At 63.4% G+C, this 56,538-nt stretch carries 47 protein-coding genes, 1 pseudogene and 1 riboswitch; of the genes and pseudogenes, 24 read left to right on the forward strand and 24 right to left on the reverse strand.

All coding sequences use genetic code 11. The annotated features are described in order from the left end of the window. Window positions 1–352, reverse strand: a pseudogene (locus AC07XM_RS22020) (energy transducer TonB); the annotation flags it as partial. A 91-nt stretch (window positions 353–443) separates the two neighbouring features. Continuing rightward, a complete protein-coding gene (gene gshB, locus AC07XM_RS22025) occupies window positions 444–1,397 on the reverse strand; it encodes a glutathione synthase (protein ID WP_060516883.1) in 954 nt (317 codons plus the stop codon). 152 nt (window positions 1,398–1,549) lie between these two features. Between gshB and AC07XM_RS22030 the strand changes: the two genes are divergently transcribed. The 7 genes from AC07XM_RS22030 (at window position 1,550) to trhA (ending at window position 11,193) form a co-directional block, all read left to right on the forward strand. Then, the gene (locus AC07XM_RS22030; RefSeq protein WP_016501972.1) at window positions 1,550–1,951 is read left to right on the forward strand and encodes a response regulator; all 402 of its coding nucleotides are present in this window, start codon (window positions 1,550–1,552) and stop codon (window positions 1,949–1,951) included. A gap of 47 nt (window positions 1,952–1,998) precedes the next feature. Continuing rightward, window positions 1,999–2,364 carry a twitching motility response regulator PilH gene (gene pilH, locus AC07XM_RS22035; RefSeq protein WP_016489541.1) on the forward strand — a complete coding sequence of 122 codons (366 nt, stop codon included), beginning with the start codon at window positions 1,999–2,001 and terminating at the stop codon, window positions 2,362–2,364. Then, entirely contained in the window at window positions 2,361–2,915 is a 555-nt protein-coding gene (locus tag AC07XM_RS22040; protein ID WP_016489540.1) for a chemotaxis protein CheW, read from the forward strand. The genes pilH and AC07XM_RS22040 overlap by 4 nt, the downstream gene beginning before the upstream one ends. Before the next feature lie 47 nt (window positions 2,916–2,962). After that, complete coding sequence (locus AC07XM_RS22045) at window positions 2,963–4,987, forward strand: methyl-accepting chemotaxis protein (protein ID WP_224372594.1); 2,025 nt, start codon at window positions 2,963–2,965, stop codon at window positions 4,985–4,987. Window positions 4,988–5,010: 23 nt separating this feature from the next. Then, on the forward strand, window positions 5,011–9,951 hold the full coding sequence (locus AC07XM_RS22050; RefSeq protein WP_070086475.1) for a hybrid sensor histidine kinase/response regulator: 4,941 nt from the start codon (window positions 5,011–5,013) through the stop codon (window positions 9,949–9,951). Continuing rightward, entirely contained in the window at window positions 9,944–10,417 is a 474-nt protein-coding gene (locus AC07XM_RS22055; protein WP_016489537.1) for a chemotaxis protein CheW, read from the forward strand. The genes AC07XM_RS22050 and AC07XM_RS22055 overlap by 8 nt, the downstream gene beginning before the upstream one ends. Before the next feature lie 158 nt (window positions 10,418–10,575). After that, complete coding sequence (gene trhA, locus AC07XM_RS22060; protein WP_070086476.1) at window positions 10,576–11,193, forward strand: PAQR family membrane homeostasis protein TrhA; 618 nt, start codon at window positions 10,576–10,578, stop codon at window positions 11,191–11,193. Here trhA and AC07XM_RS22065 read toward each other — a convergent pair whose 3' ends face one another. The 3 genes from AC07XM_RS22065 to AC07XM_RS22075 all read right to left on the reverse strand — a co-directional run bounded on the left by AC07XM_RS22065 (window position 11,194) and on the right by AC07XM_RS22075 (window position 14,038). Further along, window positions 11,194–11,913, reverse strand: coding sequence for a 16S rRNA (uracil(1498)-N(3))-methyltransferase (locus AC07XM_RS22065; RefSeq protein WP_023048334.1), 720 nt, complete (start codon window positions 11,911–11,913; stop codon window positions 11,194–11,196). Window positions 11,914–12,060: 147 nt separating this feature from the next. Next, on the reverse strand, window positions 12,061–13,467 hold the full coding sequence (locus AC07XM_RS22070) for an adenosylmethionine--8-amino-7-oxononanoate transaminase (protein WP_102689716.1): 1,407 nt from the start codon (window positions 13,465–13,467) through the stop codon (window positions 12,061–12,063). A gap of 79 nt (window positions 13,468–13,546) precedes the next feature. Then, window positions 13,547–14,038 carry a hypothetical protein gene (locus AC07XM_RS22075; protein WP_016489533.1) on the reverse strand — a complete coding sequence of 164 codons (492 nt, stop codon included), beginning with the start codon at window positions 14,036–14,038 and terminating at the stop codon, window positions 13,547–13,549. A gap of 211 nt (window positions 14,039–14,249) precedes the next feature. Here AC07XM_RS22075 and AC07XM_RS22080 point away from each other — a divergent pair, with 211 nt between their 5' ends. The 3 genes from AC07XM_RS22080 to AC07XM_RS22090 all read left to right on the forward strand — a co-directional run bounded on the left by AC07XM_RS22080 (window position 14,250) and on the right by AC07XM_RS22090 (window position 17,598). Beyond that, window positions 14,250–16,115, forward strand: coding sequence for a flavin monoamine oxidase family protein (locus tag AC07XM_RS22080; RefSeq protein WP_102689717.1), 1,866 nt, complete (start codon window positions 14,250–14,252; stop codon window positions 16,113–16,115). A 318-nt stretch (window positions 16,116–16,433) separates the two neighbouring features. Continuing rightward, entirely contained in the window at window positions 16,434–16,985 is a 552-nt protein-coding gene (locus tag AC07XM_RS22085) for a cytochrome b (protein WP_023046973.1), read from the forward strand. Window positions 16,986–17,019: 34 nt separating this feature from the next. Next, window positions 17,020–17,598, forward strand: coding sequence for a YceI family protein (locus AC07XM_RS22090; protein ID WP_016489530.1), 579 nt, complete (start codon window positions 17,020–17,022; stop codon window positions 17,596–17,598). 93 nt (window positions 17,599–17,691) lie between these two features. Here AC07XM_RS22090 and rhlE2 read toward each other — a convergent pair whose 3' ends face one another. From rhlE2 to ahcY, 5 genes are all read right to left on the reverse strand, one after another. Next, window positions 17,692–19,566, reverse strand: coding sequence for an RNA helicase RhlE2 (rhlE2, locus tag AC07XM_RS22095; protein ID WP_095116415.1), 1,875 nt, complete (start codon window positions 19,564–19,566; stop codon window positions 17,692–17,694). Window positions 19,567–19,783: 217 nt separating this feature from the next. Further along, window positions 19,784–20,572 carry a substrate-binding periplasmic protein gene (locus tag AC07XM_RS22100; RefSeq protein WP_016489528.1) on the reverse strand — a complete coding sequence of 263 codons (789 nt, stop codon included), beginning with the start codon at window positions 20,570–20,572 and terminating at the stop codon, window positions 19,784–19,786. Between the two features lie 47 nt (window positions 20,573–20,619). Next, entirely contained in the window at window positions 20,620–21,696 is a 1,077-nt protein-coding gene (locus AC07XM_RS22105; protein ID WP_023046974.1) for a hypothetical protein, read from the reverse strand. Between the two features lie 92 nt (window positions 21,697–21,788). Continuing rightward, window positions 21,789–22,634 carry a methylenetetrahydrofolate reductase [NAD(P)H] gene (gene metF / locus AC07XM_RS22110; protein WP_023046975.1) on the reverse strand — a complete coding sequence of 282 codons (846 nt, stop codon included), beginning with the start codon at window positions 22,632–22,634 and terminating at the stop codon, window positions 21,789–21,791. Window positions 22,635–22,742: 108 nt separating this feature from the next. After that, complete coding sequence (ahcY, locus tag AC07XM_RS22115) at window positions 22,743–24,152, reverse strand: adenosylhomocysteinase (protein ID WP_016489525.1); 1,410 nt, start codon at window positions 24,150–24,152, stop codon at window positions 22,743–22,745. A gap of 20 nt (window positions 24,153–24,172) precedes the next feature. Continuing rightward, a riboswitch (S-adenosyl-L-homocysteine riboswitch) is annotated at window positions 24,173–24,269 on the reverse strand. Window positions 24,270–24,447: 178 nt separating this feature from the next. On the opposite strand from ahcY, the gene AC07XM_RS22120 reads away from it, so the two are divergent. After that, complete coding sequence (locus AC07XM_RS22120) at window positions 24,448–24,849, forward strand: acyl-CoA thioesterase (RefSeq protein WP_016489524.1); 402 nt, start codon at window positions 24,448–24,450, stop codon at window positions 24,847–24,849. 116 nt (window positions 24,850–24,965) lie between these two features. Here AC07XM_RS22120 and AC07XM_RS22125 read toward each other — a convergent pair whose 3' ends face one another. After that, window positions 24,966–26,201 (reverse strand): cation:proton antiporter, encoded by a 1,236-nt coding sequence (locus AC07XM_RS22125; RefSeq protein WP_023046976.1) that lies wholly within the window; start codon window positions 26,199–26,201, stop codon window positions 24,966–24,968. A gap of 193 nt (window positions 26,202–26,394) precedes the next feature. On the opposite strand from AC07XM_RS22125, the gene AC07XM_RS22130 reads away from it, so the two are divergent. Together AC07XM_RS22130 and AC07XM_RS22135 are read left to right on the forward strand one after the other, a co-directional pair. Beyond that, on the forward strand, window positions 26,395–27,228 hold the full coding sequence (locus AC07XM_RS22130; RefSeq protein WP_016489522.1) for a DMT family transporter: 834 nt from the start codon (window positions 26,395–26,397) through the stop codon (window positions 27,226–27,228). 27 nt (window positions 27,229–27,255) lie between these two features. Next, complete coding sequence (locus tag AC07XM_RS22135; protein WP_016489521.1) at window positions 27,256–27,642, forward strand: MAPEG family protein; 387 nt, start codon at window positions 27,256–27,258, stop codon at window positions 27,640–27,642. Between the two features lie 49 nt (window positions 27,643–27,691). Here the strand turns inward: AC07XM_RS22135 and mltA are convergent, their stop codons facing one another. Next, window positions 27,692–28,843 (reverse strand): murein transglycosylase A, encoded by a 1,152-nt coding sequence (gene mltA / locus AC07XM_RS22140; protein WP_023046977.1) that lies wholly within the window; start codon window positions 28,841–28,843, stop codon window positions 27,692–27,694. 119 nt (window positions 28,844–28,962) lie between these two features. Here mltA and AC07XM_RS22145 point away from each other — a divergent pair, with 119 nt between their 5' ends. Further along, complete coding sequence (locus AC07XM_RS22145) at window positions 28,963–29,409, forward strand: c-type cytochrome (protein ID WP_016489519.1); 447 nt, start codon at window positions 28,963–28,965, stop codon at window positions 29,407–29,409. A gap of 128 nt (window positions 29,410–29,537) precedes the next feature. Here the strand turns inward: AC07XM_RS22145 and AC07XM_RS22150 are convergent, their stop codons facing one another. The 4 genes from AC07XM_RS22150 to AC07XM_RS22165 all read right to left on the reverse strand — a co-directional run bounded on the left by AC07XM_RS22150 (window position 29,538) and on the right by AC07XM_RS22165 (window position 34,109). Beyond that, window positions 29,538–29,930 carry a DUF1090 domain-containing protein gene (locus tag AC07XM_RS22150; RefSeq protein ID WP_023046978.1) on the reverse strand — a complete coding sequence of 131 codons (393 nt, stop codon included), beginning with the start codon at window positions 29,928–29,930 and terminating at the stop codon, window positions 29,538–29,540. A 132-nt stretch (window positions 29,931–30,062) separates the two neighbouring features. After that, window positions 30,063–31,763, reverse strand: coding sequence for an NAD-dependent DNA ligase LigB (gene ligB / locus AC07XM_RS22155; protein WP_096426997.1), 1,701 nt, complete (start codon window positions 31,761–31,763; stop codon window positions 30,063–30,065). A gap of 144 nt (window positions 31,764–31,907) precedes the next feature. Next, the gene (gene metK, locus AC07XM_RS22160; RefSeq protein WP_016489516.1) at window positions 31,908–33,098 is read right to left on the reverse strand and encodes a methionine adenosyltransferase; all 1,191 of its coding nucleotides are present in this window, start codon (window positions 33,096–33,098) and stop codon (window positions 31,908–31,910) included. 18 nt (window positions 33,099–33,116) lie between these two features. After that, the gene (locus AC07XM_RS22165; protein ID WP_016489515.1) at window positions 33,117–34,109 is read right to left on the reverse strand and encodes an ArsR/SmtB family transcription factor; all 993 of its coding nucleotides are present in this window, start codon (window positions 34,107–34,109) and stop codon (window positions 33,117–33,119) included. 227 nt (window positions 34,110–34,336) lie between these two features. On the opposite strand from AC07XM_RS22165, the gene tkt reads away from it, so the two are divergent. The 9 genes from tkt (at window position 34,337) to AC07XM_RS22210 (ending at window position 43,726) form a co-directional block, all read left to right on the forward strand. After that, a complete protein-coding gene (gene tkt, locus AC07XM_RS22170) occupies window positions 34,337–36,334 on the forward strand; it encodes a transketolase (RefSeq protein WP_023046980.1) in 1,998 nt (665 codons plus the stop codon). A 150-nt stretch (window positions 36,335–36,484) separates the two neighbouring features. Further along, window positions 36,485–37,546 (forward strand): erythrose-4-phosphate dehydrogenase, encoded by a 1,062-nt coding sequence (epd, locus tag AC07XM_RS22175; RefSeq protein ID WP_102689718.1) that lies wholly within the window; start codon window positions 36,485–36,487, stop codon window positions 37,544–37,546. 12 nt (window positions 37,547–37,558) lie between these two features. Next, window positions 37,559–38,722, forward strand: coding sequence for a phosphoglycerate kinase (locus AC07XM_RS22180; protein ID WP_016489512.1), 1,164 nt, complete (start codon window positions 37,559–37,561; stop codon window positions 38,720–38,722). Beyond that, a complete protein-coding gene (locus AC07XM_RS22185) occupies window positions 38,722–38,973 on the forward strand; it encodes a hypothetical protein (protein WP_016489511.1) in 252 nt (83 codons plus the stop codon). The genes AC07XM_RS22180 and AC07XM_RS22185 overlap by 1 nt, the downstream gene beginning before the upstream one ends. A 62-nt stretch (window positions 38,974–39,035) precedes the next feature. Next, window positions 39,036–39,365, forward strand: a complete 330-nt coding sequence (locus AC07XM_RS22190) for an MliC family protein (RefSeq protein WP_016489510.1) — start codon at window positions 39,036–39,038, stop codon at window positions 39,363–39,365. A 100-nt stretch (window positions 39,366–39,465) separates the two neighbouring features. After that, window positions 39,466–40,530 carry a class II fructose-bisphosphate aldolase gene (gene fba, locus AC07XM_RS22195; protein WP_016501943.1) on the forward strand — a complete coding sequence of 355 codons (1,065 nt, stop codon included), beginning with the start codon at window positions 39,466–39,468 and terminating at the stop codon, window positions 40,528–40,530. A gap of 214 nt (window positions 40,531–40,744) precedes the next feature. After that, on the forward strand, window positions 40,745–42,877 hold the full coding sequence (locus AC07XM_RS22200) for a putative bifunctional diguanylate cyclase/phosphodiesterase (protein WP_016489508.1): 2,133 nt from the start codon (window positions 40,745–40,747) through the stop codon (window positions 42,875–42,877). Between the two features lie 39 nt (window positions 42,878–42,916). Then, the gene (locus AC07XM_RS22205) at window positions 42,917–43,417 is read left to right on the forward strand and encodes a M48 metallopeptidase family protein (RefSeq protein WP_024717354.1); all 501 of its coding nucleotides are present in this window, start codon (window positions 42,917–42,919) and stop codon (window positions 43,415–43,417) included. Window positions 43,418–43,429: 12 nt separating this feature from the next. After that, a complete protein-coding gene (locus AC07XM_RS22210; RefSeq protein ID WP_016489506.1) occupies window positions 43,430–43,726 on the forward strand; it encodes a winged helix-turn-helix domain-containing protein in 297 nt (98 codons plus the stop codon). A gap of 132 nt (window positions 43,727–43,858) precedes the next feature. Here AC07XM_RS22210 and AC07XM_RS22215 read toward each other — a convergent pair whose 3' ends face one another. After that, window positions 43,859–44,311 carry a GNAT family N-acetyltransferase gene (locus AC07XM_RS22215; RefSeq protein WP_024717355.1) on the reverse strand — a complete coding sequence of 151 codons (453 nt, stop codon included), beginning with the start codon at window positions 44,309–44,311 and terminating at the stop codon, window positions 43,859–43,861. Between the two features lie 155 nt (window positions 44,312–44,466). Here AC07XM_RS22215 and AC07XM_RS22220 point away from each other — a divergent pair, with 155 nt between their 5' ends. After that, complete coding sequence (locus AC07XM_RS22220; RefSeq protein ID WP_016489504.1) at window positions 44,467–45,204, forward strand: substrate-binding periplasmic protein; 738 nt, start codon at window positions 44,467–44,469, stop codon at window positions 45,202–45,204. Between the two features lie 111 nt (window positions 45,205–45,315). Here the strand turns inward: AC07XM_RS22220 and yccS are convergent, their stop codons facing one another. The 7 genes from yccS to AC07XM_RS22255 all read right to left on the reverse strand — a co-directional run bounded on the left by yccS (window position 45,316) and on the right by AC07XM_RS22255 (window position 56,493). Continuing rightward, complete coding sequence (gene yccS, locus AC07XM_RS22225; RefSeq protein WP_102689719.1) at window positions 45,316–47,499, reverse strand: YccS family putative transporter; 2,184 nt, start codon at window positions 47,497–47,499, stop codon at window positions 45,316–45,318. A 128-nt stretch (window positions 47,500–47,627) separates the two neighbouring features. Next, a complete protein-coding gene (locus AC07XM_RS22230) occupies window positions 47,628–48,809 on the reverse strand; it encodes a BaiN/RdsA family NAD(P)/FAD-dependent oxidoreductase (protein WP_016489502.1) in 1,182 nt (393 codons plus the stop codon). 79 nt (window positions 48,810–48,888) lie between these two features. Further along, a complete protein-coding gene (gene dbpA, locus AC07XM_RS22235; protein WP_231995348.1) occupies window positions 48,889–50,226 on the reverse strand; it encodes an ATP-dependent RNA helicase DbpA in 1,338 nt (445 codons plus the stop codon). A 113-nt stretch (window positions 50,227–50,339) separates the two neighbouring features. Beyond that, complete coding sequence (mdtD, locus tag AC07XM_RS22240) at window positions 50,340–51,767, reverse strand: multidrug transporter subunit MdtD (RefSeq protein WP_016489500.1); 1,428 nt, start codon at window positions 51,765–51,767, stop codon at window positions 50,340–50,342. 129 nt (window positions 51,768–51,896) lie between these two features. Further along, window positions 51,897–53,216, reverse strand: coding sequence for a TldD/PmbA family protein (locus AC07XM_RS22245; protein ID WP_095116425.1), 1,320 nt, complete (start codon window positions 53,214–53,216; stop codon window positions 51,897–51,899). Further along, on the reverse strand, window positions 53,216–54,658 hold the full coding sequence (locus AC07XM_RS22250) for a TldD/PmbA family protein (protein WP_102689720.1): 1,443 nt from the start codon (window positions 54,656–54,658) through the stop codon (window positions 53,216–53,218). The genes AC07XM_RS22245 and AC07XM_RS22250 overlap by 1 nt, the downstream gene beginning before the upstream one ends. A 32-nt stretch (window positions 54,659–54,690) precedes the next feature. Then, on the reverse strand, window positions 54,691–56,493 hold the full coding sequence (locus AC07XM_RS22255; protein WP_102689721.1) for an acyl-CoA dehydrogenase: 1,803 nt from the start codon (window positions 56,491–56,493) through the stop codon (window positions 54,691–54,693). Window positions 56,494–56,538 lie beyond the last annotated feature (45 nt).

Here is a 56,538-nt window from a genome sequence, read left to right on the forward strand (position 1 = left end):
GTACCACCTCGGGCCTGGCGGCGGGTGGCGGGGTGATCTTGTTGATCTTGCTGTCCTGGAACGGCGCCAGTTCGGTGGTGGTGGGCACCGCTTTCTTGTCCAGCGTGCCGCTGCCCTGCTGGTTTTCCTGAGCCTGGAAATCGGCCTTCTCGGGCGCTTTCTCGCTCTTGAAGGTGGCCAGGGTGATGTCCATGGTGTGGCGGATTTCGGCAGGCTTGACCACGGTAAAGCCGACGCCAAGAATCAGCGCCAGGTGCACCAGGGCAGCCAGGAACAGGGTAAAGCCGAGCCGGTCCACCGGGCGAACACGGGGCGGCAGCAGGTCGGAGGGGATGTCAGCGGGCAGCGTCATCAGGTATCCAGCAACTGCAGGGCGGGGCAGCAGCTCAGTCGATTAGGACCGGCATCATACCCCACTCTGCGGTTTAGCTTCGCGTTGGCTGTCAGCGCGCCTTGAGCTTGCGATCAATGGCATCCATCAATTTGCCACCGATATCGGTGTTGTAGGCAGCATCGATCTCGCGGATGCAGGTGGGGCTGGTGACGTTGATTTCGGTGAGGTAGTCGCCGATCACGTCCAGGCCCACGAACAACAGGCCCTTCTCGCGCAGGGTCGGGCCGACCTGGGCGGCAATCCAGCGGTCGCGCTCGGTCAGCGGGCGCGCTTCGCCACGCCCGCCAGCGGCCAGGTTGCCACGGGTTTCGCCGCTGGCCGGAATACGCGCCAGGCAGTAGTCCACCGGCTCGCCATCAATCATCAGGATGCGTTTGTCGCCGTCCTTGATCGCCGGCAGGTAGGCCTGGGCCATGATCTGCTGGGTGCCCAGCGCGGTCAGGGTTTCCAGGATCACCGACAGGTTGGGGTCGCCAGCCCGGTGGCGGAAGATCGACGTGCCGCCCATGCCATCCAGTGGCTTGAGGATCACGTCAACATGCTTGGCCGCGAATTCGCGAATGATGTCCGGGCGGCGGCTGACCAAGGTTGGGGTGGTGCACTGCGGGAACAGCGTGGCGAACATTTTTTCGTTGCAGTCGCGCAGGCTCTGCGGGCGGTTGACCACCAGCACCCCTTCATTCTCGGCCTGCTCCAGCAGGTAGGTGCTGTAGACGAACTCCATGTCGAAGGGCGGGTCCTTGCGCATCAGGATCACGTCCAGCTCGGCCAGCGGGCTGTCCTGCTCCTCGCCCAGCTCGAACCAGTGCGCCGGGTCGGCAAACACCTTCAGCGGGCGCATGCGGGCGCGGGCCTTGCTTTCGCCCTGGTACAGGTCTTGCTGTTCCATGTAGAACAGGCTCCAGCCGCGTGCCTGGGCGGCCAGCAGCATGGCCAGCGAACTGTCCTTCTTGTAGGAGATGGACGCGATGGGGTCCATGACAATGCCGAGGCGAACGCTCATGGGGTGGTTCCTCTTGGCGGCAGGTGGCCGCGATGGCGAAAGAAAAGTGGCTCAGGGTGGCGCCGCGAACGCCGCCGGTCAAGGGGCGGCGCAGATGGAATGGCCACCCGGAGTATGCTAAAAGTGCAGCTAATTTCCATTGGTAGGCGTCTATGGAACAACCCCTGAAGGTGATGGTGATCGACGATTCGCGCACGATCCGCCGCACCGCCCAGATGTTGCTCGGTGAAGCGGGCTGCGAGGTGATCACCGCCAGCGATGGCTTCGATGCCCTGGCCAAGATCGTCGACCACCAGCCCAGCATCATCTTCGTTGATGTGCTGATGCCGCGCCTGGACGGCTACCAGACCTGCGCCGTGATCAAGCACAACAGTGCTTTCAAGGACACCCCGGTGATCCTGCTGTCGTCGCGCGATGGCCTGTTCGACAAGGCCCGCGGCCGGGTGGTCGGCTCTGATCAGTTCCTGACCAAACCGTTCAGCAAGGAAGAGCTGCTCGACGCGATCCGCGCCCACGTGCCCGGGTTTACCGCGCCTCCACAACACGCACCCTGACCGCGCCCCGCCATGGCACGGCCTTACTTTCCTGATGGGGAAACAGCATGGCCCGAGTTCTGATTGTCGACGACTCGCCGACAGAGATGTACAAATTGGCCGGATGGCTTGAAAAGCACGGTCATGAGGTGCTCAAAGCCAGCAACGGTGCCGATGGCGTGGCGCTGGCGCGTCAGGCAAAGCCCGATGCAGTGTTGATGGATATCGTCATGCCTGTTCTCAACGGCTTTCAGGCGACCCGGCAATTGAGCAAGGACCCCGAGACCAGCGCCATTCCAGTATTGGTCGTTACCACCAAAGACCAGGAAACCGATCGCATCTGGGCAAAACGCCAGGGTGCGAGGGGTTTCGTGACCAAGCCCGTGGAAGAAGACGACCTGATCGCCAAGCTCAAAGAAGTGCTGGGCGCTTGACCACCCGCCCGCAAGGCGCGTCGCTGACCGCCTTCGAGCTGTTGCTGGACATTGACCGGCGCTGCCGCCTGCTGGTTGCCGACCAACCGCCGCAAGACAACCGCCTGCAACAGTGGAGCGGTATCGGTTTTCGCATTGCCGGGCAGTGGTTTGTCGCGCCCATGGGCGAGGTGGCCGAGGTGCTGCGTGAACCGCGCAGCAGCCGCGTCCCCGGTGTGCAGCCCTGGGTGTGCGGGGTAGCCAACCTGCGCGGTCGGTTGTTGCCGGTGATGGACCTGAGCAGCTTCTTCGGCCTGGGCCACGCCGCCCCGGGCAAGCAACGGCGGGTACTGGTGCTGGACCACGAGGCCCTGTTCGTCGGCCTGCTGGTGGACGAGGTACTGGGCTTGCAGCACTTTGACCTGGACAGCCTGCAGCTGTCGCCGCCGCAGCCACTGCTGCGCGCCGCTGCACGTTTTGTGCAGGGGCATTTCCCGCGTGAACGCAATTGGGCGATCTTCAGCCCCTTCGCCCTGGCCCAGGCGCCGGGCTTTCTCGATGTGGCGTTATAGGACCTGCGAACGTGAACAAGCCTGCCACCTCCGTTACCGCGACCACCGTGAGCCCGCGTACCCGCAGCATCGCGCAGATCACTGTGCTGTTTTTGATCCTGATCCTGTCGATCATCCTGTTGTTCGCCAACTTCGCGTACCTGAACACCCAATCCAATTACGACAAGCAGTACATCGGCCATGCCGGGGAACTGCGGGTGCTGTCGCAACGCATCGCCAAGAACGCCACTGAAGCCGCCACCGGCAAGGCCCTTGCATTCAAGCTGCTGTCGGATGCGCGCAACGATTTTGAGCGGCGCTGGGGCTACCTGCGCCAGGGTGACAAGTCCACCGGGCTGCCGCCCGCGCCGCCCACGGTGCGTGACGAGATGGAATCGGTACGCCGCGACTGGGAAAACCTGCGCAAGAACACCGACACCATCCTGGCCAGCGAGCAGACCGTGCTGTCGCTGCACCAGGTGGCGGCGACGCTGGCCGAAACCGTGCCGCAGTTGCAGGTGGAATACGAGAAGGTGGTTGAGATCCTGCTGCAAAGTGGCGCCCCGGCCAACCAGGTGGCGGTGGCCCAGCGCCAGTTGTTGCTGGCCGAGCGCATCCTCGGTTCGGTCAACACTGTGCTGGCCGGTGACGATGCCGCAGCCCAGGCGGCCGACGCTTTTGGCCGTGATGCCGGCCGCTTTGGCCAGGTGCTGGAGGGCATGCTCAGCGGCAACGCGGCAATCCAGATAACCCGCGTCGAAGACGCCGACGCCCGCGCGCGGCTGGCGGAAATCGCCGAACTGTTCCAGTTCGTCGCCGGTTCTGTGGATGAAATCCTCGAAACCTCGCCCGAACTGTTCCGCGTGCGCGAAGCTGCCGGCAACATCTTCAGCCTGTCGCAAACCCTGCTCGACGAAGCGTCGCACCTGGCCAACGGTTTCGAGAACCTGGCCGGCGGGCGCACCCTCGATACTGTGGGCGGCTATGCCCTGGGCGTGCTGGCGCTGGCCTCGATCATTCTCATCGGCCTGGTCATGGTGCGCACCACCAACCGCCAGCTGCGTGAAACGGCGGAAAAGAACGAACGCAACCAGCAGGCGATCATGCGCCTGCTCGACGAAATCGAAGAGCTGGCCGATGGCGACCTGACCGTGACCGTATCGGTAACCGAAGACTTTACCGGCGCCATTGCCGACTCGATCAACTATTCCGTAGACCAGCTGCGCGACCTTGTGGCCACCATCAACCACAGCGCCGTGCAGGTGGCCGCAGCCGTGCAGGACACGCAAAACACCGCTCGCCAGCTGGCCAAGGCCTCCGAGCACCAGGCCGAGCAGATCAGCGAGGCCTCTGAAGCCGTCGGCGACATGGTCGAGTCGATCGACCGGGTATCCGCGCATGCCTACGAATCGGCCAAGGTGGCCGAACGCTCGGTGGCCATCGCCAACAAGGGTAACGAGGTGGTGCACAACACCATCAATGGCATGGACAACATTCGCGAGCAGATCCAGGACACCGCCAAGCGGATCAAGCGCCTGGGTGAGTCTTCTCAGGAAATCGGCGACATTGTCAGCCTGATCGACGACATTGCCGACCAGACCAACATCCTTGCCCTTAACGCGGCGATCCAGGCTTCGCTGGCCGGTGAGGCCGGCCGTGGGTTTGCCGTGGTCGCCGACGAAGTGCAGCGCCTGGCCGAACGCTCGTCATCGGCTACCCGCCAGATAGAGGCGCTGGTGCGCACCATCCAGGCCGACACCAACGAGGCCGTCATCTCCATGGAGCAGACCACCGCCGAAGTGGTGCGCGGCGCCCGCCTGGCCCAGGATGCCGGGGTGGCGCTGGCCGAAATCGAAGGCGTATCGCAGAACCTGGCCGACCTGATCCACAGCATCTCCGACGCTGCCCAGTTGCAGACCTCGTCGGCCGGGCAGATCTCACACACCATGGCGGTCATCCAGCAGATTACCGCGCAGACCTCCGCCGGCTCCGGGGCCACTGCCGACAGCATCCGCCACCTGGCCCGCATGGCCAGCGAGATGCGCCGTTCGGTGTCCGGCTTCACCCTGCCGCCACCTGCCGAGCCCAAGTGAAGCGCCGCGTTGAGGAAGTGACAATGGCATCTGTTGCTGTAAGCCCCGAGCGCCACGACACGGTGGCGCTGGCCTGGACCAAGGCAGCCATCCTCGACTGCCTGGGCCAGGCGCGTCAGGCGCTGGAGCGTTTCGCCGGCGAGCCAGGTGACCTGTCGATACTCGCCTTTGTGGTCGACAACCTGCACCAGGTGCATGGCTGCCTGCGCATGCTCGAGCTGCGAGGTGCGACGCGTCTGGCCGAAGAACTGGAGCTGTTCGCCAAGGCCATGGCCGACGGCCAGGTGAGCCCACGGGGTGATTGCCTGGGTGCGCTGTTCCGGGGCCTGGAGCAGTTGCCCTCATACCTTGAGCGCTTGCGCGGTGCCCGCCACGACCTGCCATTGGTGATGCTGCCGCTGCTCAACCAACTGCGCGCCTGCCGTGGCATCGAGCCGCTGGCCCAGGCCAGCCTGATCAGCGGTGCTGCGCAGCGCTTTGCCGGCTCTGACGACCTGGCCAACCTCGACCTCTCGCTGGGCAACTGGCGCGAACAGTTGCAGGCCGGGCCGGGCCGCGATGCCCTGCGCTCGGTGGTGACCGCACTGTGCGACGACCTTATGCGCATCAAGGAGCGCCTGGACCAGTTCGTGCGCAGCGACCGCCAGCACAGCGAGCAGCTTGATGCCCTGCTGGCGCCGCTGCGCCACGTGGCTGATACGCTGGCTGTACTGGGCTTCCAGCAACCACGGCGGGTGATCATCGACCAGGTGTTGGCGCTGCAGGCCCTGGCTCAGGGCGAACGAGCCGTGGACGACGCGGTGTTGATGGATGTAGCGGGCGCCTTGTTGTATGTGGAAGCCTCCCTGAATGGCATGGTCGGCCCACTGGAGGAAAACGGCCAGGCCGGCCTGCCAGGCTCGGACCTGGCCGAGATACGCCAGCTGGTGCTGAACGAATCGCTGAACGTGTTGCAGCAGGCCAAGGACCTGATCGGTGACTATGTGGAGTCCGACTGGCCCCGGCAGCGCCTGCAGCCCTTGCCAGGGCTGTTGCAGCAGGTTCGCGGGGCCTTGGCCATGTTGATGCTGCCCGCCGTGGCCGAGCTGCTTGCCGGCTGTGCAAGCTATGTGCAGCGTTGGTTGCAGCACCTGGAGGAGGAGCCGCCTGCCGACGAGCTGACCCACCTGGCCGAGGCCCTCAGCGCCGCTGAATGCTACCTGCAGTGGCGGGTGGCCGACCCGCTGGCGGATGGCCAGCCGTTCATCGACATGGCGTGTGCCAGCCTGGCGGCGTTGGGTGTGCACTGTGCGCAGGCGGATGCCCGAGCGGGCCTGGATGCCAATGGCGATGGCATCGATGACGAACTGCGCGAGGTGTTTCTCGAGGAAGCGGGCGAGTTGCTGCCGGAAATCGAGCGCCACTGGCTGCGCTGGCGTGCCGATAACCAGCAGCGCGGGGCGCTGGGGGAAGTGCGCCGTGCGCTGCATACCCTCAAAGGCAGTGGCCGCATGGTGCATGCCGAGGCGGTGGCCGAACTTGCCTGGGGCGCCGAGCACCTGCTGAACCGGGTGCTGGAGGGCCGCAGCGCGCTCAGCCCGGAAGGCGTGGTGGCCCTGCAACAGGTGTTCGTCCATTTGCCCGATCTGCTGGCGGACTTTGCCACCGGCCAGCTGCCGCAATTGACCGAAATCGAACAACTGGCCGGGCACCTGCATGCCCTGGCTGAAAACGATGCACCGGCGGCCAGTATCGATGGCCTTGAGCCGCAGTTGCTGGATATCTTCCGCAGTGAGGCGCAGGGCCACCTGGCCAGCCTTGATGATTTCCTGCAGGGCGCCGACGGCCACGACACGCCGGTCAGTGATGGCCTGCAACGTGCCCTGCACACGCTCAAGGGCAGTGCCGCCATGGCCGGGGTGATGCCGATCGCTGAGCTGGCCACCGCCTTCGACCGCCTGGCCCGTGAATACAAGGGCCATCAGTTGCCACTGCAAATGGCCGAGATCGAATGGCTGGAAGCCGCGCGCTCGCTGTTCCATCTGGGCCTGGCGCAACTCGACAGTACACCACTGGCCGCCATCCCTGGCGCCGCGGAGCTGATCGAAGCGGTTGGCCAGGCAGTCGATAGCCGCCTGGCCAGCGGGCATGACGACCCGCAGCATGCCCGGCGTAGCAAGCGCGACCCGCAGCTGGTTGCCAGTTTTCTGGCCCAGGCCATGGACATTCTGCTTGATGCCGAGTCGTTGTTGTCGCGCTGGCAGCAACAGCCCGGCCAGCGCGACGCGCTGGATACCCTGCTCGACCAGATGACCAGCCTGGGCCATGCCGCGCACCTGGCCGACTTGTGGCAGATGGATGACGTGTGCGAGGCCTTGCTCGATCTGTATGGCGCCGTGGAAGAGGGCAGCCTGCCAGCCGATGCACGCTTTTTCGCCCACACGCAGCGGGCCCATGAGGCACTGCTGGACATGCTCGACGAAGTAGCGGCGGGGCAGGACATCGTGTCACGCCCGGAACTGGTCGATGGCCTGCGCACGCTGCTGGACCAGGCATTGGCACCGGATGCCACCGGCCTGGTGGGCATCGACAAGGTGACACCGCTGCACCCGGACATGGACCTGAGCGGTACTTTGGGGCTGTCGCATGACCCTTCGCTGCCAGAGGTGGGTGAGCCACTGCCAGACGAGCCGGAAAGCCCAGGCGAAGAGTTGCTGGAAGTGTTCCTCGAAGAAAGCTCGGACATTGTCGAGAGCGCCGCTGCCGCCCTGGCGCGCTGGCAGGCCGACCCGCGTAGCAGCGTCGAGGTGGACAACCTGATGCGCGACCTGCACACCCTGAAGGGTGTGGCGCGCATGGTTGAAATTGCCCCCATCGGTGACCTGGCACACGAACTGGAATTTCTGTACGAGCTGCTGGCTGCCGGGCGTTTGCCGCCGAGCCCGCCACTGTTCGCGCTGTTGCAGAATTGCCATGATCGCCTGGCGCACATGCTGGATGCCGTACGCCTGGGGCAGCCGTTGCATGCGGCCACGGCACTGATCGACTATATCCGTAACTTCAGCAGCGCGGCCCTGACCGACAGTGCGGCCGGCCAAGGGCCTGTCGAGGCAGCCGCCAGCGAGTTGCCGGCGGCAGCGCCAGAGCGGGCCGCAGGCGACATGGTCAAGGTTGATGCCGAGTTGCTCGATGACCTGGGCAACCTGGCTGGCGAACACTCGATCATTCGTGGGCGCATCGAACAGCAGGTCAACGATGCGCAGTTCGCCCTCAACGAGATGGAAACCACCCTGGAGCGCATGCGCGACCAGTTGCTGCGCCTGGATAACGAGACCCAGGGGCGGATCTCCAGCCGGCAGCCGTTCGAAGGCGATGCCTACGACGACTTCGATCCCCTGGAAATGGACCGCCATTCGCAGTTGCAGCAATTGTCGCGGGCCTTGTTCGAGTCTGCCTCGGACTTGCTCGACCTGAAGGAAACCCTGGCCCAACGCGCCCAGGAGGCCTACAGCCTTCTGCAGCAGCAGGCCAGGGTGAACAGCCAGTTGCAGGAAGGCCTGACCGCCACGTTGATGGTGCCCTTCGAACGCCTGGTGCCACGCCTGCAGCGTGTGGTGCGGCAGGTGGCCAGCGAACTGGGCAAGCAGGTGGAACTGGTGGTCGGCAACGCCGAGGGCGAACTGGACCGCAGTGTGCTCGAGCGCATGGTCGCACCGCTGGAGCACATGCTGCGCAACGCTGTCGACCATGGCCTGGAAAGCCGCGAAGCACGGCTGGCCGCTGGCAAACCGGAGCAGGGCACCATCCACCTGAATTTGCTGCACGAAGGTGCCGATATCGTTATCGAAATGACTGACGACGGTGCCGGTGTGCCACTCGACGCGGTACGGCGCAAGGCCATCAAGCGCGGCCTGCTGGATCCGCACGCAGACTTGAGCGATCACGAGATCCTGCAGTTCATCCTGCGCCCGGGGTTTTCCACCGCCGAGAAGATCACCCAGATTTCCGGGCGCGGTCTGGGCATGGACGTGGTGCACGAGGAGGTCAAGCAGCTCGGTGGCTCGATGAGCATCGAGTCGGCCCAGGGCAAGGGTGCACGCTTCTTGATCCGGCTGCCGTTCACCGTATCGATCAACCGTGCGCTGATGGTGCACCTGGGCGAAGAGCAGTACGCCATCCCGCTCAATACCATCGAGGGCATTGTCCGCGTGCCGCCGGCAGAGCTCGCAGCGTGCTATCAGCTGGACACGCCGCGCTATGTCTACGGCGGCCACGAATACGAGCTGCGTTACCTGGGCGAGTTGCTGCAAGGTGTGCCCCGCCCCGCGCTGCTGGGGCAGAGCGTGCCGTTGCCAGTGCTGCTGGTGCATTCCAAGGAGCAGTCGTTCGCCATCCAGGCCGACAGCCTGTCGCCCAGCCGCGAGATCGTGGTGAAGAGCCTGGGGCCACAGTTTGCTGCGGTGGCCGGGTTATCGGGGGCGACATTGCTGGGTGACGGGCGGGTCGTGCTGATTCTCGACCTGCTCGGCCAGCTGCGCGGCCAGCAGCGGCGCCTGGCACGTTTGCCCGGTGGCGAAGCCCAGCGCCAACTGCTCGGCCCGGCGCCGCGGCGTGCGTTGCTGGTGATGGTGGTGGATGACTCGGTGACCGTGCGCAAAGTCACCAGCCGCCTGCTGGAACGCCACGGCATGAGCGTGCTGACGGCCAAGGACGGGGTTGATGCCATGGCCCTGCTGGAAGACCACCGCCCCGACGTGTTGCTGCTGGACATCGAAATGCCGCGCATGGACGGCTTCGAGGTGGCCACACGCATTCGCCGTGACGAGCGGCTGAAAGACCTGCCCATCATCATGATCACCTCGCGCACCGGGCAGAAGCACCGCGACCGTGCCATGGCCATCGGCGTCAACGAATACCTGGGCAAACCGTACCAGGAGTCGCTGCTGTTGCAGAGTATCGCCCATTGGAGCCAGCCCCATGCTTGAACTGATTTCCGGCCAGCGCAGCAGCCTGACCGGGCTGTTGCTGCCTTTGGGTGATCGCACCCTGGTGCTGCCCAACGTGGCGGTGGCTGAGTTGAGCGGGCAGCGCAACCTGGTGTGCCAGCCTGGCGACCCCGCCTGGCACCTGGGCTGGATCGACTGGCGGCAGCAGCGCCTGCCGCTGATCGGCTTCGAGGCGGCGTGTGGGGGTGAAACCCCGTGCGGTGAGCGGGCCCGGGTAGTCGTGCTCAACGCACTGGGTGATACCGGCCTGCGCTACCTGGCGCTGTTGCTGCAAGACATCCCGCGCTCGTGCAAGCTCGACAGCCAGCTGAACTACGTGGACGTGGCGCTGGGCAGGCTGGAGCTGGCGGCGGTGCAGGTGGGCGAGCAGGTGGCTCGGGTGCCGGACCTGGTTGCACTGGAAAGGCTGGTGCGTGACGCGGATCTGCAACCTGACCTTGGCTAGGATGATGCTTGTGCGGGCCTCTTCGCGGGCAAGCCCGCTCCCACAGGTACACCACTGACCTTGAGTCCTGTGCATTACCTGTGGGAGCGGGCATGCCCGCGAAGAGGCCATCAGCATCACATCAGGAACCCAGCCCACCTGAAGAGGTCTGTGTTTGCATGTATTACGGTGAACGCTTCAATGCCTGGACCCACCTGGTCGGTGCTGTCCTGGCCTGTATCGGTGCCATCTGGCTGATCGTGGTCGCGGGCCTGCAAGGGGACCCGTGGAAGATCGTCAGTTTCTCCATCTACGGCAGCACCCTGCTGTTGCTGTACAGCATTTCCACCCTGTACCACAGCACCCGCGGGCGGGCCAAGGTAATCATGCGCAAGCTCGATCACCTTTCTATCTACCTGCTGATCGCTGGCAGTTACACGCCATTCTGCCTGGTCAGCCTGCGCGGCCCCTGGGGCTGGAGCCTGTTCGGCGTGGTCTGGGGGCTGGCGGTGATCGGTATGCTGCAAGAGATCAAGCCGCGCTCCGAGGCGCGGATCCTGTCGATCATCATTTATGCCGTGATGGGCTGGATCGTGCTGGTGGCAGTGAAACCGTTGCTGCAATCGCTGGGCAGCGCCGGCTTTGCCTGGTTGGCCGCCGGCGGGGTGTTCTACACCGTGGGCATCATCTTCTTCGCGCTCGACAGCCGCTTGCGCCACGCTCACGGCATCTGGCACCTGTTCGTGATTACCGGCAGCCTGCTGCATTTCGTGGCGGTGTCGTTCTACGTGCTCTAGTCAAAAGTCGCCCCACAGTTGCTGTGCCACCGACAGCGCCACAACGGGCGCAGTTTCAGTGCGCAGCACGCGCGGGCCGAGGCGGGCGGCGTGGAAGCCGGACGCTTTGGCCTGCTCGACTTCGGCCTCGCTCAGGCCGCCTTCGGGGCCGATCAGAAACGCCAGGGTCGCAGGTTTTTCGTGGCTGGTAAGCGGCTCGGCCACCGGGTGCAGGACCAGTTTCAGGTCCGCCTTGGTGCTGCCCAGCCATTCGGCCAGGGTCACGGGTGGGTGGATGACCGGCAAGGTAGAACGACCGCATTGTTCACAGGCGCTGATTGCCACTTGCCGCCAATGGGCCAGGCGCTTGTCGGCGCGCTCGTCTTTCAGGCGCACTTCGCAGCGCTCGCTGACAATCGGGGTGATTGCATTGGCGCCCAGCTCGGTGGCCTTCTGGATCGCCCAATCCATACGCTCGCCGCGGGACAGGCCTTGGCCGAGGTGCACGTGCAGCGGTGAATCGGCCTGGCCGGCAATGGCCCGGTCAAGGTTGACGCGTACGGTTTTCTTGCCCACTTCAAGCAGCTGACCGAGGTATTCCTGGCCGCTGCCGTCGAATAGCTGCACGGCGTCGCCGGGGGCCATGCGCAGTACGCGGCCGATGTAGTGGGCCTGGGCTTCAGGCAGGTCGTGCTCGCCAAGGCTCAGGGGGGCGTCGATGAAGAAGCGGGACAGTCTCATGGGTTTGCTCGGTAAATAGAGAGACACAGATCCCCTGTGGGAGCGGGCGTGCCCGCGAATCAGGCGCTGCGGTGCCTGGCAAGGGCTTCGCCCTTGTTCGCGAGTACGCTCGCACCCACAGGAAAAGTGGTGTGGCGAATTGCCGGGCTAGCCCGGGTCGCGGAAATCGGGGTGGAAGTTGGCCGGCACGGCAACACTGACGCTGTCGCGGGTGGCGATGTCGATGCCTTCGCTGGCGACCTCGGCAAGGAAATCGATCTGCTCAGGGGTGATCACGTACGGTGGCAGGAAGTACACCACGCTGCCCAGCGGCCGCAGCAAGGCGCCGCGGGTCAGGGCATGCTCGAACACCTTCAGGCCGCGACGCTCCTGCCAGGGGTAGGCCACCTTGCCAGCCTTGTCCTGAACCATTTCGATAGCCAGGGCCATGCCGGTCTGGCGGATTTCGGCAACGTGAGCATGCTCGGCCAGGTGCGCAGTGGCGGTGGCCATGCGCGTGGCCAGGGCCTTGTTGGCTTCGATCACGTTGTCCTGCTCGAAGATATCCAGGGTCGCCAGCGCCGCAGCACAAGCCAGCGGGTTGCCGGTGTAGCTGTGCGAGTGCAGGAACGCGCGCAGGGTCGGGTAGTCGTCATAGAACGCCTGGTAGACCTTGTCGGTGGTCAGGCAGGCGGCCAGCGGCAGGTAGCCACCGGTCAGGGCCTTGGACAGGCACAGGAAGTCCGGGCGGATACCGGCCTGTTCGCAGGCGAACATCGTGCCGGTGCGGCCAAAGCCCACGGCGATTTCGTCGTGGATCAGGTGCACGTCATAGCGGTCGCAGGCCTCGCGCAGCAGCTTGAGGTACACCGGGTGGTACATGCGCATGCCGCCGGCACCCTGGATCAGCGGCTCGACGATCACGGCGCTGATCGAGGCGTGGTGTTCGGCCAGGGTCTGCTCCATGGCGGCGAACATGTTGCGCGAATGCTCCTCCCAGCTCATGCCCTCGGGGCGCAGGTAGCAGTCGGGGCTAGGCACCTTGATCGTGTCCAGCAGCAACGCCTTGTAGGTTTCGGTGAACAGCGGCACATCACCTACCGACATGGCGGCGATGGTTTCGCCGTGGTAACTGTTGGTCAGAGTGACGAAGCGCTTCTTGCCCGGCTTGCCGACGTTCTGCCAGTAGTGGAAGCTCATCTTCAGCGCCACTTCGATACACGACGAGCCGTTGTCGGCGTAGAACACCCGGTCAAGGCCGCCCGGGGTCATGGCCACCAGGCGCTCGGACAGCTCGATTACCGGCTGATGGCTGAAACCGGCCAGGATCACGTGCTCCAGTTGGTCGACCTGGTCCTTGATGCGCTGGTTGATGCGCGGGTTGGCGTGGCCGAACACATTGACCCACCAGCTGCTCACCGCGTCCAGGTAGCGCTTGCCTTCGAAGTCCTCAAGCCACACGCCTTCGCCGCGCTTGATCGGGATCAGCGGCAGCTGCTCGTGGTCTTTCATCTGGGTACAGGGGTGCCACAGGACCTTGAGGTCACGTTGCATCCACTGATCGTTGAGGCCCATGGGCACTTCTCCTGGCTTTGCGGCGTGGTTCGACCGCGTAAGCCTAAGCAATGCCGCAGGGCAGGACAACCGCTGCCTCTCAATGACGTTGGGTGCCGGTCCATTCCAGCCGGCGGATGTGCACGGTTCCGGCCTGCGAAGTGGAGATGGTCAGGCGGCGGAAGGGGCCGTCGATCACCTGGTGGTAGGGGTACGTGGCAATGGGGCCGGGGCGCAGGTCGCTAAACCCGCTGCCTTCCACTGTGAGCCAGTAAAAGGTGCGCGGGACCGGGGCGACCAGGTCGTAATCAACCCTTTCAGCATCGAACAGCATGTGCAGGTCGTCGCAGAGAAAGTCGCTGACTACGTAGTATTCCAGGCGCAGGCACTCGACTTCCTGGGCGAAGACGATTTCTACGTCGCTGTGTTCACCGATGACCAGTTCGGTACCGTCTTCACCCTTGAACGCTTCATGAAAGCCGGTCCAAGAGGTGCTGTTGGAGCGGATACTTAGGCCGGAGGCTGTATGAAGCGTTTTTTTGTGCCATAGAAACTGCCGTTCGACGTGTTGGAAGTGCTCCTCGAAGATCATGCGCATGCCCTCCTGGCGGGGCTTCTGGCCAGTTTCGCCAGCTTCGCCTGCCGCCGTGTGACATGGCTACTGGCAAAAATGTCAGTTGCCAAAAGGACTTGATGTCACTGCGCTGGCAGGGCCGGCGGAGCTGACGTATTCTTAACGCATCTCTCTCGGGGCATTCCTGCCTCTCCCTGTTTCTGTAACCTCTGACTCGGAGTTCGCCGACATGGCTGCTGCTTGGGTGCGCCTGTGCGCGTTGGTATTGATTGGTGTCACCAGCGGCGCCGCGCTGGCAAAGGACAAGACGCCCACGGCGATTGTCGTGGGTGGCGGCCTGGCTGGCCTGACGGCAGCCTATGAGCTGCAGGACAAAGGCTGGCAGGTGACTCTGCTGGAGGCCAAATCGGGCATGGGTGGGCGTTCGGGCCTGGCCACCAGCGAGTGGATCGGCAATGCCAAGGCGCAGCCGGTGCTCAACCATTACCTGGACCGTTTCAAGCTTGAAACACTGGCGGCACCGGAGTTCGTGCGTACCCCTGGTTACCTCATCGACGGTGAGTACTTCAGCGCCACCGACCTGGCCACCAAGCAACCGGCTACCGCCGAAGCGCTCAAGCGCTACGAGAAAACCCTCGATGACTTGGCCCGTTCAATCGATGACCCGCTGAACCCGCAGGCAACCAGCACGCTGTTCGCCCTCGACCAGATCAACGTCTCCACCTGGCTGGACAAACTGCAACTGCCGGCCACTGCCCGTCAGCTGATCAACCAGCAGATCCGTACCCGTTACGATGAGCCGTCGCGTCTGTCGCTGCTGTATTTCGCCCAGCAGAACCGAGTGTACCGTGGTGTCAGCGACCGCGACCTGCGTGCCGCGCGCCTGCCCGGTGGCAGCCCGGTGCTGGCCCAGGCCTTCGTCAAGCAGCTGAAGACCATCAAGACCAGCTCACCTGTCACTGCCATCGTCCAGGACAAGGATGGTGTGACGGTCAAAGTTGGCAGTGTCGGCTACCAGGCGGATTACCTGGTCATGGCCGTACCACTGCGCGCCCTGGCCAAGATCCAGATGACTCCAGGCCTGGACAACCAGCACCTGGCGGCGCTTAAAGGCACCAATTATGGCTGGCGCGACCAGCTGATGCTCAAGTTCAAGAAGCCCGTGTGGGAAAGCCGCGCGCGCATGTCGGGCGAAATCTTCAGTAATACCGGCCTCGGCATGCTGTGGATCGAGCCCGCGCTCAAGGGCGGCGCCAACGTGGTGATCAACCTTTCCGGCGACAATGCCCGCCTGCTGCAGGCGTTTGGCGATAAGCAGATGGTCGACCAGGTGCTGATCCGCCTGCATGCGTTCTACCCGCAAGCCCGCGGTGCCTTTACCGGTTACGAGGTGAAGCGCTACAGCACCGATGCTGGTACTGGCGGCGCGTACCTGGCCTATGGCCCGGGGCAGATCAGCAAGTACTGGCGCCTGTGGGAGCGCCCAGTGCAGCGCATCACCTTTGCCGGTGAGCATACCGACGCCCTGTACCCAGGCACCCTGGAAGGCGCCCTGCGCAGTGGCCAGCGCGCGGCCAGCCAGGCGCAGGACCTGCTGGCCGGCAAGTCGTTCGACCCCGCCAAGGCGGTGCCGGTTGCGGCGGCAGCGGCAGCCGGTGCAGCGGCCACCAAGGACAGCAAGGGCGGGTTCTTCTCCAATATGTTTGGTGGTTCGTCCGATAAGGGCGACAAGGCTGACAAGGCGCCGGTCAAAGCTGAGCCTAAGCAGCCCGAAGAGGCCAAGCAGGACAAGCCAGGCTTCTTCAAGCGCCTGTTCGGTGGGGCGCAAGCGCCAGAGGTGAAGGCTGAGCCAATTGCCAAAGCTGAGGAAGTGGCGCCGGCCCCTGCGCCTGCTCCACAGGCCGCGCCGGTCCCGGCAGCGCCTGCGCCTGTAGCCAAGGAACCGGCTGCCAAGCCTGCGGCAACCAAGGCCGCCCCGGCCAAGCATGCCCCGGCGCACAAGCCAGCTCCCAAGCCTGCCGAAACCAAGAAGGCGACAGCCAAATCCGAGCCGACCAAGAAACCTGTGGCCAATAACCAGGCCAAGGCTGGCTGATTGATCGAAGGTGCTGGCCGCTCCCACAGAGTCACGCTAACTCCCTGAGTTAGCGGGGACTCTGTGGGAGCGGGCTTGCCCCGCGAACACCGGCAAAGCCGGTGCCAGACACCGCATGCCCTCCTTCGCGGAACAAGCCCGCTTCCACAGCAGCTTGCTTGTTGCCGGTGTTCTCCCCGACTATCGTTAATGTTTCCTTAATGGGAAGCTTACACAATACATATCGGATTTCTCGATAATCCGAAGCAATTTTTTCCGCTTTTATTCGATACGTTACGCGTTAGTCTGTGCACAGCTTCCACGGAGAAACACGCCAACATGCAACTGCGCAATTCACCTTCTCGCTACGGCGTGGTCAGCATCATCCTGCACTGGGGCGTGGCGCTGGCAGTTTTCGGCCTGTTCGGCCTCGGCCTGTGGATGGTCGGCCTCGACTACTACAGCCCTTGGCGCAAGGCCGGCCCGGATCTGCACAAGAGCATCGGCCTGGTGCTGCTGGCGGTGATGCTGTTGCGGGTAGTCTGGCGTTTCATCAGCCCGCCACCACCGGCACCTGCCAACCACGGCGCGGCCACACGGCTAGCGGCCAAGCTGGGCCATCTGGCGCTGTACCTTGGCCTGTTTGCGGTGATGGCTGCCGGTTACCTGATTTCTACCGCTGACGGCGTCGGCATTCCGGTGTTTGGCCTGTTCGAAGTACCGGCACTGGTCAGCGACCTGCCTGATCAGGCAGATGTGGCTGGCGTGATTCATCTGTGGCTTGCCTGGGGCCTGGTGATTTTTGCCGTGCTGCATGGCCTGGCAGCGCTCAAGCACCATTTCATCGACCGTGACGCGACCCTGACCCGCATGTTGGGCCGCAAAGCTTGACTCTCAACCTCAATTGCATAGGAAGGAAATAAGGATGTTGAAAAAGACTTTTGCCGCTCTGGCGCTCGGTACCGCTCTGCTTTCCGCCGGCCAGGTCATGGCTGCCGAGTACAAGATCGACAAGGAAGGCCAGCACGCGTTTGTCGACTGGAAGATCAGCCACCTGGGTTACAGCTTTATTCACGGTACCTTCAAGGATTTCGACGGCAACTTCACCTGGGATAGCGCCAAGCCTGAAGCCAGCAAGATCAGCGTCGACCTGAAAACCGCCAGCCTGTGGTCGAACCATGCCGAGCGTGACAAGCACATCGCCAGCGCCGACTTCCTCGATGTGAAGAAGTATCCTGAAGCCAAGTTCGTCTCCACCGCCGTCAAGTCGACTGGCGACAAGACTGCTGACGTGACCGGCGACCTGACCCTGCACGGCGTGACCAAGCCGGTCACCTTCAAGGCCACCTTCAACGGTGAAGGCAAGGACCCATGGGGTGGTGAGCGTGCTGGTTTCAACGCCACCACCACCCTTAACCTGAACGACTTCGGTATCAAAGGCCCAGGCCCGACTTCGCAGACCCTCGACCTGGATATCAGTGTCGAAGGTGTGAAGCAGAAGTAAGCATTGCCTTGGCAATAGAAAACGCCGCCCATTGGGCGGCGTTTTCATTTCCCGTTCAGGGCCCTGACAGGGCCGCTACAGGCTGCCTCTGGCTTAACCTTTTCGGGTCAACAGGGCGGGACGCTCACCGCGCGGGCGGCTCGGCAGATCATCCAGTTGCTCAGGCGTCGGGAAACGGTCGAGCTTGGACTCCTTGCGGATGATCACCGGCTGTTTTTCCGGCTGGCGCGTGTTGCGCACGGCCGGCTCTTGCCGGGCAGCATCGTCACGGGCCGGGCGGCCACGGCCACCGCCATCACGGCGAGCACCACCGTTGTTATTGCGCGGCGGGCGCTTCTCACCGTTTGCAGTGCGTGGCTGGCCGCCATTGCGAGCCTGACCACCGCCACCGTTGCTACGCGGGGCAGCACCTCCTTGGCTCTGGCCTGCACCAGTACCGCCGCCAGGACGACGGTTACGTCCCTGGTTCTTGCCTTGGTACGGGCTGACGTAATCGGCGCGGTTACCGAAGTTGTCGACTTCGTCATCCAGGAACTCATCCGGGGCACGGTCGGCTGGCGGCTTGGGCACGCTGTTCTGGCTGGCCTGCTGCTGGCGCGGCTTGTTGTCACGCGGCTTGCGTTGCTGCGGCTTGTCGCCGGACTTTTCCTTGTCTGCAGGCTTGCCGGCCGCTGGCTGCTTGGCCTTGCCTTTATCCTTGCCTTTGTCCTTGCGGCCACCGTTGGCGTCTTTGCCACCTTCGCCGCGGGGCTGGTTGCGACCGCCACGGCCGTTGTTCTGCGGGCGTTCGCGTACTTCCGGTTTTTCGGCTTCTACCTGGCTGGCGTCGAAGCCCATCAGGTCGCCGTCCGCGATCTTCTGCCGGGTAACCCGCTCAATGCTCTTGAGCAACTTCTCTTCATCTGGCGCGACCAGCGAAATGGCCTCGCCCGAGCGACCGGCGCGGCCAGTACGGCCGATGCGGTGCACGTAATCTTCCTCAACATTCGGCAGCTCAAAGTTGACCACGTGGGGCAACTGGTCGATGTCCAGGCCGCGGGCAGCGATGTCGGTGGCGACCAGTACGCGGACGCTGTTGGCCTTGAAGTCGGCCAGGGCCTTGGTGCGGGCGTTCTGGCTCTTGTTACCGTGAATCGCGGCAGCGGTCAGGCCTTGCTTTTCCAGGTACTCGGCCAGACGGTTGGCGCCGTGCTTGGTACGGGTAAACACCAGTACCTGTTCCCAGGCACCCAGGGTGATCAGGTGTGCCAGCAGCGCACGCTTGTGGCTGGCAGGCAGGCGGTAGACACGCTGCTCGATACGTTCGACAGTGGTGTTCGGCGGCGTGACCTCGATACGCTCCGGGTTATGCAGGAGCTTGTCGGCGAGGTCGGTGATGTCCTTGGAGAAGGTGGCCGAAAACAGCAGGTTCTGGCGCTTGGATGGCAGGCGCGCCAGTACCTTCTTGACGTCGTGGATGAAGCCCATGTCGAGCATGCGGTCGGCTTCGTCGAGCACCAGGATTTCCACATGGGCCAGGTCGACCTTGCCTTGGCCGGCCAGGTCGAGCAGGCGGCCCGGGCAGGCAACCAGCACGTCAACGCCCTTGGCAATCGCCTGGACTTGCGGGTTCATGCCAACGCCGCCGAAGACGCAGGCGCTGACCAGTGGCAGGTCACGGGCATAGACCTTGAAGCTGTCGTGCACCTGGGCTGCCAGCTCCCGGGTTGGGGTCAGGACCAGCACGCGAGGCTGGCGAGGGCCGTGGCGCTGCGACTTGTCGGGGTGACCGGCGGGGAACAGGCGCTCGAGAATCGGCAGGGCGAAGCCGCCGGTTTTACCAGTACCTGTCTGAGCGGCAACCATCAGGTCGCGGCCTTGCAACACGGCGGGAATCGCCCGCTGTTGCACGGGGGTCGGCTGGGTATAGCCCGCAGCCTCGATAGCGCGGACAAGAGCCTCGGAGAGACCGAGGGAAGCAAAGGACATGGGCGATCCTGTTCTCGTGTGGGCTGGGCCCGTTGGGATGTTCTGCCTGGCGCGACGGGCATCGGTGGGATGCGATCGCGTCCGGTCCAGCTGGGCTTTCACTGCACATCCGGGAAACGGAGGGTGACGCGAAGGTGCGTCGGTGCCGATCGGGATGCCTGTTACGAGGCCGAGCGTCCGGGCGTGAGCCGGGCGGGAAGGCCCGAGTATAACAGAGCTATCGCGCTGTGCTGCTTTCCTGCTGCTCAACGGCGTTGAGAATGTTTCCGATGTCGCCTGTGTAACGGTGGCTGATGGCGGCAAAGGCCGGCTCGTGCTTGAACCGCTGCAGTTCTTCGGCAAAGGCCAGGGCCAGTGTTTCGCGCCCTGGCTTGCGCACCAAGCCCAGGTACTGGGCTTGGCGGCTGATTGCCAGCGGGAGTTCCTCGACTTGTTGTTCAAGGCCCAGACGGCGAATCAGGTAATGCCCGACCACGCGGTCGGTGATTGCCAGGTCGATACGGCCCAGCAGCAGTTTGCCGAAGTTGGCTTCCTGCGTTGGCGCGGCTTCACGCCGAAAATGGGTCGCCTGGTTGAACGCGTCGCCATAGGCGTAGCCGGGCGAGGTGCCGACGGTGAGGCCCGCCAGGTCCTTGAACCCGGCCACGGCATGGCGGCGTGCGCGGGCCTGAAACAGCACGAACTCGACCTCCGACATGGGCTCGGGGGCGTACACCAGATAGGGCCGCCGCGTCTCGCTCTGGAAGATGTCCAGAATACCGTCGGCCAAGCCTTTCTCGATCATTGCCAGGCAGCGCTTCCATGGCAGGAACTGCCATTCCACCTCAACCCCAAGGCGTTTGAATACCTCGGTGGTGACTTCGTAGTCGATACCGAGGGGCTGGCCCTCGTGCTGATAAATGTAGGGCGCCCAGTCATCGGATACCAGGCGCAGGCGCTCGCCCAGAGCCAACGGGCTCAGGCAGGCGAGCAGCAGGATCCAGAACAGGCGGGCGACGAGTGGCATGGCCGCAGATTACGCGCTCGGCCGATTCAAGGCCAGCACAGGGCTGCTCAAGCCTGGGAAGACCTCAGCAAATATGCCTCGACATCTTTGCGCCGTTCGCCCAGCGACAACCGCAGCCCCGGGTGACGCAGGCATTGACGTAGCCGCTCGGGTGCCATACGGCCATGGCGTGCATGGAGGTTTTCCAGGGCTTTGTCCCACCAGGCCGGCGCGCAGGCGCGGTCGAATTCATTGGGATAGGGGTAGCAGCCATAGAGCAATTCGCGCGCAAACTGGCGCTCGTGGCTGGGCAGGGTCAGGCTCAGTGCCTTGTAACCCAAGCGGTGCAGGGTAGGGGGGCGCGGCAGTTGGTCGTTGACCAACGCAACGTCAGCCAGCGCTTCGCCGCCCAATGGGTCGTGGCCGTGCTTGCGCAGCCAGGCTTGGATCTTGGCACGGAACTGGGCTTTGCGGCTCCAGTAGTGGTGGATGACGTCGGTACACTCGGCCACCTCCAGTTTGCGGTATGCCGCCACTGCCAGGCAGAACTCCTCAAGGGTATAGGCCTCGCGAGCCAAGGGGTAGAACTCGTCCATCATGTCGATGGAGCGGTCCAGGGTGCCGGCGTCCTCGGCTGTGAGGCCAATTACCCCAGAGTTGACCAGTGGCATCTGGCAGTCGGCCAGGCCCCGGGTTTGCAGGATGGACAGCAGGTTCCGGTACAGCAGGCACTTCTGGTTTGCGCCATAGCGCGGGCCGATGGCATTGCACAGCAGCTTGCCTGGGGCCACTCGGGCGAACAGGTGCAGCGGCGATGTGCGGAAGAAGGTATCGGTGTCGATCAGCACTGCCAGCGGGTGTTGTTGTAGCACCTGGCGAAGCAGCACATGCTTGCTGCGAAAATGATAACCGTGAGGAGCGTTCCATGCCTGGCGCGTGGCTTCGTCCAGCAAGTGGACAGTGACGGGCAGCTTGGCGTAGGGCTGTGGGTTGTCGGTGTACACCTGGATGCCAATGGCATCGGCTGCTGTCGTCCCCAAGTGGGCGAGGGCGCTGACAATGCTGAAGCAGGCTTCCTGATGATAGGTTGCCGGGCCAAAAGCCAGGTAGACAAGCTGTGGGCGCGATGGCTGGGGATGCTGCATGGCTGGCAAGACCTGTATACCCGAAAATGATTAAGGCTTTAGTCTATGACCAAAGCCTTAATCATTTCTTAAGCAGACTTTGCCAAAAAGTTTCAGCGCGGCAGCTTCAGGTTGTTCCAGATCGCCAGGCTTGGGTCGGCCTGGTTCAACGTGTAGAAGTGCAGGCCCGGTGCGCCGCCTTGCAGCAGCTGTTCGCACATGCGGGTAATCACTTCTTCGCCGAATGCCTGGATGCTGGCGGTGTCGTCGGCATAGGCTTCCAGCTGCTTGCGGATCCAGCGCGGGATTTCGGCGCCACAGGCGTCGGAGAAGCGCGCCAGCTTGCTGTAGTTGGTGATCGGCATGATGCCGGGTACCACCGGGATGTCCACGCCCAGCTTCTGTGCGCGCTCGACGAAGTAGAAGTAGCTGTCGGCGTTGAAGAAGTACTGGGTGATGGCGCTGTCGGCGCCCGCCTTGACCTTGTGCACGAAGTTGGCCAGGTCGGTTTCAAAATTACGAGCCTGCGGGTGCATTTCGGGGTAGGCGGCCACTTCCAGGTGAAAGTGGTCAGCGGTTTCCTGGCGAATGAACTCGACCAGGTCGCTGGCGTAGCGCAGTTCACCACTGGCCATGCCCATGCCGGAGGGCAGGTCGCCACGCAGGGCGACGATGCGCTTGATGCCGGCAGCCTTGTATTCCGCCAGCAAGGCGCGCAGGTCGTCCTTGGAGTCGCCCACGCACGACAGGTGCGGTGCGGCCGGTACCTTCACTTCGCTCTCCAGCTGCAGCACGGTGTTCAGCGTGCGGTCGCGGGTCGAGCCACCGGCACCGTAGGTGCAGGAGAAGAAGTCCGGGTTGTAGGTGGCCAGCTGGCGAGCGACGCCCATCAGCTTTTCGTGACCGGCGTCGGTCTTGGTCGGGAAGAACTCGAAACTGTAGCGGCGTTCTTGTGACATCACTCGTTCCTCAAGCAGCCTGCTTCAAGCGGCAGGCTGCAAGTAAAAGCCAGGGCGGTGTGGGCCGGCCTGGCTTGGGCATCGTTGCGAAGCGTTGCCTGCGACTACTTAGTAGCGGTAGGCGTGCGGCTTGAACGGGCCTTCGACGGTCACGCCGATGTAGTCGGCTTGCTGCTTGGTCAGCTTGGTGACCACGCCGCCGAAGCCGCGGACCATTTCCAGGGCCACTTCTTCGTCGAGTTTCTTCGGCAGTACTTCAACGGTCAGGCGCTCGGCTTTCTGCTCGGCCGACAGGTCGGCGTACTTCTGCTCGAACAGGAAGATTTGTGCCAGCACCTGGTTGGCGAACGAACCGTCCATGATGCGGCTTGGGTGGCCAGTGGCGTTACCCAGGTTGACCAGGCGGCCTTCTGCCAGCAGGATCAGGTAGTCGTCGTTCTGCGGGTCGAAGCTGCCAGCGCCGGTGCGGTGGATCTTGTGCACCTGCGGCTTGACCTCTTCCCAGGCCCAGTTCTTGCGCATGAAGGCGGTATCGATCTCATTGTCGAAGTGGCCGATGTTGCAGACCACGGCACGCTTCTTCAGGGCCTTGAGCATGTTGGCATCGCAGACGTTGACGTTACCGGTGGTGGTGACGATCAGGTCGATCTTGCCCAGCAGGGCCTTGTCGATGCTGGCTTCGGTGCCGTCGTTGATACCGTCGATGAACGGCGAGACCAGCTCGAAGCCGTCCATGCAGGCCTGCATGGCGCAGATCGGGTCAACTTCGGTGACCTTGACGATCATGCCTTCCTGACGCAGGGACTGGGCCGAGCCCTTGCCCACGTCACCGTAGCCGATCACCAGCGCTTGCTTGCCCGACAGCAGGTGGTCGGTACCACGCTTGATGGCGTCGTTCAGGCTGTGACGGCAGCCATACTTGTTGTCGTTCTTGCTCTTGGTGACCGAGTCGTTGACGTTGATCGCCGGGACTTTCAGCTCGCCCTTGGCCAGCATGTCCAGCAGGCGATGCACGCCAGTGGTGGTCTCTTCGGTTACACCGTGCACGCGGTCCAGCACTTGCGGGTATTTCTTGTGCAGCAGCTCGGTCAGGTCACCACCGTCGTCGAGGATCATGTTGGCGTCCCATGGCTGGCCATCCTTGAGGATGGTCTGCTCCAGGCACCACTCGTACTCTTCTTCGGTTTCACCTTTCCAGGCGAATACCGGGATACCGGCGGCGGCGATCGAAGCGGCGGCCTGGTCTTGAGTAGAGAAGATGTTGCAGGACGACCAGCGCACTTCGGCACCCAGGGCAACCAGGGTTTCGATCAGCACGGCAGTCTGGATGGTCATGTGGATGCAGCCCAGGATCTTCGCACCCTTGAGCGGTTGCTCGGCCAGGTACTTGCGACGCAGGCCCATCAGCGCAGGCATTTCCGATTCGGCAATGATGGTTTCGCGACGGCCCCAGGCGGCCAGGGAGATGTCAGCGACTTTGTAATCGGTAAAACCAGCAGGCATGTTTGCAGCGCTCATGAGAGCCTCCATTCGTAGTGTGCGAATGGGCGCCGTTGTGCGTTAAGCGCCCGCGAGAGCGAGCAACGCCCCATCCGAGCCTGACAGGCCTAGCCTGCTGCAGCGCCCCTCGGACAGGTGGCGGGCATGGCACCGCTGTGGGCAACCATGTGAAGCGGCGCAGATTATAGCCGCCCCCGGCAGCTTGCCCAAGGTTTTCCGTCGATTAATCGCGACGATAGTCGATGTTCAATGGAGCGAAGGCAGCCGCTCTGCCATCATTGCTACACGTTAGCCAAGCAGGTCAGGAGCAAAGATGAACTTTCACACCCGCAAGTGGGTTAAACCCGAAGACCTCAACCCTAATGGCACCCTGTTCGGTGGCAGCCTGTTGCGCTGGATCGACGAAGAGGCGGCCATCTACGCCATCGTCCAGCTGGGCAACCAGCGTGTAGTGACCAAGTACATTTCCGAAATCAACTTCGTCAGTGCTTCGCGTCAGGGTGACATCATCGAACTGGGCATTACTGCCACCGAATTCGGCCGCACGTCGATCACCCTCAAGTGCGAAGTGCGCAACAAGATCACCCGCAAGAGCATTCTTACCGTCGACAAGATGGTGTTCGTCAACCTCGGTGACGACGGCTTGCCGGCAGCGCACGGGCGCACCGAGATCAAGTATGTCCAGGACCAGTTCCCGGATTCGGCAGTCGAGTGATTTTCTGGGGCTGCTCCGCAGCCCATCGCGACACAAGGCCGCGCCCACAGGAAGTCGCATTCTCGCTGTGGGAGCGGCCTTGTGCCGTGAGTGGCCGCAAAGCGGCCCCGGCAATCTCAAGGCTGGGCGCTGACCTTGCGCACCACTCGCCCGATGCTCAAGCCCTGCACCAGGATCGACGACAACACCACGATGTAGGTGATCGACAGCAGCAGGTCACGCTCCTCGCCCAGTGGCAGCGACAGCGCCAGGGCCACCGACACCCCGCCACGCAGGCCACCCCAGGTCAGCACCCGCACCGTGCCTTTGGGCACCGGGCGCCAGCGGCGCAGCAGGACGATGGCCGGGGCCACGGTCAGTAGCCTCGACAGCAGCACCGCCAGCGCCAGCACGCTGCCGGCCGCCAGGTGCATCCAGTTGAACGGCAGCAGCAACAGCTCCAGGCCGATCAGTGCGAACAGCAGGGCATTGAGCATGTCATCGATCAGCTCCCAGAAACCGTCCATGTAGCGACGGGTCATGTCGTTCATCGCCAGGTTGCGTCCCAGGTTGCCGATGATCAGGCCGGCCACCACCATGGCGATCGGCGCCGAAACGTGTAGCTCGTAGCACATGGCCGAGCCACCGATGACCAGCGCCAGGGTCAGCATGACTTCCACCTGGTACTGCTCGATGCTCTTGATCATGCGGTAGGTGGCGTAGCCGATCAGGCCACCAAACACCACGCCACCGATGGCCTCGCGGGCGAACAGGATCGCCGTGTCGGTCATGCTCGGCGTTTCACCCAGCTGGATGATGCCCAGCAACACGGTGAACACCACTACCGCAGTGCCGTCGTTGAACAGCGACTCGCCGACGATGGTGGTTTTGAGCGGTTTGGAGGCGTTGGCGGTACGCAGCGCGCCCAGCACGGCAATCGGGTCGGTGGGCGAGATGAGCGCACCGAACAGCAGGCAGTAGATCAGCGGCACTTGCCAGCCAAACATCGCGAATACCCAGTGCGACAGGTAGCCGATGACCACGGTGGCGATCAGCACCCCAATCGTTGCGAGCAACCCTATCGGCCAGCGGTAACTGCGCAAATCGCTGAGGTTCACGTGCAAGGCGCCGGCAAACAGCAGGAACGCCAGCATCCAGTGCATCAACAGGTCGTTGAAATCGATCTGGTTCATCAGCCCTTCGACGCGCTCTTCCAGGCCAGGGAAGCCGATCAGGCTAAGGCCCTGCAGTATCAGGGAGAACAGCAGTGCCGTGACCATCACACCGATGGCGGGCGGCAGGCCGATGAAACGGTAATTTACATAGGTGAGGAGGGTGGTGAGGCAGATAAACGCGGCAACTAATTCAAGCATCCCGAATCCTGTGACAGTGGCTTCCAAGTCGTTACCCGAATGGCTCGGGCAGTTCTTTGATGACCTGGCACGGGGTTCGGGACACAAGCTTTGACCGGATTCGTTCCAATCGTTCCCATGTAAGGGGGCCGCACAGCGGCCCCTGAACGCTATATATTCACAGCAATAAAAAAGCCATTAAGGATAAGAAGGCGTGTTGGCAACATCCCTGGTGCTGGTCGCCGCCCTGCTGCATGCGACCTGGAATACCCTGATCAAATTCAGCGGCGAGCGCTTGCTGGTGATCGCCAGCATGGACACGGTGGCCCTGGTGTTCGCGGTGCTGGCGGTCGCCTTCGTCGATGTGCCGCCGGCGGAAATATGGCCCTGGTTGGTTGCCTCGGCGCTGGCCGAGCAGCTGTACCGCTATCTGCTGATCAAGGCCTACCGCGTGGGCGACCTGGGGCTGGTCTATCCTCTGATGCGCGGGCTGTCACCGTTAGTGGTGCTGGGCTTGACCTTGGCCTTTGCCGGGGAGTCGCTGAGCCAGCAGCAGATCATCGGCATCTTGCTGATCCCTTGTGGCATGGCTTGCCTGTTATGGCAGGGCGGTGGCGGTGACCGGCTGCCCTGGTCGATGCTGCCGGTGGTCGCCCTGATCGGTCTGTGCATCGGCTGTTACACCTGGTTCGACGGCCAGGCGGTGCGCTTATGGGGCAAACCGTGGGATTACCTGGTGTGGCTGACTCTGCTCAGTGCCTGGCAATTCCCGCTGCTGGCCGGTGTGGCGCGGCGGGCTCCGTTCGCCCTGTTCTGGCGAACGCAATGGCGCCTGGGCCTGGCGGTAGGGCTCTGCGTGTTGTTCAGTTATGCACTGGTGTTGTGGGCCATGCACCTGGGGTCGGTGGCCGAGGCGGCTGCGTTGCGGGAGTTGAGCGTGATCCTGGTGGTGTTGCTGGGTATGCGTTACCTCAAAGAACCTTTTGGCGGGCCAAGACTCCTAGCTTGCGGGCTGGTCCTTGCAGGCATGCTGGTGATGAAGCTCTAACCTATTTTCGAACAAGGAGTCCTGAGCATGACCGTTGCCCTGTGGTGCATCCTGATCGCGCTGATGCTGAACCCGCTGTGTGCCTTGATCGCCAAAGTGGCCAGCGGCCGGTTTGGCCTCAAGGACAATCACGACCCGCGCGCTTTCCTTGATACCTTGTCGGGCTTGCCGCGGCGGGCCCATGCAGCGCAGCAGAATGGCTACGAGGCGTTCCCGGCGTTTGCTGCTGCGGTACTGGTGGCGGATATCGTCGGCAATGCCGAGCAGGTGACGCAGGATGTGCTGGGGGTGATGTACATCACCAGCCGCTTGCTTTACATCATCTGCTACCTGGCCGATTGGGCGGCCTTGCGCTCGCTGGTGTGGTTTGCCGGGTTGGCAATTATCGTGTCGTTCTTCGTGGTTTCCATCTGAAACCGCGTTGCCTGCTTCGCGGGCGAGCCCGCGAAGAATTCACCGCCGATCAAAGTACCTTAGGTACCTCAGGTAGTGGCTGGCCTTTAGGCCAGAGCATCCAGATCTGCCCCTGCTGCTTCATGTTCCCCGCCAGCTCGCCGGCTTCCGGCCCGGTGCCCCAGAACAGGTCGGCGCGCACTTCACCCGCAATCGCCCCTCCCGTGTCCTGCGCACCCACCGGGCGCACCACTGGCGAGCCGTCCGGGCGCGTGGTGGAAAGCCACAACAGGCTGCCCAGCGGAATCACCTTGCGGTCGATGGCCACGCTGTAGCCCGCTGTCAGCGGTACGTTCAACGAACCGCGCGGGCCTTCGTTACTGTCCGGGCGGGTGCTGAAGAACACATAGCTGGGGTTGCTGGCCAGCAGTTCCGGTACCCGCTGCGGATTGGCCTGGGCCCAGGCATGAATGGCACCCATGCTCACGTCTTCTTTTTTCAACTGACCCTGCTCCACCAGCCAGCGGCCGATCGGCCGGTAGGGGTGGCCGTTCTGATCGGCGTAGCCCAGGCGCAGCTGACGGCCGTCTTCCAGTTGTACCCGCCCAGAACCCTGGATCTGCAGGAATTGCAGGTCCATCGGGTCGGTCAGCCAGGCCAGCACCGGTGCCTTGACGCCGTTACGGTTGATCACTTCGGCAGTGTCGTATGGCTTGAGCACCCGGCCATCAAGCCGGCCGCGCAGGCGTTTACCCTTGAGTTCGGGGTACACGCTGGCAAGGTCGACCACGATCATGTCATCAGGAATGCCGTAGACCGCCACATGGTTGGTCGCTGACTGGCTCAGGCTGCCGGGGTAGACCGGCTCGTAGTAGCCGGTAATCAGGCCGTTGGCCTTGTTCTCGGCGGAGCGCAGGCCGTATACCTGCAGGTTCTGTTCAAGGAATGTACGTACCTGGGCGGCGCTCGCCGTGGCGTTGCCGGCCGCTTCGCAGGTGGCGGCCCACACTGGGTCGCGCTTGAGTTTCTCACAGCCGTTGCGCCAGGCGTAGAAACCGGCCAGCAGGTCTTCGTCGCTGACTGCAGGCAGGTCTTTGAATGTGGCCGGAGCATAAGTGGCGATGGCGTGGGGCTCGGGCTTGGCGGTCTCGCCGCCGTTGCAGCCGGCCAGCAACGCCAGCACCGGAAGTGTCCAGGCCAGGTGGCGCAAGGCAGATGTCATGTGTGCATTCCTGTCATGGGCGAACATGAAGATTCGCCCCTGTTTTTTATGTGGCTATTGGTGTTTGGCCCTTGGACGGCGATACTGGCCGCCCATTTGCGTAGGCCGAAGTGAGCGTGATGTTGAAGCGATTGACCGTTGTTCTGCTGGCAGCCCTGGCCCTGAGCGGTTGCGACCGGGTTGACCCGAACTCGCCGCTGGGCAAGCGCAAGGTAATCTTCAAGGACATGCTCAAGACCAGCGAAGACTTGGGCGGTATGCTGCGTGGCCGGCTGCCGTTCGACGGGCTGAAGTTTGCCGATGGCGCGCTGAAGCTGGACAGCCTTTCGCACCAGCCCTGGCAGCACTTCCCCGAGGTACGCGATGGCGGTGATAGCGCCGCGCGCGCAGCGGTATGGGAGCGCCAGGCGCGCTTTCATGAACTGGCCCGGCAGCTGGAAAGCGTTACGGGCGAGCTGGTCGATGTCAGCCGCAGCCAGCCGCTGGACGCTGCACAGCTGAAAGCGCCGATGGACAAGGTCGAAGCGGCGTGCAAGGCGTGCCATACCGAGTTTCGTAATCATTGATGACCTGCTGTGGCCTCATCGCCGGCAAGCCAGCCCCCACAGGTACTGCGCAGTAATTGAGGGCAGTGTGATACCTGTGGGAGCTGGCTTGCCGGCGATGAGGCCAGTAAGGGCAACGCAAATCGCTGTCAGTGATCCAGATCGTCTACCGCTTTCTGCAATTCTTTACGCGATTCGGCAAGCTTGTCCTTGCGCTTGTTGATCTTCTCCGCGTCGCCTTTTTTCTCGGCTTTCTTCAGGTCTTTTTCCCGCTGCACCACTTCGTGACGTGCATCCAGCACCTTCTGCTCACGCTCTTTGCGCAGGCTCGCGTCGGTGCAGTTGTCCACGCCACGCAGTGCTTCCTCCAGCCCTGCGACCTGGTCGCTGTTGCCGTGGTCGCGGGCGATTTTCAACTGGTTCTCGATGGCGCTGCGCTTGGCGGCGCAACCGGTCAGGCCTGGGTCCGGCTGGGCCGCTTGTACAGCTCCCGCAGCCAAACCCAGTGATGCGAGCAGGAAAAGAGTCGAAATGCGTTTCATGAAAAGCCTCCTGAACGGGGCGGGGCAGCAAAAGTTGGTGGAAATCCTGCCTTGGTTTTGCCCATTTAGGAACCCTTGGTGAGGTTTTCGGCTTGAATCTCGGGTTTTTCCTATGAGCTAAATGGTAAAAAATCATTGCTCAATGCGCTGGGGGCTAGCGGGGAACCCCTCTATGCCGGTTTTCGCCAACCGTGCAGCAATGGCCTGCACCTCAGGGGCCGCGAAGAAATCCACAAGTTGGCGCGAGCGTTTTGCGCCAATGCCGGGCACGGTTTGCCATTGCCCGGCACTGCGTGAAGCCAGCTCTGCCCAGTCGCCCGTCAGTTGCAGATGCTTGCTGACGGGCGCGCCAATGCCGCGCAGCCACAGATCGAATGGCCGTGAGCGTGCTTGGTCGAAACTGCCCAGCAGCTGTGCGGCCGTCAGGCTACTTATGCCGGGTACCTGCTGCAGGCGCTCGGCATCAAGATGCAGCCAATCGGTCATTGATGTTACCAAGCCCGCTTCGACCAGCCGGCGCCACGTGCCGGGCCCGGTACGCGGCAAGGCCAGGCCTTGTTTTCCGCCAAGCCAGGTAAGCCGGGCAATGAATTGCTCTTCACAGCCTTCGCTGGCCTGCCAGCAGCTGTGGGCATGATGCTGGTCGGGTGCAGGCGCGGCCAGTGGCTGGCGCTCGACAGCGCGGTGCACGACGTGGTCCAGGCGTGGAATGGTCAGCCCGGCAAGACTGATGGCCACCTGGTCGCCGGGGCGGATGTCCAAGGCTTGCCAGCGCGCCAGCGAGCCAAGGCTTACCTGGGAAATGCGCCGGTCATCGAGGGTTACCGGCTGTACCTGCACAATGGGCGTGACCCTGCCGGTGCGGCCAACCCGAAAGCGCACGTCGCGCACTTCGGCCAAGGCTTGTACATAGGGGTATTTCCAGGCCGCGATCCAGTACGGTGCCTTGGCCTGCCAGCGCTTGGCGGGCGGCCGGCGGCCCTGGCGCAGGATCACGCCGTCGGTGGCGAAGGGCAGGGGGGAGTTGTACCAGTGCCCACGCCAGTGCGTTGCATCTTCCAACGTGTCGATGGCGATGCTGTAACGCTGGCTATCCGGGAAACCCAGGTGTGCGAGTTGTGCGAGGCGTTCGGCTTGTTGGTCGGGGCCCTGCGGCCAGCCCCATACGAACAGGCCGATAGTGTCCCCTTGCTCGGCGGTCAGTTGCTTGCGTGCGAGCAGCCCGGCCACAGTGCCGCGGGCGTTGGTGCTGCCTGCCTTGGCTTGTATATGTTCGTTCAGGCGCAGATACAGCTCACCTTGCAAGTGCAGGTCAATCGGCATGGGCAACTGTCGGGTGACTGCGCCCAGTTGTGGAATGTGTCGGCTCCAGTCATGGCCATGTACACCGTCACCCCGGCTGGTGAGCTGCACCAATCGACCCTGCTGGTAAGTGAGGGAAACTGCAACACCGTCGACCTTGGGCTGTACCCACACGCCGGTCTTGCCGGCCATCCATCGCGCTACGGCCTGGCGGTCTGCCAGCTTGTCGACGCCGGTATGCGGCACGGGGTGGGTGACCGGGCCACGAGCGCTGGCCAAAGGGGAGGGGCTGCTGCCAACCGCGAAGCACTGCTGCAGGTGATTCAGGCGCTCGCGGCTTTGGTCGTACAGTTCATCGGCGACCAGGGCAACACCCTGGCGATGGTAGTGCTCGTCCCATCGGGTGAGCGTGGCGCGCAGCTGCGCAACTTCGGCCTCGGCCTGTTGCGGGCTCCAGTCAGGGCATGAGGTAGCCCTGGCCAATGGGGCGTTCAGCGTAAATAGCAGGGTGAACAACAGCAGATACGGCATGGCCAGCATCCTTGCATGGCGGGTGGGCCCTCCAGCCTAGGCAGGTTCGCGGGCGCTTGCCGCCGCGCGATTGTCAGCCGATATGTCACAAAAAAGCCCCTGCCGATTGCTCGGCAGGGGCTTTCGCCTGGTGCTGTAGGAAGCTTACAGGCCGGCAGCGTCACGCAACGACTGGGCGCGGTCGGTGCGCTCCCAGGTGAAGGTGGTGAAGGTGTCGTCGCCGACAGTCTTCTGCTGCGGCTCGCGGCCGAAGTGGCCGTAGGCAGCGGTTTCCTGGTACATCGGGTGCAGCAGGTCGAGCATGGTGGTGATGGCGTACGGACGCAGGTCGAAGCACTCGCGCACCAGCTGGATGATCTTGTCGTCGGAGACCTTGCCGGTACCGAAGGTGTTGATCGAGATGGAGGTCGGCTGGGCCACGCCAATGGCGTACGACACCTGGATCTCGCAACGCTCGGCCAGGCCGGCGGCAACGATGTTCTTGGCTACGTAGCGGCCGGCATAGGCGGCGGAACGGTCGACCTTGGACGGGTCCTTGCCGGAGAACGCACCACCACCATGGCGGGCCATGCCGCCGTAGGAGTCGACGATGATCTTGCGGCCGGTCAGGCCACAGTCACCCACCGGGCCACCGATGATGAAGTTGCCGGTCGGGTTGATGTGGTACTGGGTGCCCTTGTGCAGCAGCTCGGCAGGCAGGGTGTGCTTGACGATCAGCTCCATCACGGCTTCTTGCAGGTCTTTCTGCGAGACTTCAGGGTTGTGCTGGGTCGACAGCACCACGGCGTCGATACCGACCACCTTGCCGTTTTCGTAGCGGCAGGTGACCTGCGACTTCGCATCCGGGCGCAGCCACGGCAGCAGGCCGGACTTGCGCGCTTCGGCCTGGCGCTCAACCAGACGGTGCGAGAAGCAGATCGGTGCCGGCATCAGTACTTCGGTTTCGTTGCTGGCATAACCGAACATCAGGCCTTGGTCACCGGCGCCCTGGTCTTCAGGTTTGGAGCGGTCCACGCCCTGGGCGATGTCCACAGACTGCTTGCCGATGATGTTCATCACGGCGCAGGTGGCGCCGTCGAAGCCGACGTCGGAGCTGTTGTAGCCGATGTCGATGATGACCTTGCGCACCAGGTCTTCCAGGTCGACCCAGGCCGAGGTGGTGACTTCGCCGGCAATGATGGCGACACCGGTCTTGACCAGGGTTTCGCACGCTACGCGGGCATATTTGTCCTGGGCGATGATGGCATCAAGGACGGCGTCCGAAATCTGGTCGGCGATCTTGTCCGGATGCCCTTCGGACACGGACTCGGAGGTGAAAAGGGAGTATTCGCTCATCTCGAAGGTTCCTGAAATTTACCGATGGTGTATGTCGCCAGCCGTCCGCTGGAAATGGCGGACCTGGATCTGGAAACCGTTACGCAAGCCCACGTACAGGCTGTCCCCATGGGCCAGCCCGGCAGCGTTGGCCCAGCGGGCCAGGTCGTCCTGTTCAAAGCCAAGCCAAAGGTCGCCGCAGGCGTCCCGCGCCCACCCTTGGTCATGGCTGCACAACTCGGTGACCAGCAGGCTGCCGCCTGCCTTCACCCGCTTGGCCAGCTGGCGCAAGGCCAGGGCCGGATCGCTGAAATGGTGCAGCACCATGTTCAGCACAACGCAGTCGGCGGCCACATCCGTTGCACCCAGTGCATCGGCCAACTGCAGGTTCACGTTGTCGAGCCCCTCGCGCTGGCAGACCTGGCGCGCCAGTTCGAGCATGGTCGGGCTGTTGTCCAGCGCGGTGACCCGGGCGAAGCGCCGGGCCAGGTCGGGGAGGAAGCCACCGTCCCCGGGGCCGACCTCCAGGGCACTGGCGGCCGGGTCGAAATGCAGTTTGTCGAGCAGCGCCAGCAGGCTTTCGCGGTACTGCGGCAGCCCGGCGATCAAATCTTGCTGTGCGCGAAACTTCTCTTCCACGCGCAGGAAGAAATCCTGGCTGGTAACCGCGCGGCGTTGTTGCACCTGGGCTATTCGCGCCTGCACGGCCGGCGGCAGGGCCAGCTCGTCGACTTCTTCGAGCAGCGCCGCATGCAGCCGACCGCCCAGGCGCAGGCTGTCGGGCAGTGCGCGGCGATAGAAGATGGCGTTGCCTTCGCGGCGCGTTGCCACCAGCTCGGCCTGGGCCAGCACCTTCAGGTGGTGGCTCATGCCCGACTGGCCGATGTCGAAGATCTGCGCCAGCTCCAGCACGCCGAACGAGTCGTTGGCCAGGGCGCGCAATACATTCAGGCGCAGCGCGTCCCCACTGGCTTTGCACAAGGCGGCCAATGTTTCGTGTTGCTCGGGGTTCGATTGCGCACGCAGGTTCATGGGGCGGCAGTCTAGACAGGCATCGATGCCCTAGCAAGGCCAATATCAAAAAGTTTTGATATTGGGTGATGGGCGGGGCGGTTAACCCGGTTTTGCCCCGAATTGAATGCCAATCACAGGAAAATCCCCCGACTGCGACCATACGTCATTGCCCCAAGCCCCCCCAGTGGGCGAAAATGGCCGCCTTTTTCGTAACACTACCTATTCAAGCCCCCAGGAGATCAGCGATGCCCAGCCGTCGTGAACGTGCCAACGCCATTCGTGCCCTCAGCATGGATGCCGTGCAAAAGGCCAACAGCGGCCATCCAGGTGCCCCCATGGGCATGGCGGATATCGCCGAAGTGCTTTGGCGCGACTATCTGAAGCACAACCCGAGCAACCCGAGTTTCGCCGACCGTGACCGCTTTGTGCTGTCCAACGGCCACGGCTCGATGCTGATCTACTCGCTGCTGCACCTGACCGGCTACGACGTCACCCTCGATGACCTCAAGTCGTTCCGCCAGCTGCACAGCCGTACCCCGGGCCACCCGGAGTTCGGCTACACCCCGGGTGTCGAGACCACCACCGGCCCGCTGGGCCAGGGCCTGGCCAACGCCGTGGGCTTTGCCCTGGCCGAGAAAGTACTGGGCGCCCAGTTCAACCGTGAAGGCCACAACGTCGTCGACCACCACACCTATGTGTTCCTGGGCGATGGCTGCATGATGGAAGGTATCTCCCACGAAGTCGCCTCGCTGGCCGGCACCCTGGGCCTGAACAAGCTGGTCGCCTTCTACGACGACAACGGCATTTCCATCGACGGTGAAGTGGAAGGCTGGTTCACTGACGACACGCCGAAGCGTTTCGAATCCTACAACTGGCTGGTGATCCGCAACGTCAACGGCCACGACGCCGACGAGATCCGTACCGCCATCGAGACCGCCCGCAAGAGCGACCGTCCGACCCTGATCTGCTGCAAGACCATCATCGGTTTCGGTTCGCCGAACAAGCAGGGCAAGGAAGACTGCCACGGTGCTCCGCTGGGCAACGACGAAATCGCCCTGGCGCGCAAGGAACTGAACTGGAACCACGGTCCGTTCGAAGTCCCTGCCGACATCTACGCCGAGTGGGACGCCAAGCAAGCCGGTGCCAAGGCCGAAGCCGAATGGAACCAGCGTTTCGATGCCTATGCCGCTGCCTTCCCGGAACTGGCCAGCGAACTCAAGCGCCGCCTGAGCGGTGAGCTGCCGGCCGACTTCGCAGAAAAAGCCGCTGCCTATATTGCTGAAGTCGCGGCCAAGGGCGAGACCATTGCCAGCCGCAAGGCCAGCCAGAACACCCTGAACGCCTTTGGCCCGCTGCTGCCGGAATTGCTGGGCGGCTCGGCCGACCTGGCCGGCTCCAACCTGACCTTGTGGAAAGGTTGCAAGGGCGTCAGCCATGAAGATGCCAATGGCAACTACATGTACTACGGCGTGCGCGAGTTCGGCATGACCGCGATCATGAACGGCGTTGCCCTGCACGGTGGCCTGGTGCCTTACGGCGCGACCTTCCTGATGTTCATGGAATACGCCCGCAACGCCGTGCGCATGTCTGCCCTGATGAAGCAGCGCGTGATCCACGTCTACACCCACGATTCCATCGGCCTGGGCGAAGACGGCCCGACCCACCAGCCGATCGAGCAGCTGGCCAGCCTGCGCAGCACGCCAAACCTGGACACCTGGCGCCCGGCCGATGCGGTGGAATCCGCCGTGTCCTGGAAGCACGCTCTGGAGCGCAAGGACGGCCCGTCGGCGCTGATCTTCTCGCGTCAGAACCTGCAGCATCAGGTGCGCAGCGATGCGCAGATCGCCGACATCGCCCGTGGCGGTTACGTGCTCAAGGATTGCGCTGGCGAGCCTGAGCTGATCCTGATCGCCACCGGTTCGGAAGTGGGCCTGGCTGTTCAGGCGTTCGACAAACTGACCGAGCAAGGCCGCAAGGTGCGTGTCGTGTCGATGCCGAGCACCAGCGTGTTCGACGCTCAGGATGCAGCCTACAAGCAGTCTGTGCTGCCGCTGGAAGTGGGTGCGCGCATCGCCATCGAAGCTGCCCACGCCGACTTCTGGTACAAGTACGTCGGCCTGGAAGGCCGTATCATTGGCATGACCACTTACGGTGAGTCGGCGCCAGCTTCGGCACTGTTCGAAGAGTTCGGCTTCACCCTGGAAAACATCCTCGGTACTGCCGAAGAGCTGCTGGAAGACTGATACAAGGAAGGCGAGGGCCGTTGGCCCTCGTTCGCGGCACAAGGCCGCTCCCACAGGGTATTGCGCATGCCGTTCTCTGTGGGAGCGGCCTTGTGTCGCGAATGGGCCGCATGGCGGCCCCGTTCAACTGCCGGAGTTCAAGAGCTACCTATGCCCCACCTGCGTCCCTACAAAGTTGCACTCAACGGTTATGGCCGCATCGGCCGCTGTGTCCTGCGCGCGCTGGTCGAGCGGGGGGCAAAGGCCGGGTTCGAGATCGTCGCGCTGAACGACCTGGCCGACCAGGCCAGCCTTGAGTACCTGACACGCTTCGACTCCACCCACGGGCGTTTCCCCGGCGAGGTGAAAGTCGACGGTGACTGTCTGCATATCAATGGCGACTGCGTGAAGGTTATGCGCAGTGCCACCCCCGAAGGCATCGACTGGGCTGCGCTGGACATCGACCTGGTGCTGGAGTGCACCGGTGCCTACAACATCCGTGCTGATGGCCAGCGCTTTCTCGACGCCGGCGCGCCGCGCGTGCTGTTCTCGCAACCGATGGCCAGTGAAGCCGACGTCGATGCCACGGTGGTCTACGGCATCAACCAGGCGTGCCTGACCGGCAGCGAGCGCCTGGTGTCCAATGCCTCGTGCACCACCAACTGCGGCGTGCCACTGCTGCGTGTGCTGGACCAGGCGTTCGGCATCGAATACGTGCAGATCACCACCATCCACTCGGCGATGAACGACCAGCCGGTGATCGACGCCTACCACCACGAAGACCTGCGCCGCACGCGTTCGGCCTTCCAGTCGGTGATCCCGGTGTCCACTGGTCTGGCCCGTGGCATCGAGCGCCTGCTCCCGGAACTTGCCGGGCGAATCCAGGCCAAAGCGGTACGTGTACCGACCGTCAACGTCTCGTGCCTGGACATCACCCTGCAGACCGCCCGCGACACCAGCGCGGCCGAGGTCAACCGGGTGTTGCGCGAGGCCGCGCTGGAAGGCCCGCTGAAAGGCTTGTTGGCCTACACCGAGTTGCCGCACGCCAGCTGTGATTTCAACCATGACCCGCATTCGGCGATTGTCGATGCCAGCCAGACCCGTGTTTCCGGCCCCCGCCTGGTGAACTTGCTGGCCTGGTTCGACAACGAATGGGGTTTTGCCAACCGTATGCTCGACGTTGCCGAACACTTTCTGCACGTCGTTCACCCAACCCGCAACAAACAGCCCTGAAGGACTGCATTCATGACCGTGTTGAAGATGACCGACCTCGACCTGCAAGGTAAGCGCGTACTGATCCGCGAAGACCTCAACGTGCCTGTGAAGGACGGTGTGGTAACCAGCGACGCGCGTATCCTGGCAGCGCTGCCGACCATCAAGCTGGCGCTGGAGAAGGGCGCGGCGGTAATGGTCTGCTCGCACCTGGGCCGCCCGACCGAAGGCGAATTCTCTGCCGAGAACAGCCTCAAGCCGGTTGCCGACTACCTGAGCAAGGCCCTGGGCCGTGATGTGCCGCTGGTGGCCGACTACCTGGACGGTGTCGCGGTACAGGCCGGTGAGCTGGTGCTGTTCGAGAACGTGCGCTTCAACAAGGGCGAGAAAAAGAACGCCGACGAGCTGGCGCAAAAGTACGCTGCCCTGTGCGATGTGTTCGTCATGGACGCTTTCGGCACCGCTCACCGCGCCGAAGGTTCGACCCACGGTGTGGCCAAGTTCGCCAAGGTTGCCGCTGCCGGTCCGCTGCTGGCGGCCGAGCTGGATGCCCTGGGCAAAGCTCTGAAAGCCCCGGCCAAGCCGATGGCGGCCATTGTTGCCGGCTCCAAGGTGTCTACCAAGCTGGACGTGCTGAACAGCCTGAGCAGTGTGTGCGACCAGCTGATCGTCGGTGGCGGTATTGCCAACACCTTCCTGGCTGCGGCCGGCCACCCGGTGGGCAAGTCGCTGTACGAGCCGGACCTGGTAGACACCGCCAAGGCCATCGCCGCCAAGGTCAGTGTACCGCTGCCAGTCGACGTGGTGGTTGCCAAGGCGTTTGCCGAGAGCGCCGAAGCTACCGTCAAGGCTATTGCCGACGTTGCTGCCGACGACATGATCCTGGATATCGGCCCGCAAACCGCGGCCAACTTCGCTGAGCTGCTGAAGTCGTCGAAGACCATCCTGTGGAACGGCCCGGTCGGCGTGTTCGAGTTCGACCAGTTCGGCAACGGCACCAAGGTGCTGGCCAAAGCCATTGCCGAGAGCGCAGCGTTTTCTATCGCCGGTGGCGGTGACACCCTGGCCGCCATCGACAAATATGGCGTTAGCGAGCAAATCTCCTACATTTCTACCGGTGGTGGTGCTTTCCTCGAGTTCGTCGAGGGCAAGGTCCTGCCAGCGGTAGCAATCCTGGAAGAGCGGGCCAAAGCCTGATGACGTCGGCGCTTGGCAAAGGGAGTGGCCTGATGGTCAAGCAATTGCCTGTGATGATGCTGGCTGGCCTGCTGAGCGCCTGCTCCGGCAGCCCGGCCTCGGATGGCGACCCGGCGCATCCGCCCAAGGGTGGTTGCTACCAGTCCGAGTGGCAGGCCGAAACCGTGCCGGTCATCAGCAAGCGCGTAGGCCCGGAAGGCCTGGAAAAGTACGACGAAGACCACCAGCGCAAGGCGCCGGGTTGCCCATGACCCCGCGTTTCGTCGGGCCAGGCAACCAAGCGGCTGCTCTGTGGTCATCTAGAGGAAATGTAATGAAAGCGCTTTTGGCCGTAACGGCCCTGGCGACACTGGCAGGATGCTCACTGCTGCAGCCGGCGCCACCCGCCCCGGCAGACAACTGGACCCGTTGGGTCTGTGACACTCAGGTCGAAGTGCTGTGGCGCTTCGCCGATGCACAACGCGACCAGGTCGACGTGCGCCTTGGCGGCGGTGACCAGGTCTACCGGCTCAAGTCCGAGCCGGGTGCTTCGGGTGCGTTGTACAGCGATGGCATGCTGGCCTTCCACACCAAGGGCGAAGAAGGCCTGGTGTACTGGGTGGCAACCAACGATCTGATTGGGCGGGGCTGCAAGGCACCGTGACTGGCCGGGCTGCGTGAATGGCCCACACTACTTGAACAGCAACCGCCCCTGCGGCAGGCTTGCACGAAACAAACGACGCTTGTCGGGAGAGAGATACACAATGGCACTCATTAGCATGCGCCAGATGCTGGACCACGCCGCCGAGTTCGGTTACGGCGTACCAGCTTTCAACGTCAACAACCTCGAGCAGATGCGCGCCATCATGGAAGCGGCTGACAAGACCGACTCCCCGGTGATCGTCCAGGCCTCGGCCGGCGCCCGCAAATACGCCGGTGCCCCGTTCCTGCGTCACCTGATCCTGGCCGCCATCGAAGAATTCCCGCACATCCCGGTGTGCATGCACCAGGACCACGGCACCAGCCCTGACGTTTGCCAGCGCTCCATCCAGCTGGGCTTCAGCTCGGTGATGATGGACGGCTCGCTGGGTGAAGACGGCAAGACCCCGACCGACTACGAGTACAACGTCCGCGTTACTCAGCAAACCGTTGCCATGGCGCACGCTTGCGGCGTTTCGGTTGAGGGCGAGCTGGGCTGCCTGGGTTCGCTGGAAACCGGCATGGCCGGTGAAGAAGACGGCATCGGTGCCGAAGGCGTGCTGGACCACAGCCAGATGCTGACCGACCCGGAAGAAGCGGCCGATTTCGTCAAGAAGACCCAGGTGGACGCCTTGGCGATCGCCATCGGTACCAGCCACGGTGCTTACAAGTTCACCAAGCCACCTACCGGTGACGTGCTGGCCATTGACCGCATCAAGGAAATCCACAAGCGCATCCCCAACACCCACCTGGTGATGCACGGTTCTTCCTCGGTCCCGCAAGAGTGGCTGGCGATCATCAACCAGTACGGCGGCGACATCAAGGAAACCTACGGCGTACCGGTCGAAGAGATCGTCGAAGGCATCAAGCACGGCGTGCGCAAGGTCAACATCGACACCGACCTGCGCCTGGCGTCCACCGGTGCAATGCGTCGCCTGATGGCGCAAAACCCGAGCGAGTTCGACCCACGCAAGTTCTTCGGTGAAACCGTCAAGGCCATGCGTGACGTGTGCATCGCCCGTTACGAAGCCTTCGGCACTGCCGGTAATGCCTCGAAGATCAAGCCGATCTCCCTGGAAGGCATGTACCAGCGCTACCTGAAAGGTGAGCTGGCCGCCAAGGTCAACTGATCGGCTGGCAGCAGTAAAAAAACCCGCAGCGATGCGGGTTTTTTTATGGGCAACAAAAAGGCGGAACATAATTCCGGCAAACCGACCGTTAGTCGGCTACCGTACAGTTGAACCACTGATAGCGTTCTGATTCCATTGCGTGTTGACACCTCAGGGCTAGAGTACTCATGGATCCAACCGTATTTTGAAGTCGGTCACATAACAGAGAAGCAGCATGGATGGCGCTCAAGCTCAAGTTCAACCACAGCCACTGGATGGCAGCTCGGTCCTTCTGGTGGTAGATGACTACCCCGAGAACCTCATCAGCATGCGGGCGTTGCTGGCCCGGCAGGATTGGCAGGTGTTGACGGCAAGCTCGGGGACGGAAGCCTTGAGTGCGTTGCTCGAACACGATGTCGACCTGGTGTTGCTGGATGTACAGATGCCGGAGATGGATGGTTTCGAAGTCGCCCGGCTTATGCGTGGCAGCCAGCGCACCCGGCTGACACCGATCATATTCCTCACCGCCAACGAACAGTCCGAAGCGGCCGTACTCAAAGGGTACGCCAGCGGCGCTGTGGACTACATGTTCAAACCGTTCGACCCGCAAATTCTCAAGCCCAAGGTCCAGGCCTTGCTCGACCAGCAGCGCAACCGGCGCATGCTGCAGCGCCTGACCCGCGAGCTGGAGGCAGCCAGGGCGTTCAATGCGTCGGTCCTGGAGAACGCTGCCGAGGGCATTCTGGTGGTGGATGCCCAGGGCGTGATCAGTTTTGCCAACCCGGCCATTTCGCGCTTGCTGGCGGCCCCGGTGCAGCATTTTCAGGGGGTACACCTGCTCGACCTCGTGCAACTGGCCAGTGCCAGCCTGTGGGCGGAGTCTGACTTCTACCAGGCCTACCTGGGGCGGCGTATTTTCCGCGTGCATGATGCTCAGTTGCGTACCCTCGATGGCGAACTGGTGCCGGTGGCGTTGTCCTGCGCACCGTTGCCGGCGGACCAGCAGGCCATGGTTGTCACCGTGCTGGACATGTCGGTGGTGCGCAACCTGCACCAGCAGCTGGAATATCAGGCCGTCACCGACCCGCTGACCGGCCTGCTCAACCGCCGTGGTTTCTACCAGGCTGCCGAAGGTGCGTTGCTGCGCAACGAGCGCTCGGACAAGGCGCAGGCATTGATGTACATGGACCTGGATGGCTTCAAGCGCATCAACGACTCGTTGGGCCACGACACCGGTGACCGTGTGCTGCGTTGGGTGGGCGAGCAGCTGAAGGATTGCCTGGGCAGCCAGGCCCTGCTGGCACGAATGGGAGGGGATGAATTCACCGCGCTTTTCGACAGCCTGCCCTATCCCGAACAGGCCGGGCGCTATGCCGAGCAATTGCTTGAGCGGATTTCGATCAGCCACCAGATCGAAGGGCTTGATGTGTGCCTTGGGGTCAGCATCGGCATTGCCACCTACCCGGACTGCGGAGCCAATGTCGAAGGCCTGCTGCGCGCAGCCGATGCGGCGATGTACGCCGCCAAGCAGGCTGGGCGCCAGCAATACCGTTTCTACGACCAGGAGCTCAACGGCCGGGCGCGCTCGCGGCTGATGCTGGAAGACGGTGTGCGCACCGCCATCGAGCAGCAGGATTTCACCTTGGTGTATCAGCCGCAGGTGTCTTTCATTGATGGCCGTCTGCGTGGCTTCGAGGCCTTGTTGCGCTGGCAGCATCCCAGCGTGGGCGACGTACCGCCGGGGCTGTTCATTCCGTTGCTGGAAGAAGCACGCCTGATCAACCGCCTGGCCAGCTGGATCTACCGCCAGGGGGCGGCCCAGCGCCAGGCCTGGTACGAACGCTTCCCGGCAGACCTTGTGCTCGGCATCAGCCTGAGCCGCGCGCAGTTTGTCATGCCCGGCCTGGTCGAAGAGTTGCAGCGGGTGATCCAGCTTTACCAGCTTGACCCGGCGCAGCTGGAGGTGGAAGTCGCGGAAACCTCGCTGATGTACAACATTGATGCAGCTATCAAGCAGATACACCGCTTGCGTGAGCTGGGGGTACGTGTGGCCCTGGACGATTTTGGCGCAGGCGACTGCTCGTTGCGCATGCTGCGTGACTTGCCGATCGACACCTTGAAGCTCGACCGCCACCTGGTGGCGCGCTTGCCTGATTCGGCGGTGGATGCTGCCTTGGTCCGCAGTGTGATCGGCCTGTGCGCCGACTACGGCATCACGGTGATCGCCGAGGGTGTTGAAACCCTGGCTCAGGCGGCCTGGCTGAAGGCCAATGGTTGCGAGTATGTGCAGGGTTTTCTGGTGGCTCACCCGATGACCGCGGCGGATGCCAGCGGCTTTCCGGCAATTTTCTCCTGGCCTGGGCCATGATTGGCTAGAATCGGCATTCGTTACGCCGAATGCAGCGCCATGACCGTATTACGTTATCTGCAAGCCTACCCTCCGCACCTGCAAGAGCAGGTGCGGCAGATGATCGACAGCGACCGCCTGGGTGACTACCTGCAGCGCCGCTACCCCGACCGCCATGATGTGCAAAGCGACAAGGCGCTGTATGGCTATGCCCAGGATCTGCGCCAGCACTACCTGCGCAGTGCGCCGAACCTCGACAAGGTGCTGTTCGACAACCGTCTCGACCTGACCCATCGGGCCTTGGGCCTGAACACGGCAGTGTCGCGGGTGCAGGGCGGCAAGCTCAAGGCGAAGAAGGAAATCCGCATTGCCTCGCTATTCAAGGAGGCTGCGCCGCAGTTCTTGCGCATGATCGTGGTGCACGAACTGGCGCACCTGCGCGAGCGCGATCACAACAAGGCGTTCTACCAGCTCTGCCAGCACATGGAGCCGGACTACCACCAACTGGAATTCGACCTGCGCGTCTACCTGACCTATCGGGAGCTGCCGGGCAACTGCTAAGGACCACGCAGCATGGAAGTGAGCAAGACCAAGAGCAGCTTCTACCGTCGCCTGTACGTCGCCTGGCTGATTGACAGCCAGACCGCGACCAGCGTGCCCGCCCTGATGGAGGCTACCGGCATGCCACGGCGCACGGCCCAGGACACCATCGCCGCGCTGGCCGACCTGGACATCGTCTGCGAGTTCGAACAGCTGGAAGGTGCACGCAACCACGCCGGGCATTACCGCATTCATGACTGGGGGGCGATCGACAAGCAGTGGATCATCCGCCACTTGCGCCAGATCCGCGAAGTGCTGGGTTACCCCTGAGATTTCTGGCGTCTGTACTGGCCTCATCGCCGGCAAGCCAGCTCCCACAGATAAGGCGTGTCTCTGAGGCCTGCGCGGAACCTGTGGGAGCTGGCTTGCCGACGGAAGGGGTGCAAAGCACCCCTGGCAATGTCAGCCTTTGCGCATCCCGATGTGCGGGATGTCATCTTCAAGATGTTCCTCGCCCACCACCGCAAACCCATGGCTGGCATAAAACGCCTGCAAATGCGTCTGCGCCGACAGGTAGACCGGCACCCCCGGCCAGCAATGCTCCGCTGCCTCTAGCCCTTTGAGCAGCAGCTGTTCTTCAAGACCTGACTCGCGTGCCGCAGGTGAAGTCACCACTCGCCCGATCACCACATCCCCGCCTTGGGACTGCGGATCGAGCAGGCGCAGGTACGCCACCAGCTTGTCATCCTGCCAGGCCATGAGGTGCAGGGTATCGTCCGTAAGGTCCTGGCCATCGACTTCCTGATAGGCGCAGCGCTGCTCCACCACGAGCACTTCCGTGCGCAATTGCAGAATGGCGTACAGCTGGTCTTTGCCGAGGTCGGTGTGGTGCTTGCAGAGCCAGTCGACGGACATTGGCGCGAACTCCTTGAGTGGGCCTTCGATCATCGCATGGTCTATGCCCTTCGGCCAAAATAGAGGCTAAATGACACTATTGGCGGCTGCCCTCGGCGGCAGCTTTGTGTAATCTCGTCGGCAGTGTGTGCCCTCCATAACGAAAGGACGTGAGCATGCGGCCACTGCTTTGTGTTCTGGGGTTACTGGCAATGATGCTGGCAACCCCCGCACCGGGTCACGGCAAGCTGCGCCTGGTGGCTGATAGCTGGCCACCGTTTACTGATGCCAATATGCCGGGCGGCGGCCTGGCGACCAGCATCGTCACCACGGCGCTGGCCCGTGCCGGCTACACCAGCGGCTATGAAGAGGCGCCCTGGGCGCGGGCGCTGCTGGGGGTAGGTGAGGGGCGCTACGACGTACTGATCAATGCCTGGTACAACGACTCACGCGCCAACATCGGGCAGTTTTCCAACGCTTACCTGACTAACCGTATTCATCTGTTGCAACGCAAGGGTGAGACATTCCACTACAAGCGCCAGTCGGATTTGTACGCCTACAGCATCGCCGTGGTGCGTGATTACGCCTACTCGCCGGAATTTGACGGCGATACCCGTCTGCACAAGGTGCCGGTGCGCAACTTTTCATCGGCGGTGCGAATGCTGGCGGCAGGGCGGGTGAACCTGGCGGTGGAAGACGAGTATGTGGCCCGCTACAACCTGCAGCGTGAGCCGCAGGAAGTGCGTGATGGGGTGATGCTGGTCGAGCCGCCGCTAGGGGAGAACACCCTGCATATTCTGGTGAGCCTGAAGCACCCGGAACATAAGCGCATCGTCGAGCGCTTCGAGCAGGCGATTGCGGCGATGAAGGCCGATGGCAGCTATGCCCGGCTAATGCGCCAGCATGGCTTCTGATCTGTATCGCCTGTGCCGGCCTCTTCGCGGGCACTCCATATGTCTCAAGCCCTGTGAAGTCCCTGTGGGAGCGGGTTTACCCGCGAAGAGGCAATCACAGGCACCCTAAAATCAGGCCGGAGCACCTTCCTTGATCAGGTGTGCCGCCAAGGTCCGCAACGGCCCCAACAGTCGGCAAATCAACGCCAACTGTGTCTGCACCAACCGCTGATGTTCATCCAGCTCTTCAGGCATCTGCTCCAGTGCATTGGCCAGCGCCTCTTCAGCATCGCTGTGAATGGCCACCGGTAACCGCGCGGCCAGGCCGTTGGCAATCTCGTCCAGGCTGCTGGCCAGGCTTTGCCCGGCGCCCTCGATCAACTGCTCCTGCACCTCTGCCGGCAAGGCCGTGTCGCGGTGCGCGCCCAACCCCGAGAGGTAGCTGAGCAAGGTGTGCGACAACACCAGGAAGCGGAAGCCAACGTCGGCCTCCTTTCGGAAATGCCCTGGCTCCATCAGCATGTTGGCCAGGGTAGTGGACAGCGCCGCGTCGGCGTTATGGGCATTGCGCCGGGCCAGGCGGTAGGCCAGGTCGTCCCGCTTGCCATGGGCATACTGCTGCATGATCTGGCGCAGGTACACGCTGGCGCAGGCCAGGGTATTGGCCAGTGCCTTGTTCAACCGTCGTCCTTGCCAGTCAGGCAGGAACAGGAACACCGCCAGAATGGCGATCAGGCTGCCCACCAGGGTATCGAACAAGCGTGGCAGGAACAGCCCATAGCCATCGCCGATCTGATTGAAGCAGAACAGCACCATCAAGGTGATCGCGGCCGTGGCCAAGGTGTAGCGGGTGGTGCGGTTGACGAAGAACACCACCCCGGCGACCACGGCGAACAAAGACTGGATGACCGGGTTGGGGAACAGGTCGAACAAGGCCCAGCCCACTGTCAGGCCGACGGCGGTGCCGAAAATTCGCTGCACCAGTTTGCGCCGGGTTGCCCCGTAGTTTGGCTGGCACACGAACAGCGTGGTCAGGATGATCCAGTAGCCCTGGGTCGGGTGAATCAGGTGCACCATGCCGTAGCCGATCGACAGCGCCAGCGGCAGGCGCAGGGCATGGCGGAACAACAGCGAGGTCGGCGTGAGCTGGGTGCGCAGGCGTGTCCATACGTCTTTCAGCGAGCGAGGCGAGCGGTCGAGCAGGCTGCTGTCGCTGGCATCGGCCAGGCTGTCCGGGTTGCTGGCGGCGCTCAGCAGGCGGTCCAGTGTTGCCAGGTTGGCGGCCAGCGCCCGCAGCGAGCGCAAAAGGCTGCGCCAGGCCGGGTTGTTCTGGAGGCGCAGGTGCTCCAGCGAAGCGTTGAGGTCTTCGAGGGCTTCTGGGTAACCACTGGCCAGCACAAACGGCTGGCGCAGGCGGATCGAGCGGGCCAGCTCCTGGCAGGACGAGCCTTGTTTACGCAGCAGGCGCTGGCAGCGGAACATCACGTCGCTGTGGAAAAACGCCTCGGTCAGGCCGTTGTAGGGGTAGTGCGAGGCACTGACCCGCTCGTGAATGTCCTGGGCCAGGAAGTACAGCTTGAGGTAGCGGCTGACCTTGGAGTTTGGCTGGCTGTTGCCCACCCGGTGCAGGATGATCTCCTTGGCTGCGTTGAGCGCTGCCACCACCTTGCCGTTCTGCTGGGCCAGCTCCAGGCGCCTGGCCTCGACGTCGAGGGTGCGGATGGGCTCGAACAGGCTGGCCTTGAGCTTGAGGTAACTGCCCAGTTCGAAGAACAGCTTGGCCAGGCTCTGCTGCACAGGCTGGTTGGAAAACAGTGCCTGCCACAGTACCGAAAGCAGCCCGTACCAGGCCGCCCCAGCCACCAGCAGCAGCGGTTCGTGCCAGAAGTCCGTGACTTGGCCACCGCGCTGGTCCACCCCGATCATGGTGTAAACCGCCGTGATCAGTGTCGCCGAGGCAATCGCACCATAGCGCTCGCCCAAGGCGCCGAGCATGGTCAGGCCAAACGCCGCCAAGGCCAGGGCGACGGCAAAGATCCAGGGGTAGGGGAACAGCAACTCGACCGCCAGTGCAGCGATGGCGAAACACACCAATGTAACGGCCAGGGCGCTGAGGCGGCCCTGCCAGCTATCGTCGGTTTCGGCCAGGGCGCTGGCGATAATGCCGAGGAACAGCGGAATCAGCAGGGCCATCTCGTTCTGGTACCAGCACAGGGCCAGGCTGCCGGTGAGGGCGATGGTGACCCGGATGCTGTAGCTGAACTTGTCTTGGCCCCACAGGCGACGCAGTGACTGACGGAACGAGCTCGATGACATGATGGCCTGCTAGGCAGTGATCAGAAGAATACCTTTCAGGGCCGGTTATTGGGGCGCGCAGCGGCCCCAGTAACGGCTCCAAGCACGGGCCAGCAAGAAGCGTTCCGTGCTGCTGAATGGATTCTACTCTACACGAACTGCGCTGCGGCGTTGGCCGACGCCCACGCCCACTGGAAGTTGAAGCCACCCAGGTGGCCAGTGACATCCAGCACTTCCCCGATGAAATACAGCCCGGGGCTTTTCAGCGATTCCATGGTCTTGGACGACACCTCGCGGGTATCCACGCCGCCCAGGGTCACTTCGGCGGTGCGGTAGCCTTCGGTGCCGGCCGGCACCACTTGCCAGTTCGCCAGTTTTTCGGCGATCTGTGCCAGTTCCGCAGGGGTGTACTGCTTCATCGGCCTGGACTCGAACCATTGCTCGGCCAGCAGGTTGGCCAGCTTGCGGGTGAATACCTCGCCCAGCACGGTCTTCAGCTCGGCATTGGCACGTTCGGCCTGCATCTGTTGCAGCCAGGTCAGCGCATCGCGGTCCGGCAGCAGGTTGATCTCGACCGTGTCACCGGCTTCCCAGAACGACGAAATCTGCAAGATCGCCGGGCCGCTCAGCCCGCGGTGGGTGAACAGCAGGTTCTCGCGGAAGCTGGTGCCGTTGCAGCTGGCGGTGCAGTCCAGCGAGGTGCCGGACAACTCGGTGCACAGTGCCTTGAGTTGGGGCTCGGTGATGGTGAACGGCACCAGCCCGGCGCGGGTTGGCAGCAGGGTGTGGCCAAACTGGCGCGCCACCTGGTAGCCGAAGCCGGTGGCGCCCAGGGTCGGGATCGACAGGCCGCCGGTGGCGATCACCAGTGACTGGCAGGCGAACTGGCCGCCGCTGGTCTGCAGCAGGTAGCCGCTTTCGGTCTTCTCGATGTGTTCGATGCTGGTGTGCATGCGGATCTCGGCGCCGGCCTCGTCGCATTCGGCCAGCAGCATGTCGAGGATGTCGCTGGCCTTGTTGTCGCAGAACAGCTGGCCGAGTTTCTTCTCGTGATACGCAACGCCATGCTTGCACACCAGTTCGATGAAGTCCCACTGGGTGTAGCGGGCCAGGGCCGACTTGCAGAAGTGCGCGTTGTGCGACAGAAAGTTGGCTGGCTCGGTGTACATGTTGGTGAAATTGCAGCGGCCGCCGCCGGACATGAGAATTTTTTTGCCGGGCTTGTTGGCGTGGTCGAGCAGCAGCACCCGGCGGCCACGGCGGGCGCTGAGCTGGGCGCACATCAGGCCTGCGGCGCCGGCGCCGAGGATGATCACGTCGGTGGAGTGCACGGTATGAACCTTCAGATTTGAAATGCTGAACCCTGTGGAAGCGGGTTAATCGGAGCGCCCACAGGGACCTTGCCGAATTTTAGAGAATACGGACTTTCAGGGCGCGGCCCTTGATCTTGCCGCTGTTCAGCCGCTGCATGGCCTGCTTGGCCAGGGCGCGCTCGACGGCAACAAACGCCTGGAAGTCGAAGATGGCAATCTTGCCCACCTGCTTGCCCGGGATGCCGGCATCACCGGTCAGCGCACCAAGAATATCCCCAGGGCGCAGTTTGTCCTTGCGGCCTGCGGCAATGCACAGCGTGGTCATCACGGGCAGCAGCGGTTCACCGCCCTTGTTCTTCAAGCTGTCCAGCGAGTCCCAGCGCAGCGGGCTTTTCTGCAGGTCTTCGATGGCCTGGGCACGGTGGCCTTCGGCTGGCGCCACCAAGCTGACCGCAACACCTTTCTCGCCGGCACGGCCTGTACGGCCCACGCGGTGCACGTGGATTTCCGCATCACGCGCCAGTTCCACGTTAATGACCATGTCCAGGCCATCGATGTCCAGGCCGCGTGCGGCCACGTCGGTGGCCACCAGCACCGAGCTGCTGCGGTTGGCGAACATGGCCAGTACCTGGTCACGGTCGCGCTGCTCCAGGTCACCGTGCAAGGCTTGGGCGACGATGCCCTTGGCCGTCAGGTGGGCAACCACGTCCTCGCACTGCTGCTTGGTGAAGCAGAACGCCACGCAGGATTGCGGGCGGTAGTGGCCGAGCACACGGGTGACGGCTTCAAGGCGGTGCTGTGGGTCGATCTCGATGAAGCTCTGTTCGATCTGGTTGTCGGTGTGCAGGCTCTCGACCTTGACCTGTTGCGGGTTGCGCATGAAGTCGGCGGCCAGCTGCTTGATGCCGGACGGGTAGGTGGCCGAGAACAGCAGGGTCTGGCGGCGCGATGGGGTCTTGCCGATGATGCTGGCGATGGCGTCGAAGAAACCCATGTCGAGCATGCGGTCGGCTTCGTCCAGCACCAGCGTGTTCAGGCCGTCGAGCACCAGGGTGCCTTTGTCCAGGTGCTGCTGGATGCGCCCCGGGGTGCCGACGATGATGTGCGCACCGTGCTCCAGCGAAGCGATCTGCGGGCCCAGCGAAACGCCACCGCACAGGGTCAGGATCTTGATGTTGTCCTCGGCGCGGGCCAGGCGGCGCAGCTCTTTGGCCACCTGGTCGGCGAGCTCGCGGGTAGGGCACAGCACCAGCGCCTGGCAGCCGAAGTAGCGCGGGTTGATCGGGTTGAGCAGGCCGATGCCGAAGGCGGCGGTCTTGCCGCTGCCGGTCTTGGCCTGGGCGATCAGGTCCTGACCCTTGAGGATGACGGGCAGGCTCTGGGCCTGGATCGGCGTCATCGAGGCATAGCCGAGGGCGTCCAGGTTCGCCAGCATGGCGGCGGACAACGGCAAAGTGGCAAAGGCGGTGGATTCGGTGGTCACGAGGCGGGCCTGCGTTGCGAAGCGAAAAAATGCCGCACAGTCTACCAGCCTCGTGGCCATTCGCCCTACGGTTCCATGTGTTGTTCCGGACGACGGGCACGCCTTCCGTCCGTCGGCGCCAGTTGCAGGAAGATCGCTGCCGCCAGCATCGCCATTATGCCAATGGTGACAAACGTCAGCTGGAAGGCGCCGAGGGTGGTCTCCACGCCTTCGGCACTGCCCGCTGCGGTAAAGCCGCCCAGCAGGGCGCCGGCACAGGCTACGCCCAAGCTCAGCGCCAACTGTGCGACTACTGACAGCAGGCTGTTGCCACTGCTGGCGCTGGCGTCGTCGAGGTCGATCAGGGTAACCGTGTTCATCGCGGTGAACTGCATGGAGTTCACCGCGCCCAGAAGGCCAAGTTGGACCAGCAGCAGCCAATAGGGCGTCTGCTCGTCCACCAGCCCCAGGCTTGCCAGCAGCACCCCCAGCAGCAACGTGTTGCCAGTGAGAATGATGCGATAACCGAACCGTTCGATCAGCGGCCGGGCAATCGACTTGGCCAGCATGGCCGCCGCTGCCAGCGGGATCATGCTCATGCCGGCCTGCGCCGGCGAGTACCCCAGCGCCACCTGCAGCAGCAACGGCACGAGGAACGGCAGGGCGCCGCTACCCAGGCGAGCGAACAGGTTGCCGAGGATCCCGATGGCGAAGGTGCGCACGCGGAACAGGCTGGGCGAGAACAGCGGCTCGGGGTCGCGCCCGGCACGCAGCCAGTAGGCGGCCAGGCAGGCCATGCCGGCGAACAGCAACAACATCACCCGCAGGTGCGGCAGGTGCAATTCGCCCAGGCCTTCCATGGCGATGGTGATGAGTACCATGGCTGCGCCAAACAGCAGGAATCCAGGGCCGTCGAACGAGGTTCGCTCCGCGCCGCGCAGGTCCGGGATGAACTTCCACACGGCAATGCAGCCGATCAGCCCTACTGGCAGGTTGAGCAGGAAGATCCAGTGCCAGCTGAGGATTTCCACCAGCCAGCCGCCGACGGTTGGCCCTAGCAATGGCCCGAGCAGGCCTGGGATGGTGATGAAGCTCATGATCCGCACCAGCTCGCTGCGCGGGTAGGCGCGTAGCACCACCAGCCGCCCGACCGGCAGCATCAGCGCACCGCCCAGGCCCTGCACGACGCGGGCGAAGATCAGAAAACCGAGGCTGTTGGCGGCGGCGCACAGCAGCGAGCCGAAGCTGAACAGCAAGATGGCGCTGAAGAAGATGCGCTTGGTGCCAAAGCGGTCTGCAATCCAGCCCGAGGCGGGGATCAGCAGGGCCACCGTGAGCATGTAGGCGATGATCACACCCTGCATGCGCAGCGGGTCTTCAGCGAGTGAACGGGCCATGGCCGGCAGCGCAGTGTTGAGGATGGTGCCGTCCAGGGATTGCATGAAGAAAGCGATGGCTACCACCCAGGGGATCCAGCGGGCGGTGACGGGGTCCAGCGGGGTGCGCTCAGGCATGACGTCCTCTTTTGTCTGTGCCGGCCTCTTCGCGGGGCAAGCCCGCTCCCACAAGATCTCCACTGCCCTCTGATGTGGTGAGATCTCTGTGGAAGCGGGCTTGCCCCGCGAAAGGGTCGGTAATGCCAATCACAATGTCAGGGTCAGGCCTTTGACCAGTGCCCCGGGTAAATGACTCGACCCGGTGCTGCGCTGCCCATAGGTGCTGGTCGACAAGATCATCTCGCGCTCCCGGGTCAGGTCCTCCAGCTGGCTACCCAGCAGGCTGTACAGGCTGTCATCGAAGCGCATGGTGCTCACCGGCCCCTGGATCTGCCCGTTTTCCACCCAGAAGGTCGCGAAGCGGGTCAGCCCGGTCATCCGCGCTGCCGGCAGGTCAGAGTAGTTCAGGTACCACAGGTTGCTGATGTACAGCCCGGTGCCTAGCCGCTCAAGGATCTGTTCGCTGGCCAGGTTGCCAGGCGCCAGGCTGAGCGCGCAGGGCGACTCGTAGCTGTCGGCACCGTTGGCCTGCAGTTCGAACTCGGCCGCACTGCGCGCACTGACCAAGCGTTGCAGCGCTGCGCCTTGCTGGATCAACGGCACATCCAGGCGTGGCGCTCCTTCATCGGAAAACGCCGGGCTCAGCGAGCCGCTGACCTGTTCGGTGAAGCTCACCAGCGGGCTTAACCGTGCATCGCCGTTGTACAGGCGCTGCAAGGCGCTGTTGCCGGTGGCGAGGGCCTGCGCGGAAAACCCGCCCCAGCACAGCATGCCGGCAATTTCGTCCATGGCCGCAGGCGCCAGGTAGGCGCGGTAGCTGCCGGGCTTGAGGGTGACCGCCGGGCGACCTAGGAAGCCCAGTTGTTCACGTGCCTGGCGCAAGCGTGCGATGAAGTCGTCGGCGCTCCACAGCTGGCCGGCACAGTTGGCCTTCACCGCCTGGCCGTTTTCGTGGAACAGGCTCCAGTCAAAGTTGAAGCTGTTGGCCTGGTGCCAGCCGAAGGCCCCGAAGGAACTGGCAAAGCCCCGGCAGATCGGGCCGGCGGCGTAGATGCCGACCAGGTCCAGGTCGCCAGCTTCACGGTCGAGCAGGGCCAGTACTTCGTCCAGTGCGGGCAGGGGGTGTTCCTGCTGGCTGTGGCTGTGCCAGGCGCTTTCGTCCAGGCGCAGGTAAGGGTCGAGGGCCAGCAGCGGCAAGGTCTGGCGCAGCTGCTCAAGCGCATCGCTCAGGCGCTGGCGATCCAGTTGCACGTCGCCACTCAAGGTCACCTGCTGTTCCGCCTGGCGCCCATCGCGCACCAGCCGCAGCTGCGCGCTGGCCTGGCTCACTTCACCGGCCTGGCGAACCTTGGCGTGATTGAAGCGCACGAATTGCGACTGTTCTGCGCTGTAGCCGAGGGTGAACTGCTCGCCTGCTTGCAGGGCGGCGCGCACATCCGCAACCAGGGTTTCGAAAGCATGCTTCATCAGGCGTCTCCTCCGAATACATCGATCTGGCGGAACACACAGGCCGGCGATGCGTGGCCGACCCGCACCACCTGGTTGGGTTCGCCCTTGCCGCAGTTGGGCGTGCCCAGCACCTGGAAGGTACTGCGGTCGCCGACGGCCGACAGGTTGCGCCAGAACTGCGCGGAGATGCCACGGTAGTTGGGGTTTTTGACGATGCCTTTGAGCTCGCCGTTTTCAATCAACTGGCCCCATTCACAGCCAAACTGGAACTTGTTGCGCGCATCGTCGATGGACCAGGAGCGGTTGGTACGCATCAGGATGCCGTGCTCGATGCCCTGGATCAGCTGGTGCAGGCTCTGGTCACCCGGCTCGATGTTGAGGTTGGCCATACGGTCGATCGGCGCACGGTTCCAGCCACAGGCGCGGCTGTTGGCCACGCCGTCCAGGCCTGAGCGGAACTGCGACAGCGCGCCGCCCAGTGGGCGCAGCAGCAAGCCGTCGCGGATCAGGAACTGCTTGCTGGCCGGGGTGCCGTCATCATCAAAGCTGTAGCTGGCCAGTTCTTCGCCGATGGTCGGGTCGAAGGTCACGTTCAACAGACGGGAGCCGTACTGCAGGTGGCCGAAGTCGCTGGCTTTGACGAAGCTGGTGCCCGCGTAGTTGCGCTCGTCGCCAAGGATGCGGTCCATTTCCAGCGGGTGGCCGATGGACTCGTGGATCTGCAGCATCATCTGGTCGGGCATCAGCAGCAGGTCGCGCGGGCCGCTGGGGGTGTTGGGGGCCAGCAGCAGTTGCAGTGCCTCGTCGGCCACCCGCCGGGCGGCGCCGACCAGCCCGCAGCGCTCGATGATTTCGAAACCGCCCTGCTGGCCGAAGTTGTCGCGGCCCAGGCTGCGGCTCTGGCTGTCCTGGCCATCGCTGGCGGTTACGCCCAGCCCCGGGAACAGGAAACGCTGTGCGTGGCGCAGTTCGGCGCCCGCGGAGTTCAGGTAGGTTTGCTCCACCAGGCTCAGGCCCAGACTGGCCTGCCAGTCCACCAGACGGCTGTCTTTGGGCACGCTGGCCGATTCGGCGGCGAGCAGGCCAAGGCAGTCGGCGAGGGAGGGGACGGGCTGGTCGAAGTTGGGCGAGATATGGTCGTGGCGTGCGCTGGTCACCGGCTGGTTGCGCAGGTCCAGCAGGCTGTGTCGGGCAATCTGCCGGGCCAGCGCCTCGGCTTGTTCCAATGCGCGTTGCAGGCCAGCCTGGGAGAGGTCGGCGGTGGCCGCATAGGCCTCCACGCCATTGACCCGCGCGGTGAGCATGGCGCCTTCGTCCTGGCTGAAGAACGGCGGTTCGGCAACATTGCGGCGAACCGACAGCGCCTGGTGCGACTGTTTCACATGGCGCAGGGAAAACAACTCGGCCGTACTGCGCAGCGCGGCAAAGCGCTGGCGCAGCAGGGCGCTGGAATCGAACATGCAAAAGCCTCCGTGTACACGGTGGCTCCCCCTTAGAACCACTCGTCCTGCATGGTGAGGCAAGTGTTGTCGCGCGCCTCTAGCAATGCCAGCTCATTATGGCAGCCCGGTACTTCCCAGGTCAGGAAATAACGCGCGGCCTGCAGCTTGCCCTGATAGAAGTCGCGGTCGGCGGTATTGCCTTTGAGCATGCCGAGCTCTGCGTGAATCGCCTGCTCCAGCCAGCGCCAGCCGATCACGCAGTGACCGAAGGCTTTGAGGTACAGGGCCGAATTGGCCAAGGTGTCAGCGACTTTGCCTTTGGCCAGATCGCCGAGCAGTACCAAGGTTACGCTTTGCAGGCGGTTGACCAATTGCTCCAGCGGCTGGCGCAGGGGGTCAAGGTTTGGGTTGTGGCTGGCGCGCTCGCCAGTTGCTGCCATAAGCCGAATGAGTTGCTTGAGCCCGGCACCATTGTTCTGGGCCAGTTTGCGCCCAAGCAAGTCGAGAGACTGGATGCCCTCGGTACCCTCGTGAATCGGGTTCAGGCGGTTATCGCGGTAGTACTGCTCCACTGGGTATTCGCGGGTGTAGCCGTGGCCGCCGAGAATCTGGATGGCCAGTTCGTTGGCCTTGAGGCAGAACGTCGAGGGCCACGACTTGACGATCGGGGTCAGCAGGTCGAGCAGCGCCTGCGCTTGTGTGCGGGACGTTTCGTCATCGGCGGTGTGGGTATCGTCGAACAGGCGCGCGGCGTAAAGGCCCAGGTCGAAGGCGCCTTCCACGTACGCCTTCTGTGCCAGCAGCATACGTTTCACATCGGTGTGCGCGATGATCGGCACCGCCGGGCTGAGCGGGTCTTTGTTGTCCGGCAGCCGGCCTTGCGGGCGTTGGCGGGCATATTCCAGCGAATACAGGTAGCCGGCGTATCCGAGCATCACCGCGCCCATGCCAACGCCGATACGCGCCTCGTTCATCATCTGGAACATGCAGGCCAGGCCTTGGTGCGGCTGGCCGACCAGGTAGCCGACGCACTGGTCGTTGTCGCCGAAGTTCAGCGCGGTGGAGGTGGTACCGCGCCAGCCCATCTTGTGGAACAGCCCGGCCAGCAGCACGTCGTTGCGCGGGCCACGGCTGCCGTCGGGGTTGACGTTGTACTTGGGCACGATGAACAGCGAGATGCCTTTCACCCCGGGCGGTGCGTCCGGCAGCTTTGCCAGCACCATGTGCACGATGTTTTCCGACAGTTCGTGGTCGCCACCGGAGATGAAGATTTTGTTGCCCTTGAGCCGGTAGCTGCCGTCGCCCGCAGGTTCGGCACGGGTGCGGATGTCGGCCAGAGACGAGCCAGCGTGGGGCTCGGTCAGCGCCATGGTGCCGAAGTAGCGGCCCTCGATCATTGGCTGCAGGAACAGACGCTTCTGTTCCTCTGTGCCGAAACTTTCGATCAGGTTGGCTGCGCCCATGGTCAGGAACGGGTAGGCCGTGGTCCCGGCGTTGGCAGCCTGGAAGTGAGCGAAGCAGGCCTGCGAGACCAGGCTGGGCAGTTGCATGCCGCCGACCTCGAAGTCGCGATTGGCGTTGAGGAAGCCGGCCTTGAGGAAGGCATCGACGGCAGGCTTGACCTCGGGGATCAGTTCCGCGCGGCCGTCCACGTAGCGCGGTTCGTTCTCGTCGGCCTTGCGGTTGTGCGGGGCGAAGTACTTTTCGGCGATGGTGCGCGCGGTGGTCAGCGCCGCGTCGAAGGTTTCGCGGCTGTGCTCGGCAAAGCGCGGGCGCTGGGTGAGGGCTTGGGCGTCGAGCACTTCGTAGAGCTCAAAGGCCAGGTTGCGGGGGCTGAGCAGGGTCTCGGGCATGGGGGCGGTCCTGAGGCGGGATGCTGCGAGTGTAGGGAATCGGGG

Source organism: Pseudomonas sp. GW460-LB5 (genome assembly GCF_059423245.1).

What these genes read in the sequence shown, in the direction of transcription:
- gshB (WP_060516883.1), bottom strand. Translation starts at nt 1,397, where the DNA reads ATGAGCGTTCGCCTCGGCATTGTCATGGACCCCATCGCGTCCATCTCC.
- AC07XM_RS22030 (WP_016501972.1), top strand. Translation starts at nt 1,550, where the DNA reads ATGGAACAACCCCTGAAGGTGATGGTGATCGACGATTCGCGCACGATC.
- pilH (WP_016489541.1), top strand. Translation starts at nt 1,999, where the DNA reads ATGGCCCGAGTTCTGATTGTCGACGACTCGCCGACAGAGATGTACAAA.
- AC07XM_RS22050 (WP_070086475.1), top strand. Translation starts at nt 5,011, where the DNA reads ATGGCATCTGTTGCTGTAAGCCCCGAGCGCCACGACACGGTGGCGCTG.
- AC07XM_RS22055 (WP_016489537.1), top strand. Translation starts at nt 9,944, where the DNA reads ATGCTTGAACTGATTTCCGGCCAGCGCAGCAGCCTGACCGGGCTGTTG.
- trhA (WP_070086476.1), top strand. Translation starts at nt 10,576, where the DNA reads ATGTATTACGGTGAACGCTTCAATGCCTGGACCCACCTGGTCGGTGCT.
- AC07XM_RS22065 (WP_023048334.1), bottom strand. Translation starts at nt 11,913, where the DNA reads ATGAGACTGTCCCGCTTCTTCATCGACGCCCCCCTGAGCCTTGGCGAG.
- AC07XM_RS22070 (WP_102689716.1), bottom strand. Translation starts at nt 13,467, where the DNA reads ATGGGCCTCAACGATCAGTGGATGCAACGTGACCTCAAGGTCCTGTGG.
- AC07XM_RS22075 (WP_016489533.1), bottom strand. Translation starts at nt 14,038, where the DNA reads ATGATCTTCGAGGAGCACTTCCAACACGTCGAACGGCAGTTTCTATGG.
- AC07XM_RS22080 (WP_102689717.1), top strand. Translation starts at nt 14,250, where the DNA reads ATGGCTGCTGCTTGGGTGCGCCTGTGCGCGTTGGTATTGATTGGTGTC.
- AC07XM_RS22085 (WP_023046973.1), top strand. Translation starts at nt 16,434, where the DNA reads ATGCAACTGCGCAATTCACCTTCTCGCTACGGCGTGGTCAGCATCATC.
- AC07XM_RS22090 (WP_016489530.1), top strand. Translation starts at nt 17,020, where the DNA reads ATGTTGAAAAAGACTTTTGCCGCTCTGGCGCTCGGTACCGCTCTGCTT.
- rhlE2 (WP_095116415.1), bottom strand. Translation starts at nt 19,566, where the DNA reads ATGTCCTTTGCTTCCCTCGGTCTCTCCGAGGCTCTTGTCCGCGCTATC.
- AC07XM_RS22100 (WP_016489528.1), bottom strand. Translation starts at nt 20,572, where the DNA reads ATGCCACTCGTCGCCCGCCTGTTCTGGATCCTGCTGCTCGCCTGCCTG.
- AC07XM_RS22105 (WP_023046974.1), bottom strand. Translation starts at nt 21,696, where the DNA reads ATGCAGCATCCCCAGCCATCGCGCCCACAGCTTGTCTACCTGGCTTTT.
- metF (WP_023046975.1), bottom strand. Translation starts at nt 22,634, where the DNA reads ATGTCACAAGAACGCCGCTACAGTTTCGAGTTCTTCCCGACCAAGACC.
- ahcY (WP_016489525.1), bottom strand. Translation starts at nt 24,152, where the DNA reads ATGAGCGCTGCAAACATGCCTGCTGGTTTTACCGATTACAAAGTCGCT.
- AC07XM_RS22120 (WP_016489524.1), top strand. Translation starts at nt 24,448, where the DNA reads ATGAACTTTCACACCCGCAAGTGGGTTAAACCCGAAGACCTCAACCCT.
- AC07XM_RS22125 (WP_023046976.1), bottom strand. Translation starts at nt 26,201, where the DNA reads ATGCTTGAATTAGTTGCCGCGTTTATCTGCCTCACCACCCTCCTCACC.
- AC07XM_RS22135 (WP_016489521.1), top strand. Translation starts at nt 27,256, where the DNA reads ATGACCGTTGCCCTGTGGTGCATCCTGATCGCGCTGATGCTGAACCCG.
- mltA (WP_023046977.1), bottom strand. Translation starts at nt 28,843, where the DNA reads ATGACATCTGCCTTGCGCCACCTGGCCTGGACACTTCCGGTGCTGGCG.
- AC07XM_RS22145 (WP_016489519.1), top strand. Translation starts at nt 28,963, where the DNA reads ATGTTGAAGCGATTGACCGTTGTTCTGCTGGCAGCCCTGGCCCTGAGC.
- AC07XM_RS22150 (WP_023046978.1), bottom strand. Translation starts at nt 29,930, where the DNA reads ATGAAACGCATTTCGACTCTTTTCCTGCTCGCATCACTGGGTTTGGCT.
- ligB (WP_096426997.1), bottom strand. Translation starts at nt 31,763, where the DNA reads ATGCCGTATCTGCTGTTGTTCACCCTGCTATTTACGCTGAACGCCCCA.
- metK (WP_016489516.1), bottom strand. Translation starts at nt 33,098, where the DNA reads ATGAGCGAATACTCCCTTTTCACCTCCGAGTCCGTGTCCGAAGGGCAT.
- AC07XM_RS22165 (WP_016489515.1), bottom strand. Translation starts at nt 34,109, where the DNA reads ATGAACCTGCGTGCGCAATCGAACCCCGAGCAACACGAAACATTGGCC.
- tkt (WP_023046980.1), top strand. Translation starts at nt 34,337, where the DNA reads ATGCCCAGCCGTCGTGAACGTGCCAACGCCATTCGTGCCCTCAGCATG.
- epd (WP_102689718.1), top strand. Translation starts at nt 36,485, where the DNA reads ATGCCCCACCTGCGTCCCTACAAAGTTGCACTCAACGGTTATGGCCGC.
- AC07XM_RS22180 (WP_016489512.1), top strand. Translation starts at nt 37,559, where the DNA reads ATGACCGTGTTGAAGATGACCGACCTCGACCTGCAAGGTAAGCGCGTA.
- AC07XM_RS22185 (WP_016489511.1), top strand. Translation starts at nt 38,722, where the DNA reads ATGACGTCGGCGCTTGGCAAAGGGAGTGGCCTGATGGTCAAGCAATTG.
- AC07XM_RS22190 (WP_016489510.1), top strand. Translation starts at nt 39,036, where the DNA reads ATGAAAGCGCTTTTGGCCGTAACGGCCCTGGCGACACTGGCAGGATGC.
- fba (WP_016501943.1), top strand. Translation starts at nt 39,466, where the DNA reads ATGGCACTCATTAGCATGCGCCAGATGCTGGACCACGCCGCCGAGTTC.
- AC07XM_RS22200 (WP_016489508.1), top strand. Translation starts at nt 40,745, where the DNA reads ATGGATGGCGCTCAAGCTCAAGTTCAACCACAGCCACTGGATGGCAGC.
- AC07XM_RS22205 (WP_024717354.1), top strand. Translation starts at nt 42,917, where the DNA reads ATGACCGTATTACGTTATCTGCAAGCCTACCCTCCGCACCTGCAAGAG.
- AC07XM_RS22210 (WP_016489506.1), top strand. Translation starts at nt 43,430, where the DNA reads ATGGAAGTGAGCAAGACCAAGAGCAGCTTCTACCGTCGCCTGTACGTC.
- AC07XM_RS22215 (WP_024717355.1), bottom strand. Translation starts at nt 44,311, where the DNA reads ATGTCCGTCGACTGGCTCTGCAAGCACCACACCGACCTCGGCAAAGAC.
- AC07XM_RS22220 (WP_016489504.1), top strand. Translation starts at nt 44,467, where the DNA reads ATGCGGCCACTGCTTTGTGTTCTGGGGTTACTGGCAATGATGCTGGCA.
- yccS (WP_102689719.1), bottom strand. Translation starts at nt 47,499, where the DNA reads ATGTCATCGAGCTCGTTCCGTCAGTCACTGCGTCGCCTGTGGGGCCAA.
- dbpA (WP_231995348.1), bottom strand. Translation starts at nt 50,226, where the DNA reads ATGCTGGCGAACCTGGACGCCCTCGGCTATGCCTCGATGACGCCGATC.
- mdtD (WP_016489500.1), bottom strand. Translation starts at nt 51,767, where the DNA reads ATGCCTGAGCGCACCCCGCTGGACCCCGTCACCGCCCGCTGGATCCCC.
- AC07XM_RS22245 (WP_095116425.1), bottom strand. Translation starts at nt 53,216, where the DNA reads ATGAAGCATGCTTTCGAAACCCTGGTTGCGGATGTGCGCGCCGCCCTG.
- AC07XM_RS22250 (WP_102689720.1), bottom strand. Translation starts at nt 54,658, where the DNA reads ATGTTCGATTCCAGCGCCCTGCTGCGCCAGCGCTTTGCCGCGCTGCGC.
- AC07XM_RS22255 (WP_102689721.1), bottom strand. Translation starts at nt 56,493, where the DNA reads ATGCCCGAGACCCTGCTCAGCCCCCGCAACCTGGCCTTTGAGCTCTAC.